We start from the raw sequence: 54,748 nt of genomic DNA, 5'->3' as shown, positions 1-54,748 counted from the left end.
GCACCCCTTCCTCAAGCGCGGCCTGCAGCTCGCGATCGACGGCACCGACCCGGAGGAGCTGCACGACATCCTCCACGCCGAGATCGCCGCCAAGAAGAAGGCCGACAAGGCCGGCAAGAAGATCTTCGAGAACATGGGCGGGTACGCCCCCACGGTTGGCATCATCGGTACGGTCATGGGCCTCGTGCACGTGCTCGAGAACCTCGACAAGCCGGAGACGCTCGGCCACTCGATCGCCGCGGCGTTCGTCGCCACCCTCTGGGGCGTGCTCTCGGCCAACCTGATCTTCCTGCCCGCCGCGGCCCGTCTGGACCGCCTGTCCGGCATCGAGGTCGACGAGATGGAGCTGGTCATCGACGGCGTCCTGGCCATCCAGGCCGGCTCGAACCCGCGTCTCGTCGCCCAGAAGCTCCGTAGCCTGCTCCCGCCGGACGCCGCCAAGGCGGCCGAGGCCGGGGCCAACAAGAAGGCGGCCTGATCTAGATGAGCTCTGGCGGCAAGCCCAAGAAGAAGGGCGGTCACGAGGAGCACGAGGAGCACGTCAACCACGAGCGCTGGCTCGTGTCCTACGCCGACATGCTCACCCTGCTCTTCGTCCTGTTCGTGGTGCTGTTCTCGATGAGCAGCGTCGACCAGAAGAAGTTCGCCGAGCTGGCGGCCGGTCTCTCCGAGGGCTTCGGCGCCGCCAGCGCGGCCTTCTCCGGCAACGTCTCGAACCTCGACGGCGCCGGCCAGGCCAGCACGGTCGTCCCGATCGACCCGGGCGTCAACCCGGGCGGCGGCGACGGCGGCACGGCCGGCATGACCAAGGAGCAGAAGGAGGCCGTCGAGAAGGCGGTCAAGGCCGCCGAGCGCGCCGAGTCCTCCAAGAACGCCCAGGCCGCCGTCAAGGAGGCCGAGAGCCTCAAGAAGCTCGAGAACAAGATCGCCGACGCGCTCAAGAAGGCCAAGCTGCTCAACCAGGTCAAGTTCACGATCGACCAGCGCGGCCTGGTGGTCACCGTGGTCACCAACGAGGTGGTCTTCGCCGGCAACCGGGCCGACCTGCAGCCCGGCGGCAAGAAGATCCTGGACGCCATCGCCCCGGCGCTGGCCAAGCTGCCCAACAACATCGAGGTGGACGGGCACACCAACCAGCTGAAGGCGACCACGACGTTCTATCCGAGCGGCTGGGAGCTGTCGGCGGCGCGGGCCTCGGCCACGGTGCGGTACCTGATCGCCGACGGCCTGCCCAAGAAGAAGATGAGCGCGGTCGGCTTCTCCGACACCAAGCCGCTCATCCCGGCGAGCGACCCGCGCTCGGTGACCATGAACCGCCGCGTCGACGTGATCGTGCTGACCACGCTGACCGCCGACCAGGCGTCCCTGCTGCCCACGGCGGCCGGCGACGACAGCGAGCTGCACACCGGCCAGACCAGCGCCGAGGCGGCCGCCGCGGCTAAGGCTTCGGCCGGAACGACCGAAACGACCACCGAGTCCACCACCACCCACGACTGACACGAGAGGAGCTACCGATGGCTGATGACAAGAAGGACGCCGAGGCGCCCAAGAAGAAGTCCCCCAAGATGCTGATCATCATCATCGCGGCCGTCGTGTTGCTCGGCGGCGGTGGCGCGGGCGCGTACTTCGTGTTCTTCAAGGGCGACTCGGCCGAGGCCGAGAAGCCGGAGCCGGAGAAGGGCGTCGTCACCGCCCTGGAGAACGCCATCACGATCAACCTGGCCGACGGGCACTACCTGAAGCTCGGCTTCGCCCTGCAGCAGACCGCCGACGTGGCCGAGGCCGTCGACCTCAGCGAGGCCGCCGACCTGGCGATCGACCAGTACACCGGCATGACCGTCGCCGAGCTGTCCACCGAGAAGGGCCGGCTCAAGGCCAAGGAGGACCTGCTGGCGAAGATCGAGAAGGCCTACGTCGAGGAGGACAAGCAGGCCGTCATGGACATCTACTTCACGCAGTTCGTCACGCAGTAGGGAACACCTGGGCTGGGTGTGAATCACGAGTGATGAGGGCGGGTCCGCGAAAACGCGGGCCCGCCCATTCCTCGCTTCCGCCTCAGCGGTTGCGGGCAGGGTGCCGATGGGGTTGATGTGACCAGTTCCCCGACCCGTTCCCCCGGCAAGATGTCCCGGCGCGGCGCCGGCGCGGGACCCACCTCCTACGACTTCCGCAAGCCGATCAAGCTGTCCCGCGAGCACGTCCGGACGCTGCAGATCGCCTTCGAGACGTACGCCCGCAGCTGCGGCACGCTCTTCACCACCCGGCTGCGCGTGGTGAGCAGCGTGTCCCTGGTCTCGATCGAGCAGCTGAACTACGACGAGTACGTCGCCTCGCTCTCCAACCCGACCGTGATCGCCGTGGTGTCCATCGACCCGCTGCCCGGCACGGTCCTCATGGAGATGGCCTCCTCCGCCGTGATGACCGCTATCGACCACATGCTCGGTGGCCCCGGCGGGCCGCAGCCGGAGCGCCCGCTGACCGAGGTGGAGATGCCGCTGCTGCGCGGCCTGCTCGAGCGCATGCTGGGCGAGCTCCGGTACGGCTTCGAGACGCTGGTCGACATCCACCCGAAGCTCAAGGACATCGAGTACAACGCTCAGTTCCTGCGCGCCCATCAGCCCGGTGACGCGGTGGTCGTGGCGACGTTCGAGATGAAGATCGGCTCGGAGGAGTGCGCGGCCACGCTGTGCGTCCCGTTCAACACCGTGCTGCCCGTGCTGGAGAAGCAGGAGCAGATCGAGCTCACCCCGCAGGAACGGATGGTCCGGGACACCTCGCTGCGCAACCTGACGGCCGGTCTTTCCGCGGCGCCGATCGACGTAGCTGTCCGATTCCAGCCCATCCGGATGCGTACCGATGACATCGTGGATCTACGCCCCGGCGACGTCGTGCCGCTCGGGCACCCGACCAGCGTGCCGCTCGAGGTGACAGTCAACGAGACCGTTTTTGCCCATGCGGTGCCCGGCAATCAGGGCGCCCGGCTGGCGTGTCTCGTCGTGCCGTCGCCCAAGGAGGAAGAACGTAGATGACCGCGCCTACGATCACCGAGCCCCAGCTCGCGCTGGTCCGGACCGCCGCGGTGGCGGCCCTCGGGGTGCTGCCGACCAGCCGCGAGCTGACCGCCGGCAACCCCGTGGCGGCGACGCCCGACCTGCTCACCACCGGCCAGGCGATCACCGCCCGGTTCAGCGGCGCCGCCACCGGCGAGGTCGTCGTGGTCGTGGGCCAGGACCTCGCCGACGCGCTGAAGGAGAGCCCGCTCGGCGAGCTCGACCTGACGGCGGCCGTACGCCCGGCGCTGGAAGCCGCGGCCCGGGCCTTCGGACCGGTCGTCCTCGACCCTGGCCAGCTCATGGAGCCCGGCGTGGCGCTCAGCTCCATCGCCGCCAAGGGCGACGCCGTGGCCGTGCCGCTGCTGGACGCCGGGCAGGTCAACGCCGTGCTCGCCATGGCGCTCACCCCGTGGCCGGCCGACGCGGGCGGCGGCGTCGCGCCCCGGGGACCCGCCGGAGCGGCGCCCATGCGCGGCGGCCTCGACATGCTGCACGACGTCGAGATGGAGGTGTCGGCCGAGCTGGGGCGGACCCGGATGAGCGTACGAGAGCTCCTGAGCCTGACCCCCGGCGCCATCGTCGAGCTCGACCGGGCCGCCGGCAGCCCCGCCGACCTGCTGGTCAACGGCCGCCTCATCGCCCGCGGCGAGGTCGTCGTGGTCGACGAGAACTTCGGCATCCGGATCACGGAGATCGTCGCCCCCGGCACCGAACGGGAGTGAGACGTTGTTCGAACTCGTCCTGCGCATCGGCTTCTCGCTCCTGGTCGTCCTCGGCCTCATGTGGGGAATCGCCCGGGTCCTGCGCCGCGGGGGCGTCGGCCGGCGCGGGACGGGCACGCTGTCGATCCTCGGCCGCACCACGCTGAGCCGGGGCTCCTCCGTCGCCGTGGTCCAGGTGGCCGACCGCGCCCTGGTCCTCGGCGTGACGGACGCGCACGTGAGCCTGCTGGGCGAGACCGACCTGGCCGCCTTCGTCCACGAGCACGAGCACCGGGACCACCTCGAGGTGGACCCGGCCGACCCGGAGCACCCCGTCCACGCGACGGTGCTGCCCCACCACGGCGGCAAGCTGGACGGCTCGGTGCTGTCGCCCCGGACCTGGCACTCGACCCTGGACTTCCTCCGCGACCGGACATCGAGGCACTGACATGTGGCGGCGCGCGCTCCTGATCCTGCTGCTGGCGCTCGGCGGGTTGCTGCTGCCCGCCGTGGCAGCTCAGGCGGCTCCCGCTCCCACTCCGGCCCCGGTGGGCGTACCGGTGCGGTATGAACTGCCCCGGGCGCCGGTCGGGCCGACCGCACCCGTCGCGCCGACCGTGGCTCCGAGCGGCGGCAGCATCAACTTCAACATCAACGGGACCAACCCGGACGGCAGCAAGCCCGCCACCTCACTGGTGATCGTGCTCGGGCTCACGCTGCTGTCGGTCGCTCCGGCCGTACTGTTGCTGTGCACGTGTTTCACCAAGGTCTTCATGGTGCTGGGCATCACCCGCAACGCGCTCGGCCTCACCAGCATGCCGCCCAACCAGGTGCTCGCGGGGCTGGCCCTCTTCATCAGCCTCTTCATCATGAGCCCGGTGCTGAGCCAGGTGAACGAGCAGGGCGTGCAGCCCTATCTGGCCGGCGACAAGACCCAGTCACAGGCGTTCCGGGACGGTGTCCAGCCGCTGCGCGAGTTCATGCTCAAGAGCACCCGCGAAGAGGAACTGGCCCTGATGATCAAGGTCTCGGGTCAGGAACAGCCGGCGACCAAGGAAGAAGTCGAGCTCACCACGCTCGTCCCGTCCTTCGTCCTCTCCGAGCTGCGCGCCGCGTTCATCATCGGCTTCGTCGTCTTCATCCCGTTCCTGATCATCGACATGGTCGTCTCCGCGTCGCTGATGGCCCTGGGCATGATGATGCTGCCGCCTGTCACCGTCGCCATGCCCTTCAAGCTGCTGCTCTTCGTGCTGGTCAACGGATGGGGGCTGATCATCACGGCGCTGGTGGGCTCGTACCGGTGAACTTTGACCTGCCCACGACCCAGCTGATCGCCCTCTTCCTGGGGTCGGCCCGGGCCGGGGCGTGGCTGATGCTGTGCCCGCCCTTCAACTCGCGCCTCATCCCGGCGCAGGTCAAGGTGCTGCTGTCGATCGGCATCGCGTTTCCGATGATCCCGTGGCTGACGCCGGCCGTACCGTCGCTGCAGACCTCGGCCATCATCGCCGCGACCGCGCTGCAGATCTTCGTGGGTGCGGCGCTGGGCTTCATCACCTATCTGTTCTTCGCGGCGGTGCAGGCCGCGGGTGATCTGCTCGACGTCTTCGGCGGCTTCACGCTCGCCTCCGCCTATGACCCGCTGTCGCAGAACCAGAGCTCGGTCCTCGGCCGCTTCTACAACCTCGTCGCCGCGACGCTGCTCTTCGCCACGGACGGGCACCAGCTGATCCTGCGCGGCTTCGCGCAGTCCTACAAGACGCTGCCGCTCGACGCCGGCTTCTCGCTCGAGACCTTCAGCAATCTGCTCGTACGCGGGGTGGGCGAGATGTTCGTGTCGGCGCTGCAGATCGCCGGGCCGCTGATCGCCGTCCTCTTCCTCACCGACGTGGCCTTCGGCCTGCTCAACCGGGTCGCCCCGGCCCTCAACGCCTTCCAGCTCGGCTTCCCCGCCAAGATCATGCTGGTGCTCGTGCTCTCCGGCACGGCCATCACCATCCTGCCCCGGGTGCTCGACACCATCGTCGACCGGGCGGTCAGCGCGGTCGTCAGCCTCAGCGGGGGGTGATCCGTGTCCGGGGAGAAGACCGAACAGCCGACACCGCAAAAACTCAAGAAGGCCAAGCAGGAAGGCCAGATCGGCCGCAGCCAGGACGTCGGCGCCTGGTTCGGCATGCTGGCGGCCAGCATCATGCTCCCCCGCACCCTCAAGACGACGATGGAGCACTCCCGCGAACTCATGGTCAAGCTCCCGGAAGTCATCGCCGACCCCCAGCCCGGCGTGGCCCTGGCCATCCTCCGCGACGGCCTCATGAGCGCCGCCTGGGCCGTCCTGCCCCTGGCCGCGACCATGATGGCGGTCGGCATCGCCGCCGCCGGCGCCCAGGGCGGCATCCGGGTCGCCACCAAACTCTTCATCCCGAAGTTCAGCCGGCTCAACCCGCTGCCCGGCATCAAGAAGATGGTCGGCCCCCAGGCTCTGTGGGAAGGCTCCAAGGCCCTCATCAAGACCACCGTGCTGGCCATCGTGCTCTACATGACCATGAAGGACATCATCCCCGTCCTCATGACCGCCGGCCGGCTGCAGATCGGCTCCCTGCTCGGCGTGGTCAACGACGCCACCATCGGCCTGATCCGCGCCGCCTCGGTCGCCGGCATCGTCATGGCCGCCGCCGACTACTTCGTCGTGCGCCGCCGCACCAACAAGCAACTCCGCATGACCAAGGAAGAAGTCAAGCAGGAGAACAAGAACACCGAGGGCGACCCGCACGTCAAGGGTCACATCCGCGCCAAGCAGATGGCCATGGCCCGCAACCGCCAGATGGCCGACGTCCCGACCGCCGACGTCGTCCTGATCAACCCGACGCATGTCGCGGTGGCGCTGCGCTACGACCCGGAGAAGGGCGCGCCACGAGTGCTGGCCAAGGGGCAGGGGGCGATCGCGCAGAAGATCCGCGAGGTGGCGTCGGAGAACCGGATCCCGCTGGTGCAGGACGTGGCGCTGGCCCGGGCGCTGGAGAAGAGCGTGGACGTGGGCATGGAGATCCCGGCGGACTTCTACGGGGCGGTGGCGAAGGTGCTGGCGTTCGTCATGAGCTTGAAGGCGAAGGGCGCGGCAGCAGGCACACACCGCAACCCGAACCCGACGCCGGCCTGACGCCCCACGCCGGCAGTGTGGCGCTGTACACATTTGCGACACGCCTTGACACTTCGTTAACAATTCGCCAATCGGGCATTACGGTAACGCCGGTGAGTGACTGCCCCGAACGCCCGATCATTGTCGTCGGATGCCCACGGTCGGGCACCACGATGCTGCAGTTGATGTTGCACGCGCACCCGCGCATCGCGATCCCGCCGGAGACCCGGTTCGTGCTGGCCGCCTATCGCGAGCGGCGCGACTTCGGCGACCTGCGCGTCGAGGCCAACCGCCGCGCGCTGGCCCGCCGCATCGTGGACCGCCGCGAGACCCGCTTCTGCGACCTCGGCCTCGACCCCGAGGAGACAGTCGAGCGCATGGCCGCGGCGCAGGGCACGCTCGGCTCCGTGCTGGGCACGGTCTTCCAGGGGTACGCGGCCCGCTTCGGCAAGCCCCGCTGGGGCGACAAACGCCCGGCCTATCTGCACAACGTCGACCTGCTGTTGCGTCTCTTCCCGGATGCCCAGTTCGTCAACATCGTCCGCGACGGCCGCGACTGCGTGGCTTCCCTCAAGGAGATGTCCTGGCACCGCAAGGACATCTACGCCACGGTCGCCGCCTGGGCCCGGGCCGTCGACGACGCCCGCCGCGCCGCCCGTCGCCTGGGCGACTCACAGTGGTTCGAGCTCCGCTACGAGGACCTGGTCACCGACCCACACACCCAGCTGACCGCGCTGTGTGACTATCTGGGCGAGGACTACGACCCGGCCATGGCGGAGCCGTCAGCCGTCGCCGAGGTCGCGGTGCCGTCCTTCAAGACCTGGCACGCGCGCACCCACGCCCCGGTCAACACCGAGCGCGTGCGCAGCTGGGAAACCCGCCTCACCACGGAAGAGATCGCCCTCTGCGAGGCCGCCCTGGGCCGCCGCCTGCTCGCCAACGGTTACGAGCTGTCGCGCAACGCCCGCCCGAGCCCCGCGGACCTGGTCCGTTACGGCTGGACGGCCACTCCGCAGCGCTTCATCCCGGCCCGCCGCCGGATCAGCCGCGCCGCCGTGCGACTCCGGCCCACCGAGGACCTGGCCCACCTGCCGACGGCGCCACTCCCCCGCGCGGCCGAGGGAGCGGAAACCGCCGCCCACTCCTGAGCGTTCACCGGCGGAACAGGTCCTCCAGGGCCTGTTTCGCCACATCGGGATCGCGCCGGATGGCCGCCCGGAGCTGGATCTCCCGGAACTCTCGCCGGGAGCGCTCCAGCTCCTTCTCCCAGCCGTCCTTCGGCACCACGAGCTCCTCGTCGACGAGGAACTGGATCAGGTCCTCGAGAGCGGGGCGGAAACGCCGGCCTCCGACGGGAAAGTGCAGCTCACCGAACTGCTTCCGCTTGCGCCGCCGACTCAACCCGCGCATGGTCTGCTCAGCCTCGTCGTGCCGGGCGAGGACTTGAAGATGAGCCTCGGGATAGCCGGCCTTGTTCCGCTCGAAGTCGTAGTGGAACCAGCCGTCGAGCGCGTCGCGAGCGCTCTGAACGCGGAAGGTGGAGGTGCGCACCGCCAGATGCGTGCCCTCGTCGTCCAGGCCGAGAAGGTAGTGGACGTTGAGATACAACGGGATCAGGGGATCAGCCGTAGGCAGCTCGATCACTTCCCTCTCGCCACGACGCGACGCGACAGCCACAGCACATGCGGCCGCTTCAGGCTGAGTTGTCGCCCGAATGCTCGCGCCACTGGCGACAGTGGTGTTGAGAAGGTGCTGGATGGCGTCGGCGAAACGCCGGGCGCCGCGCTCGAGGTCACTGAGTGGCATGGAAGTACATCCAGACGATCTTGGCATCATGAGAATCGAAGACGTCCTCGCGCGCCTGCTCCTTGAGCTCCTCGAGGGTGAGGCCGAGCCGAGCGAGGTGAGCGTCGATGTCCGCCTGCCACTCCTCGCGGGTGAGCCGGACGACCTCGGCCTCTTCCGTGCGTTGCGATGGGGTGAGTGTCATGTCATTCCTTCCTCGAAGGGATGACGTAAGACTAGGCTTGTCGCTGGACAGTTGGCAAACGACATCTTGACGTTGGCACAAAGCGCGCCCCACCAGCATGGGCGTCGGCCTGGACCCACGACGTCACCCCGGATGCGGGCGCAACGGCCGCGCCCCCGCGCCCAGCTCGCCGGCCGCCAGTCCAGCCTTCTCGCCGCCCGTACTCATCAAAAAGCGAAAGCCCCCGTCCCAAGCACAACCAGGACGGGGGCTTCACCACGAAATCACGCCATCGACAACGAGAACTTCCCCTTGCCGTACCGGGCGACCTCGATCGTGAGATCGAGCCGCTTGCCGAGCGCCAGAAAGTGGGCGCGGGCGTCGTTCGGGAGGGTGCCGCCCGGATAGATGACCTGGTAGAGCTTGACGTGCGGGGCCCCCTCGCGGTTGAGGAGGCTGGTGAGGATGTTGAAGGCCTCGCCGAGGTTCTCCGCGAGGTTCGGGAAGAGCGTCTTCTCGTCGATCGCGTCCTCGGCCGCGCCGGCGGGGAGGAGACCCAGGGCCGCTCCCACGTTGGCCGCCAGCGAGAGTTGCATGCCCATCACCGCGTAGATCTTCTGGGTCGGATCCGTGTAGATGGCGATGGTGCCGAGCGGGAGATCGTCCCCGGTCATGGGGTCGCCCGGCGCGACGTTGACGTCGCGGCCGAGGAGGTCTTCGAAGAGGTTGCGGACGGCGAGGGAGGCGGGGAGTACCGAGGTGTCAGACATGGGTACATCATCCCAAAATAGGAGAGAAGGCCTCTTGGAATTGGTCAGCTGTGAACGGCTTGACGATGAAGAAGGCCGAGCCGGCGCTCTCCGCCGCGTTCTTCATCTCGTCGGTGCACTCCGAGGTGACGAAGCCGAACTTCACGTTGTTGCCCTCGGCCCGCAGCTTGCGGAGCACCTCGATGCCGGTCATCTCGGGCATGTTCCAGTCCGAGATGATCAGATCGGGGCTCTCGGAGGCCGCCTTGGCGGCCGCCTCCGCGCCGTCGGCCGCCTCGACGAGGTCGTGATTGTCGAAGCCGGCCTGGCGCAGCGTCCGGGTCACGATCTGGCGCATGACCCGGCTGTCGTCCGCGATCAGGATCTTCATGCGTTGTCCCCCGTCTTGGTGCTCTGCCACATGGAGATGGAAATGGGCTCGCCGTCCCAGACGCCCCACAGGCCGCTGATCCGCTCGGCGGCCGGATAGTACGAAGCGGTCTGCGGCGCCAGCACGACGGTCGGGAGCGAGAGGAAGCAGCCCGCGGGCAGCATCGCCTTGACGTTGCCGCCGACGATGTTTGCCAGCTCGCCCAGCACGTCGGAGATGTCCTCCTGGCCGACCTCGTCGAGCTCCATCGCGAGGAACGCGCCGGCCGCCTTGCGCGCGGCCTGCATCGACGACGCGTAGACCAGGTGGCCGTGCCAGGTGCCGGTGATGGACACCGTGGAGTGCACCTCGGTCGGCTGGTCGGCGTCGGCGGTCGGGATCAGCGGGCTGACCCCCTCGGGGTCCAGGTAGGAGGCCCAGACCTGTTCCACCATCTCGGCCAGGTCGTCCTCGGTCACCACGGTTTCGACGCTCATGAGTTCGCTCCGGTCGGTACCAGGCCCAGCAGGGCCAGCTTCTCGATCATCGCCCCTTCGGTGAAGGGCTTGATCACGTATTCGTGGGCGCCCGCGGCGAGGGCCCGGACGATCTGGCTCTGTTCGCTCTCGGTGGTCACCATGACCAGCGTCATCTCCCGCAGCCGCGGTTCGGCGCGGACCTTGGTCACGAACTCGAGCCCGTTCATGTTGGGCATGTTCCAGTCGATGAGGGCCAGTTCCGGCACCTCGGTCATGGTGGACAGCAGGTCGAGGGCCTCCTGACCGTCGCCCGCCTCCACCGCCTCGAAGTTCAGCTTCGCGACGATGCGCTTCAGAATCATCCGCATCGCCCGCGAATCGTCGATCACCATGGCGCGCACCGCAGCTCACCCCTTCCTGACGGCACCGGCTGGCACCGCGCTTCGGACCCGGTAGGCGGAGGTCCGTCCGGCCGCCACCCGCTCGTAGTTGTCGTCGATCCCGATCGTGGTCTCGGCCGCGCCGAGGAAGAGCCAGCCGTCCGGCCGCAGCAGCCGGGCGACGTTGCGCAGCACCGACTTCTTCGTCGCGACGTCGAAGTAGATGAGGACGTTGCGCAGGAAGATCACGTCGAAGGGCTGCATCGGCGGCAGCGGCGCGACCAGGTTCATGTGCTTGAACGTCACGTTGCGCCGCAGGTGGGGCGCGATCCGCCAGTGGGCGCCCACCCGCTCGAAGTACTGCACCAGCTGGGCCGCCGGCAGGCCGCGGTTGACCTCGACCTGGCTGTACTCGGCGGCCTCGGCCCGCTTGACCATCTCGGTGGAGATGTCGCTGCCCATGATCTCGTAGTTCCACCCCGCCGGCAGGGCTTCCTGCAGCGTGATGGCCAGGCTGTACGCCTCCTGCCCGCTCGAGCTCGCCGCCGACCAGAGCCGGAGCTGCCGCGCGCTGCCCCGGCTCTTCACCAGCTCGGGCAGCACCACGTCGGTGAGCGCGGTGAACGGCTCCCGGTCGCGGAACCACGACGTCTCGTTGGTCGTCAGCGCGTCCACGATCCGGCGCTGGTCGGCCGAGTTGGGCTTGCGCTGCAGGTTGCCGATGAACTCGGCGACACTGGCCGCGCCGACCTGCCGGGCGACCGGGATCAGCCGCGCCTCGACCAGGTACTCCTTGCCGGGGGCGAGCACGATGGCCGCCTCCCGCTTCACCAGCTGGGACACGAACTCGAAGTCCGCCTGCGAGAGCGTCATCGGGTCACCGCCGTCGCTCGTGGCGCCCGGCCGACCTGCACCCGCTGCACCAGCGCCGCGGCGATGCGGTCCAGCGGCAGCACCTCGTCGGCGAGGTTCGCGCCCACCACGGCTCCGGGCATGCCCCAGACCACCGAGGTCGCCTCGTCCTGGGCCAAGATCTCGGCCCCTGCGTCGCGCAGCACTTTCGCACCACTCCGTCCGTCGTATCCCATGCCGGTCAGCACCGTCGCGTGTACGGCGGCCCCGTAGAGGGCCGACACCGACCGGAACATCACGTCCACCGCCGGACGGCACGAGTTCTCCGGCGGCGCGCCGCTGAGCTGGGTCAGCGTCGCGGTGCCCCGGCGTTGCAGCACGAGGTGCTTGTCGCCGGGAGCGATGTAGGCCGTGCCCGCGGTCAGCTCCATGCCGTCGGTGGCCTCGACCACGCGCAGCGGGGTGCTGCGATCGAGACGCTCCGCGAACATCCGGGTGAAGACCGGCGGCATGTGCTGGGTCACGACGATCGGCACGGGCAGGTCGGCGGGCAGGCCCTGGAAGACCTTGGTCAGGGCGTCCGGCCCGCCGGTGGACGAGCCGATGGCCAGGATGTCCACCCGCTTCTGCGGGCCGCCCCGGCGTACCGGCGGCGGAGCGGCCGGTGGACGGGCCGGCAGGCCGATCCGCTTGACCGGCGGCGGCGCGGTTCCCGGGCGGGCTGGGGCAGCACTGGGCCGGCGCCCCCCGGCGAGCGCGTGGATCTTGGGAACCAGCTGTTCCCGCACCGCCGCGATCGACTCGCTGACCGAGCCCACGTTGGACGGCTTGGTCACATAGTCCGTGGCCCCCGCGGAGAGGGCCTCCAGCGTCGCCGACGCGCCCGAGGCCGACAGCGTGCTGAACATGATCACCGGGATCATCCGGTGCCGCTTGCGCAGCTCGCGGACCGCCTCGATGCCGTTCATCTGCGGCATCTCGATGTCCATGGTGATCACGTCGGGCTTGAGCTGGTCGATCTTCGCCTGGGCCAGCAGCCCGTTGGAGGCGGTCCCGACCACCTCGATGTCCGGCATGCCGCCGAGCGAGTCGACGATGAGCCGGCGCACGACGACGGAGTCGTCGACGACGAGCACTCGGATCATCGATGTCCTCCGTTCATCCGAGCCACGCGGGGCCTAGGGCGGCGATCACCGGCGACAGCAGCCGGTGCGCCGTCGCGGTGTCCAGCAGATCCCGTACGACCAGCGCCTGCACGGCGCCGCTGAGCATGTTCCACACGCCGCCCGCCCGCTCGGCGAGCGGGATCGACGCGATGTCGATCGCCTGGACCAGCAGCATCTGCGCGGCCGCGGCCGTCCGGACCCGATCCGACAGGTACGCCGCCCACGACGCCGAGTGCACCGCCGGCGACCACCCTCCGGCCGAGCGCCGGGCGTCCGCCGCCGACGAGGTGAGCCGGGCCAGGTCGTTCGCCGAGAGCGAGCGCAACCGGTCCAGCAGCGCGGACACCGCGTAGTGGTGCGGTCCCAGGTCGATGGGCTTGCCGGCCGGCAACTTGCGCAGGGCCGACACCCAGCCCGCGCCGAGCATCCGGCGGGTCTGCTCGTCGAGCACTTCCCGCAGATAGCTGGCCACCGCGGCGTCGCAGAGCAGAGCCGTCGCCGAGGCGGCCGTCTCCGTCTGCGCGGCGTCCCGGCCGCTGCCCTGCCAGGTCCACGCCATGACGTCGTAGCGCAGACAGGTGAGCAGCGCGTCCACCGAGCCGATGGGGGCCCGCTCGACCAGCGCCAGCGAGCTCGCCGGGTCGTCGGGCTTCATCGCCTTCAGCGACGGCAGGCGGCGCGCCGCGCTCTCCACCTCGACCCAGAGCGGGCCGCGCACCCCCTCGTCCGGCAGCCGCTCGGCGAGCGTCGGCAGGTCCCCGGAGCTGAGGCGCAGGGCGCGCAGCAGCACCTCGGCGGTCGCCGACCCGCCCTTGAGGCGGGTCAGGTCGAAGCCGAGCACGGGGGCACTGACGAGGCTGTACATCAGGTGGTGGCTCGAAACGTGTCGACCGCCTGGTTGGCGTCCAGCGCGAGCATGAGCCGGCCGTCCAGCTTGAACGTGCCCACGACCAGCTCGCGGGTCGGGCCGCTGAGCGTGTCCGGCGGCGGCTCGAACATGTCGTCGTCCAGGTCGACGACCTCGCCGATCCGGTCGACGAGCAGGCTGACCGGCTCGCCGTCGCCGCGCAGGATCACGTTCATGACCGGGCCCTGCAGCGCCTGCCGGGCCAGGCCCAGCTGCACCCGCAGGTCCACCGCCGCGATCACCTGGCCGCGGAGGTTGAAGAGCCCGCCGACGGCCGGCGGCGCGAGGGGCACCGGCGTGTACTCGTTGTAGGAGAGGACCTCCTGCACGGTGTCGACCTCGACGCCGAACAGCTGGTCGGCCACCTCGAAGGTGGCGAACTGGCGGCTGGCCATGTCAGGCACCCACCATCATGTCGTTGCCGGACATCTCGGAGTAGAAGTTCGGGTCGGCGGCGAGGATCGCGCGGCGCACGTCCAGCAGCTCGGTCACCCGCTGCTGGATGACCGCCGTGCCGACCAGGCCGTCCTCCTCGACGTCGCGCCGGGCCGTGGCCTCGTTCTCGGCGATGTCGACGATCCGGTCCACCACCAGCGCCACGCTGCGGCCTCCCTCGCTGTAGACGACCACCGAGACGGTGTCGCCCTCCTCCACCTCGCTGTACGCGCCGAGCACGTGCGACAGCCGCATGAGCGGCAGGATCTGGCCGCGGTACTGCACGACCTCGCGCGAGCCGGCCTGTTCGATGCGGCTCCGCGGGAACTCCTCGAGCCGGGTGACCGTGTCGAGCGGGATGGCGACCCGGCGCTCGCCGACCGCGGTGATGAGCAGCCGCTCGCCGTTGCCGGTGCCGGCGCCCGCGCGGGAGGTGCCGGTGATGTTCTCGCGGTCGCCCTCGGCCGCCAGGTGCGAGCGGCGGGCCAGCTGCGACACGTCGAGGATCAGGCCCACCTTGCCGTCGCCGAGGATCGTGGCGCCGGAGTAGAGGCCGATGTCCTTGAGGCGGCTGTTGAGCGCCTTGACCACGACCTCCTCGGTGTTGAGGACGCGGTCGACGACGAGCCCGAAGCGCCGGCCGTCGGCCTGCAGCACCATGATGTAGACGCCCTGGTCGCCGCCGACGTCGAAGCCGAGGGCCCGGTCGAGGCGGACGAGCGGGAGCAGCTTGCCGCGCAGCCGGTAGACGGGCGCGCCGGACGCGTACTCGATCTTCGTGCTGTTGCCGTCGATGTAGACCAGCTCGAGCACGGCCACCTGCGGGATGACGTAGCGCTGGTCGCCGCAGTCCACGGTGAGCGCCTGCACGATGGCCAGCGTCAGCGGGATGTTGAGGCGCCAGACCGTGCCCTCGCCCAGGGTCGAGTCGACGCTGACCGCGCCGCCGATCCGCTCGATGTTGGTCTTGACGACGTCCATGCCGACGCCGCGGCCGGACACGTTGGTCACCTTGGCGGCGGTGGAGAAGCCGGGCTGGAAGACCATCGCCATGATCTCGCGCTTGTCCATGTTCGGCACCTGCTCCGCCCGGAGCAGGCCCTTCTCCACGGCCTTCTGCGCGATCCGGTTGACGTCCATGCCGGCGCCGTCGTCGGCCACCTCGACCGCGACATGGCCACCCTCGTGGTACGCGCGGAGCGTCAGCGTGCCCTCGGGGCTCTTGCCCGCGGCCGTCCGCCGGGACTCCTCCTCGATGCCGTGGTCGACGGCGTTGCGTACCAGGTGGGTCAGCGGGTCCTTGACCGCCTCGAGCAGGGACCGGTCGAGCTCGGTCTCCTTGCCCTCCATGACCAGCTCGACCTTCTTGCCGAGCGACTGGCTCAGGTCCCGGATGACCCGGGGCAGCTTCGACCAGATGTGCTCGATCGGCTGCATCCGCGTCTTCATGATCCCCTCTTGGAGCTCCGAGGTGATCATGCCGAGCCGCTGGGCGCTGCGGACCAGACCGGAGTCGCCGGTCTCCATCACGCCGCGGACCAGCTGGTTGCGGGCGAGCACCAGCTCACCCACGAGGTTCATGAGCCCGTCGAGCAGGTCCACGTCGACGCGGATCGCGCTGTCGGCGACGCTGCGCTTGGGCGACTGGGCCTGCAGCGCCTCGCTGACCGCGGCCGGCTGGGCCTTGCCCTCCTCGAGCAGGATCGTGCCGAGCTTGCGCTCGTCGCCCTCGAGCTGGGCCTGCAGCGCGGAGCTGACGTCGGCGGGCTCGGCGGCGCCGGTCTCGACCAGCACCTCGCCCAGCGGGCGGCGCTGCTCCTCGACCGGCTCGGGCGCCGGGCGGACCGGCGTCTCGGCCACCGGTTCGGGCTTCTCCTCGGGTGCCGGCGCCGCGGGTTCGGCCGGAGCATCGGCCGACGGCGCGTTCATCTGGGCGTGCACCGCCGCGATGATCGCGTCGACGTCGACGCCCTCCTCCGAGTTGTTCTGCTCGATCGCCTCGAGCAGGTTGCGCACGCCGTCGATCGTCGCCAGCAGCGTCGTGATCGTCGTCGGCGTCACCGGCTGGACGCCGTCACGCAACCGCGACAGCAGCGACTCACCCGCGTGCGCCAGAGTCTCCAACCGGCTGAAGGCGAGGAAGCCACTGGTGCCCTTGATGGTGTGGATCGCCCGGAAGATCCGGGAGATCAGGTCACGCGATCCCGGGTCCTGCTCCAGCGCCACGAGGTCCCGGTCGATCTGATCCAGGTTCTCGTGGCTCTCCATGAGGAATTCGCCGACGATCTCGCCAAGGTCTTCCACGCCTACCTCCTGCTCGTTTCCCAAAAGCCCTCATCGGTTCCGCCCGGTCCCACCTGAGAACACCGGCTCAGGTGTCTCCCCCCGGGCGGCGGTAGCGGTAACCGAATCCGCGGACGGACTCGATGGGGCTCTCGTCGGGATCCGACCAGCCGAGCTTGCGGCGCAGCCGCAGCACGGCGAACTTGACCCGCTCCTGCCCGATGCCGGTGGGGTCGTCCCACGCCTGGGTCAGCAGCTGATTGGGGCTGAGCACCGCGCCCGCGTGCCGGACCAGCGCGTTGAGCAGCCGGAACTCGGTCGGGGTGAGGCGCTTCTCGTCGCCCTTGACATAGACCCGGCGCTTGGTCGGGTCGAGGTGCACCAGGCCGTCGTCGTAGATCTGGCTGGCCCAGCTGTTCTGCCCGCTGGACGAGCGGCGCAGCAGTGCCTCCACCCGGGCGAGCAGCTCGTTGTTGGCGAACGGCTTGGTCAGGTAGTCGTCGGCGCCGCCGCGCAGGCCGCGTACCTTCTCCTGCTCCTGACCGTGGGCGGTGAGGACCAGCACCGGTACGTCCGACACGTCGCGCAGCCGTTCGAGCACCTGCCACCCGTCCATCTCGGGCAGGCCGACGTCGAGGACCACCAGGTCGGGGTGCTCGGCGTAGGCCTCCTTGAGACCCGTCCGGCCGTCGCCCGCGTGCGCGACCTCGTACCCCGCCCGGCTGAACAGCAGCCGCAGCGCCAGCGCGATGTCCGGGTCGTCCTCGACCACGAGCAATCTGCTCATTGCTGGGCCTCCTCCGGCATGCGGCCGCCCCGCTCTCGCATCCGGGGTCAGCGCGTCACACGTGCCGCCCGCGCCGGGCGGACGACGGCGATGAAATGTTCGAAACTCACGATAGCGTGACGTGTCGGTTCATATACGGAAAGTTATAGTTCAGCGTGCGAACCCCCACAGACGCCTTCGCGCAGCAGGCCCGCTTCCTCTCGGTCATCTCCCACGAGCTGCGGACGCCGCTGACGACCATCGCTTCGTTCACCGAGAGCCTGGACACCGACGACCTGGCGCCGGCCGAGCGCTCGGTGGCCCTGAGCGCCGTGCGCCGCAACACCGACCGGATGCTCGCCCTCGTCCGCGACCTCATGGTGGTCAGCCGGCTGCAGACCGGCGACCTGGAGCTGCGGCCCGGGCCGGTGCAGCCCGGCGACGCGATCCGGGCGGCGGCGGACCTGCTGGCCAGCCGCGAGCCCTACACCGCGGCGACGGTCGAGGCCGCGGCGGGACCTCCGCTCACCGGAGACGCCGGGCTGCTGCGGGACCTCTTCTACGCGGTGATCGGCACGGTCGCGAGCGGGGCGGCGGACCGCTCCGCGACGGTACGCGCCGAGCCTGCCCCGGACGGCTGGGAGATCAGGGTCACCGCCCGCACGGCCGAACAGCTCACGAACGAGGCACTGATGGCGGGCATGCTGGCCGAACCCGAGCCCCCGCACCGCCGGCGCAGCACCGCCCTGTGGCTGCTGCTCGCCGAGGCGATCGCCGACCGGCACGGCGGGTCGGTGGTGCTCACCTACGACCCGGCGACGGGCGCCGGCGCCGTGGTGCGGCTGCCCACGGTCAACTCCTCATCGTGACACGAACCCGTACGCCGCACTCCTAAACCGGCAAAGAAGGAACGTACGGCTCAAGTTTATTGTCCGATGTCGACATGTCCGAAATGCTACGACGTATTGCTGTCGCCGCGGCCGCGTCGGCTGCCCTGATCACCGCGACCCCGGCCTCCGCGCAGGCCGTGGGGCCGATGACAGCGCCCGCGCTGATGGACGACATCCTGACCCACACCAACGAGCAGCGCCGCCTGTACGGCTGCCCCGAGCTCACCGTCGAGCCGGAGCTGATGGTCGCCTCGGTCCGCCAGGCGCACTACATGGCGGCCACCGGCGACTTCGGCCACCTGGGCTGGCGCGGCTCCACCTTCGAGGTCCGCTCCCGGGCGGCGGGCTACGCCGAGCCCGCCGGCGAGAACATCGCCTGGGGCTTCGCCGACGCCGACGCCGTGGTCGACGCCTGGATGGCCAGCCCGCCGCACCGGCGCAACATCCTCAACTGCGGCGCCCGCTCCTTCGGCGCCGGGGTGCAACAGGCCGCGAACGGCACGCATTACTGGGCCCAGGTCTTCGGTTACTAGAGAGCGCAGTTGACCAGGACCGGCTCGGGGTGCAGGGTCACGCCGAACCGGTCCCGGACCCCGTCGCGGATCTCCCGCGCGAGGTCCAGCAACGCCTCGGTGGAGCCGCCGCCCCGGTGGGTGAGGGCGAGGGTGTGCTTGCCGGAGATGGCCACCCCGTCCCGGCCCGCGTACCCCTTGGTGAAGCCCGCCTTCTCGATCAGCCAGGCCGCCGGCACCTTGACCGTGCCGTTCGGCGCCGGCCAGCTCGGCGGCTCGCCCGCGTCGGCGAGCCGGTCCTGCACCGCCGCCCACTGCTCGGCGGAGAGCACCGGGTTGGTGAAGAAGGAGCCCACCGAGCACGTGTCGGGGTCCTCCGGGTCGAGGACCATGCCCTTGCTCGCACGGACCTTCAGCACCGTCTCCCGTACGCGCTCCGCGGCCACCCGCTCCCCCACCTCGACGCCGAGGTGCCGGGCCAGCTCGGCGTAGCGGATCGGCGCGGAGTCCGCGGAGACGGGCAGCCGGAAGTCGACCTCGAGCACCAGGTAGCGGTCGTTGTGCTTGAAGACGCTCGACCGGTAGCCGAAGCGGCACTCGTCGAGCCCCATCCAGACGACCTCGCCGGAGTCCCGGTCGAAGACGCGCACCCGCTCGATCGTGCGGGCGACCTCCTGCCCGTACGCGCCGACGTTCTGGATGGGTGTCGCACCGGCCGAGCCCGGGATGCCGGAGAGCGCCTCCAGCCCCGAGAGCCCGCGCCGGATCGTCTCGGCCACGAAGTCGTCCCACGGCTCGCCCGCCGCGACCCGCACGAGGGCGCCGCGGTGATCCTGGTCGACGACCTCCACGCCCCGGGTGCGCAGCAGCAGCACCGTGCCGGGGAAGCCGCCGTCGCCGATGACGACGTTGCTGCCGCCGGCCAGGACGAGGATCGGGCCGGTGGCCGCGCGTACGGTTTCGACGGCTTCGTCGGTTTCGGTGACCACCGAGACCGTGCCGGCCGGGCCGCCGAGGCGTAGCGTCGTGTACGCCCCCAGCGAACTGGCATGCACTGCGGATGCGAGGGCGGGGGGATCAGCACTAACGTCAGGCACGACTTCACCCTAGGCCGAGGCGGCACGGGGCGATGGACTGGTGGTCCTCTTCGAGCGGGAGATGCTGATGAACAGGCTCAACGCGACGAAGGACTTCTGGCTGGCCGCGTTGCGCGCCGACGGACCGGCCCTGCGGGACGCCGTGGCCGAGACCGGCCCGGACGCCGCGGTGCCCGGTTGTCCCGGGTGGACGACCGCCGATCTCGTCGAGCATCTCACCGCGGTGCTGCGCTGGGTCCGCGAGCTGGCGCCGCGGGGCGTGATCGACAAGCCCGCGCCCCGGGTCGTCCCGGAGCCCCGCCCCGAGTGGCAGGAGGCGCTCGACGGCCTGCGCCGGGAGATCACCGGCACCATCGAGACGCTCGACGCCCTCGACCCCGACCTGCCGTCGTGGACCTGGCCGGCGCAGGCGAAGAAGGCCGGCTTCTGGCAGCGGCGCCTCGCGCACGAGATGTCCGTGCACCGCTGGGACGCCGAGGCCGCCGCCGGCCGCCCGACCCCGATCGAGACCAAGCTCGCCGCCGACGGCGTCAGCGAGGTCCTCGACACCTGGCTGCCCGCGGGCTACCGCAAGGGCCCGACCGACCTGCACGGCGTCGTGCACCTGGTCGCCACGGACGCGAGCTACGAGTGGTTCGTGCGGCTGCGCGGCGCGGGCATCGCCCTGCTCGACACCGGCACGATCCTCGACTCGGACGATCACCACGCCCGGGCCCAGGCGACCGGCACGGCGAGCGACCTACTGCTCACGCTCATGGGACGCGCGGAAACCGACAAATTGGCCGTTCTCGGCGACCCGCGCCTCGTGACGGCGCTGCGCGCGGGGTAGTTCCGCAACATCCGGGGGGCTCTCGCGGGGCGGTTTGGCCGTACGCTGGACCGGTTAAGTTGGGCGGCCCCGGGGCCCGGTCGGAGCGGACCGGGCGCGGCGGCCTCACGCAGAGAGCGGTGACGGCATGACGGCAACCGTGGAGGAAAAGGCCAGCGGCGAGCCGCTGAAGTCGGGACCCCGGTTCCCGGACGGCTTCGTCTGGGGTGCGGCGACGGCGTCGTACCAGATCGAGGGGGCGGCGTTCGAGGACGGCCGGGGCGCGTCCATCTGGGACACCTTCAGCCGGACGCCCGGCCGGGTGTTCCGGGGGCACACGGGCGACGTGGCGTGCGACCACTACCACCGGTACGCCGACGACGTGCAGCTCATGGCCGGGCTCGGGCTCGGGGCGTACCGGTTCTCGGTGGCCTGGCCCCGGATCCAGCCGGACGGCACCGGGCCGGTCAACACCCGCGGCCTCGACTTCTACGACCGGCTCGTCGACGAGCTGATCGGCAAGGGCATCGACCCGGTCGTGACGCTCTACCACTGGGACCTCCCGCAGACGCTGCAGGACCAGGGCGGCTGGCTCAACCGCGGCACGGCGGAGGCCTTCGCCGAGTACGCGCAGATCGTCCACGCCCGCCTCGGCGACCGCGTGAACACGTGGACCACCCTCAACGAGCCGTGGTGCTCCGCCTACCTCGGCTACGGCAAGGGCGTCCACGCCCCCGGCATCCAGGACCCGGCGGCGGCCCTCGTCGCCACCCACCACCTGCTGCTCGGCCACGGACTGGCGGCCCGCGCGCTCAAGGCGGCCGGCGCCCAGACGGTCAGCATCACGCTGAACCCGGTCACCGTCGCCCCGCTCGACCCCGCGAGCCCGGCCGACCAGGCCGCCTCCCGGATCGTCGACGGCGTGGGCAACCGCATCTTCCTGGACCCGCTCTTCCGCGGCGCCTACCCGGAGGACGTCAAGCGGATCATCGCCCGCTTCACCGACCTCTCGCACATCCGCGAGGGCGACGAGGCGATCATCAACGCCCCGATCGACGTGCTGGGCGTCAACTACTACACGCCGACCTACGTGTCGGCCGTCCCCGGCACGCCCGCGGCCCTGGACACGCCGGGCAGCGAGGGCATCGCCTTCCGCGAGCCGGTCGGGCCGGTCACCGACATCGGCTGGCAGATCGAGCCGGCCGCGCTGACCCGGCTGCTCAACCGGATCCACGACGACTACGGCGTCCCGATGATGATCACCGAGAACGGCGCCGCCTACAACGGCGGCGTCGACGACCCGGGCCGGGTCGCCTATCTCGACGGCCACCTGCGCGCGTGCCTCGACTCCCTGTCGTACGGTGTGGACCTTCGTGGATACTTCGCGTGGTCACTCATGGACAACTACGAGTGGGCCGAGGGCTACAACATGCGGTTCGGGCTGGTGCACGTCGACTACACCACCCAGGAGCGCACCCCGAAGCGCAGTGCCCAGTGGTACAGCGACGTGATCCGCCGGAACGGCCTCGAGGAAGCGGCCGGGATCGAGGAGTGAGCTGAATGGTGACGCGGGAGCGGCCGACCCTCGAAGCGGTGGCCCGGCGGGCCGGGGTGTCGCGAGCGACCGTCTCCCGCGTCGTCAACGGCTCCACGACCGTCGCCGCGGCGATCCGTGACGCGGTCAACCAGGCCGTGCGCGAGCTGGGCTACGTGCCCAACCAGGCGGCGCGCAGCCTGGTGACCCAGCGGACCGAGTCGATCGCCCTGATCCTGCCGGAGACGGCGAACAGGGTCTTCTCCGACGACCTGTTCTTCCCGGCGATGATCCGCGGCGTCAGCACCGAGCTGGAGGCCGCGGACAAGCAGCTGGTGCTGATGATGGCCGGCTCCTCGGCGAGCCACGACCGGGTCGAGCGGTACGCCATGGCCGGTCACGTCGACGGCGTCATGTTCGCCTCCGTCCACGGCGCCGACCCGTTGCCGGGCGTACTGGCGCGGCTGGGCATCCCCGTCGTGTGCAGCGGCCGGCCGATGGGCGGCGAGCCGGCCGTCTCGTACGTGGACGTGGACCACATCGAGGGCGTCGCCACCGCCGTACGCCACCTCCTGCGCGCCGGGCGCCGCCGGATCGCGACGGTCGCCGGGCCGCAGGACATGGTCGCGGGCGTCGACCGGCTCGCCGGCTACCGGACGGCCCTCGCCGAGGCGGGGCGCCCCGAGCTCGTCGAGGCCGGCGACTTCACCCGCGAGTCCGGGGTGCACGCCATGCGCCGCCTGCTCGCCGCGGACCCGCGGCTCGACGCGGTCTTCGTCGCCTCGGACATGATGGCCCACGGCGCGCTGCAGGCCCTGCGGGAGGCCGGTCGCCGGGTGCCCGCCGACGTCGCGGTCGTCGGCTTCGACGACGTCGAGATCAGCCGGATCAGCGACCCGCCGCTGACCACCGTCCGCCAGCCGATCGTCGAGATGGGCCGCACGATGGCCCGCCAGATGCTCGGCCTGGTCGACGGGCGCACCGACCTGCCGCGCTCGGTCGTCCTCCCCACCGAGCTCGTGGTCCGCGCGTCAGCCTAGGGTGACGGGCTGTCCGAAGACCTTGCGGGACAGCAGGGCGGCGCCGGCGACCGCGGCGGGCATGAGCAGGATCGCGCCGAGCGGGATCAGGAAGCACACGAAGACGGCCGCGCCGAAGCCGAGCGCGAGCGGCCGCCGCCGGCGCAGCTCCTCCCGGCGGTGCCGCAGCCGGAGCCCGCGCCGCTCGAAGGGGACGCCGGTCAGCTCCAGCGACAACAGCCAGCCGCCCACCGCGCCGCCGACGACCGGGACCACCGTCTGGCCCACCACCGGGATGAAGCCGGCCACGAAGAGCGGGATGCCGAGCAGCACCGACAGGCCGATCAGCCGCAGCGAGTCCGCCACACCGCGGCGCAGCGACTGCCAGAGGGGCACCTCGACCTCGCCGGGCACCCCGCCGTACCGCTGCTCGACGTGCCGGGAGATCCGCTCGTAGAACGGGTCGCCGATCGCCAGCGTGACCGCCGTGAAGGCCGGGACGCCCAGCAGGCCGGCCAGCCCGAGCAGCGCCGCACCGCCCAGGAAGCGCAGCACGTCGCGCCACACCGTGGACCAGTCGTCGGCGAACCAGGTGACCGCCGCCGACAGGTCGCCGAGGAAGGCGATGAGCGTACCCAGCGCGGCCGCGTAGAGGGCGCCGCTGATGAGCGCGGGCAGCAGACCCAGCCCGAGCAGCCGGGGCGTGCTCAGCACCAGGCCGAGGCCCCGGCCGAGAAAGCCGACGCCGGTGAAGAAGTCACGTACTGAGTCGCCCACGGGCCAGAAGCATAGGGGCCCGGCGGGTCCTCAGCGGCGGCGGTGCCAGCGAAGTTGACCGAGGCCGCCCGAGGGCGCGGGCTCGGAGGCGACGGGACCGGGCTCCTCGGTCGCCGAGGCGCTCGGGTCGGCGGTCTCGATCGAGGTCGGCGTCGGCACCGGCGGCAGGGTCAGCGTGTCACCGGGATCCGGCTCCTGCGAGGTGGACGGGACGGCCTGCGGCGGGGTCGTGGCGGCCGGCGACGTCGGGGCCGGGGGCGCGCTCGGGGCCACGGACTCGATCACGGAGACCTGCCGGGTCTCGCGCGGCGACCAGGTCTCGGGCGTGGTGACCGTACGCGCGGGTTGCTTGCCGGCGGGGGCCGCGCCCAGGCCGCCCGCACCGCCCGGGGCCTCCGCCACGGCGGCCGGCGGCGTGCCGGGAGTGGCCAGCGACCAGCCGGTGACGACGGCGAACGGGAGGCCGACGGCAACGATGCCGAGAAAGACCGATTTCGGGGTGAACCGCACGTTCCGTACACCGCGCGACGCCCCGTTTTGGTTACGGCCCGTTCGGCCGGTTCAGGAAGGCCGAAACGCGGTCCCGCAGCTCGCGCCGGTGCGTCCAGAGCACGGCGGGGCGGTCGTACACCTCGAGGTCGGCGCCCGGCAGCAGCGTGGCCAGCCGCTCGGCCCAGCTGACCGGGTGGACCTCGTCACCGTGGCAGCCGATCACCAGAGCTTCCCCCTGGTACGCCTTGAGCAGCTCGGGGTCGGCCAGCGCCGGCTCCTGCCACAGCGTCTCCAGCTCCGGCGCGAGCCCGTCCCGGAGCAGCTGATCGACTCGCTGGCGCAGATAGCTCCAGCCCGTCGGCGTGTTGCGGACCGACGGCGGCAACTCGCCCTCGACGGCGTCGGCGACCGCGGCCGCCTCCCCGGACTCGACGGCGGCGAGCAGGCGGGACAGCCGCTCCTCCGCGATCCGGGGTCGAATGCCGTCCAGCGGCGCCGGCAGGTAGAGCACCACCCGCTCGAAGCGGGCCGGATCGGTGGCGAGCAGCCGGGCGAGGGCCCCGGCGCCCATGCTGACCCCGACCGCCCGGGTCGCCCCGGCGCGGTCGGCCACGGCTCGCAGATCCTCGGCGAGGTCGGCGAAGCGCCAGGGCCCCGGCGGCGCGTCGGAGCGGCCGTGCCCCCGGAACTGGAAGAAGACGCGGCGGCCGGCCACGGCACTGCCGAGCGGGCGGGTGCCGGCGATGTCCCCGGCGAGGCCGTGCGCGAACACGGTGACAGGAGTGCCGGTGCCGGTGACGAGCTGCTCCAGGCGTACGCCATGGGGGGTCTCGACGAGCTCGGTGGGCGGGGCCGGCAGGGTCGGGCGGCCGCTGCGGGGCCCGGTGGGGCCGGGGCCGGGGGTCCGCGGGCCGCCGTCCGGGGGCGGCGGCCGGCGGAACCTCACCAGAAGCCCTTGCCGTCCGAGAGATCGCGCAGCCCCGGACGCACGTCGAGCAGGTAGATCAGGGCGGCGGCGATGCCGATCAGCCCGAAGATGCCGGTCGAGCCGAGCAGGTAGGTGAGCACCATGCAGACGGCGATGATGGCCACCCAGGCGCCCTTGGGCAGCGTGCCGAGCGCCTGGAATCCGTCGCCGCGCTGGGTGATGCAGTGGATGAGGGCCACGGCCTGCACGATCAGCGAAGCGATCATGACAAGCACGTTGATGTACGCGACCACGTCGCGATAGAAGATCGGCGCGCTGGAGACCATGGGTGCAGTTTATGCCGCACGCCCCGGCGAACGCCGGGACGCGCGATCAAGGTCCGTCAGTGGCTCACTCGCCGGCCGGCTTGGGCGCGGCCTTGGTGACGCGCTTGCGCGGCTTGGGCGCCGTGGCCGGGGTGGCCTCGACGGCCTTGGGCTCCTCGGTGGTCTCGATGTCGGCGTTGACCACGTCGGCGGCCTCGACGACGCCGGTGCCGACCACGCGCTCGCCCCGGGCGACCAGCGCCGTGTAGGCGGCGACGGCCCGCTCCTGGGCGACCTGCGCGAAGGCGAGGGCGCTGGAGGCGGCGGTGTCGCGCAGCTGGTCGAAGTCGGTGGCGGTGGCCTTCTCGCGCAGCGAGCCGGCCGTGGCGCCCGCGGTGTCGTTGGCGGTGCGCAGCGAGGCGACGGCGCGGTCGCCGAGGTGGCTCACCACGGCGGGGAGCTTGCGCAGCTCCTGCAGGGCGAGGTCACCGGCGCCGGCGGCGGCGTAGAGGGGAGCCGGGATGCGGGTCTTGGTCTGGTCGGTCATCACTTCTCCTCGGATGGAGTGGTCTTCTCGGCGGCAAGGACCTCGGCGCTCTTGGGCAGCGGCGTCGCGCCCTCCTCGACGGCGGCGACATCGGCGACCGCGGCGCGCAGCGCGGCATCCTCGGCGGCGACGGCCGTGCGCAGGGCCTCGTCCTCGTCCGGCACCTCGACGGTGGCGGGCTCCTCCGCGGCGGCCTGCCGCGCGTTCTCATTGCGGAACGTCTCGTAGATCTGGGTGAGCGACTGCTTCTGCGCGATCGTGAGGTCGGGGTCGACCGCGATCGCCGCGATCACACCCTGCGCGCCCTCACCGTCGAGCAGGCCGGCCCGCAGGTACATCGCGGGCGTCGACACCCGCAGCGCGCTGGCGATCTGCTGCAGCACCTCGGCACTCGGCTTGCGCAGCCCCCGCTCGACCTGGCTCAGGTAGGGGTTGCTCACGCCCGCCTTGTCGGCGAGCTGCCGGAGCGAGATCTTCGCGGTCTGCCGCAGGTCCTTAATGAAGGAGCCGATGTCCTGGGGCAGATCCTTACCGGTGGCCATGTCCCGACGGTAGCCCCGAGTGCTAACTCCTGCAAGCAAAACGCTTGCAGGAGTTAGCGTGAATCAGGTCACCAGGTCGCGCGGACCTCGCCCACCTGCACGCCGCCGCCCAGCACCGGCACCTCGGACAGCTGCGTCAGCACGGGCGCGTCGAGGCCCAGCTTGCGCAGCGCGGAGACCAGGACAGGCATCCGCGCCCGCATCGCCCCGTCGGCGATCTTGAGCGCCACCGCGCCCACTCCCGGCACGGCGACCGCGACGACACCCTCGGCGCCGCCCTTGGCGAGCAACCCCGGCACACCCCGCATGAGCAGGGTGTCCTCGGCTCCGGTGCCGGCGACCAGCTCCGGGTCGGCCCGCATCGCGTCGGCGACCTGCCGCTCGAAGCTGCCCTCCGGCGCGTCGACCAGCACCTGGAAACCCCGGGCCAGCGCGGTGAGCGAGAAGCCGAAGACCGGCGCGCCGCAGCCGTCCACCCCGGTCGCCGCGATCGGCTCGCCGACCAGCTCCTCCACCGTGTCGGCCACGGCCACCTGCAGCGGGTGCTTGGCGTCGCGGTAGTCGTCCCGCGACCACTCGTTGGCCACGCACGTCGCGAGCATGCCGGCGTGCTTGCCCGAGCAGTTCATGAGGATCCGCGAGGCGCTGCCCCCGGCGCGGAGGACGGCGTCGCGCTCGCTCTCCAGCAGCGGCAGCGACTCCACGCAGCGCAGGTCGTCCTCGGTCAGGCCCGCCCCGGCCAGGATCGCCCGGACCCGGGTCACGTGGAAGGGCTCGCCGAAGTGGCTGCCGCTGATCAGAGCCAGATCAGCCGATTCCCGCGTACGCAATCCGCTGCGCAGCATCCCGACGGTCTGCAACGGCTTGTTCGACGAGCGCGGGAAGACAGGACCGGTCACGTCCCCCGCGGCGGCTACGACCGCACCGGACGGGTCCAGCACCACGACGGAACCCTCGTGCACGCACTCCACGAAACCGGAGCGCACCACCTCGGCGAGGATCATCGGGCCGGCACCCCCAGCAGCTCGCGCGCCTCGGCCGTGGTGAGCGGCGGGCGCTGGGCCAGCTGCGCGAAGCCGACGGCCCGCGCGACCAGTTGCATGTTCGAGTCGACGGCGCGGCCCCTGGCGTACGTCAATGTGTCCTCCATGCCGACGCGCAGGTGCCCGCCGGTCGCGAGCGAGGCGAGCATCACCGGGATGGTGGACCGGCCGATGCCCGTGGCCGAGAAGGTGGTGCCCGCGGGCAGGTCCCGGATCGCCGCCGCGCACGCCACGAGCGCCTCGGCGTTGCCCGGCATGCCGCCCGGCACGCCCATCACGAGGTCGACGTGGACGTGCCCGCCCGCCGGCAGCCCGTGCTGCCCGAGCAGCCGCTGCAGCGTCGTCAGCTGGCCCAGGTCGAAGATCTCGTACTCCGGCACGATCCCGCGCTCCTGCATCCGGGTGTGCAGGTCGACGATGAACTCCCAGCGGTTGAGGAACACCCCGTCGCCGAAGTTGACCGTGCCCATCGTGCAGGACGCCATCTCCGGGCCCGCGTCGAGCACCGCCAGCCGGTCGGCCTCCGGATCGGTGACCGCGCCGCCCGACGAGAGCTGCACGATCAGGTCGGTCGACTGCCGCAGCGCCGCCACGGTGTCGCGCAGCCGGCCCGGGTCGAGGGTCGGCTCGGCGGCGTCGTCGCGGATGTGGACGTGGACGATCGAAGCGCCGAGCGCCTCGCACTCCTTGGCGGTGGCCACGAGCTCGTCCAGGGTCACCGGCAGCGCGGGTGCGGCCGCCTTCGAGCTCTCCGCGCCGGTGGGCGCGACAGTGATCAAGGTCCCGGTCATATCCGAGATCCTGCCACGGCCCCCGTCAGTCCGGATCGATCATGGCGGCCGACTCCGCGACGGTCAGCCGGGCGTCGTCGGCGACGTTGCGCTTGAGCACACCGAGGGCGATCATGCCGAGCTCGTGGTGGCGCACGGCGGTGCCCACGAACCCGACCTCGCGCCCGTCGAGCGTGATCGGCGTCCCGTGCGCCGGCGGGTGATCGGTGGCGACCCCGTCCAGGTGCAGCAGCACCAGCCGGCGCGGCGGCCGGCCCAGGTTGTGCACCCGGGCGACGGTCTCCTGCCCCCGGTAACAGCCCTTGTCGAGGTGCACGGCGGCGGCGAGGAACCCCGCCTCGGCCGGGATCGTGCGGTGGTCGGTCTCCCAGCCCAGCCGCGGGACGCGATGCGCCACCCGCACCGCCTCGTACGCCCAGAGCCCCGCCCGTGGCACCTCGGCCAGCCGCGCCTCGACCGCCTCCCGCTGCTCACGCCGCACGAGCAGGTCGACGCCGAGCGGCACCCGGCGCGCCCACCCGCCGTCGAACGGCTGGACGTCGTAACGCGCGGTCGGGCCGGACGGCACGGACCCGGTGGCGAACTTCGGGCCGGGCACCTCCGCCACCCGCGGCTCGGCCAGCTCGACGCCCAGCAGACGCGCGGCGGTCGCGGCGGCCTCGGGGCCCACCAGCGAGAGCACGGCGATCTCGGCCGTGGCGTCCCGCGGCTCGACCCGCATGAAGAAGCGCATCATCTCGAGGTATTTCAAGAGGCCCGCACCGGCCCCCGGCTCGGTGTCGAGCCAGGTCGTCGTGCCGTCCTCGGTCACCTGGGCGTGCTGCTCGACGTGCCCGTTCGGCGAGAGGACGAGCAGCTCGGTGCCCTGCCCGGCGCCCAGGTCGCTCAGATGCTGGGTGGTGATGGTGTGCAGCCAGCTGGCCCGCTCCTCGCCGGGCACGGCCACGACGTCGCGGTGGGAGCGGTCGACCAGCCCGACGGCGGTCTCCAGCAGCCGCTGCTCGCGCATCGGGTCGCCGAAGTGGGCCGGCACCCCGGCGTCGGCGGACTCGGGCTCGAGCTCTTGGACCAGCACGGTCGTCATGCCTGCTCCTTGCAGTCGCCGCAGACCCCGAAGAGGGACACGTGGCCGACGTCGACGCGGAAGTCGCACTCCCGCTGCAGCCGCTCGGTGACCGGCAACATGATCGACGGATCGACTTCCTTGATAGCGCCACAATTGCGGCAGACCAAGTGGACGTGCTGATCCTCACCCGCGGGGTGATAGGTCGGCGAGCCGTGCGACAGATGGGTGTGGTTGACCAGACCCAGCTCCTCGAGCAGCTCGAGGGTGCGATAGACGGTGGTGATGTTCACACCGGCGGCGCGCTCGCGCACGGCGTGATGGATCGACTCCGGCGTCGCATGGCCCAGCTCGTGGACCGCCTCCAGGATCAGCTGGCGCTGCGGGGTGAGGCGCAGACCGCGTTCCCGGAGCATCTCGGCGAGAGAGGTGGCGGACACACGTCGAGCATAGTTCGCGCGGCGGCCTCGCGACCGCCGCGCCCTTGCTCAACCCCCGATGCGCAACAGGCGCGCGGAGAGGTGCGGCTGGAGGGCCTCACCCTTGGCCGCCATCTCGTACGCATAGAGCAGCGCACCCTCCACGATCCCGAACAGGCGATGCCCACCCGAGACCGCCAGCCCCGTCGCCGTGTGCCCGACCCCGGCCGTCGCCATCTCGAGCCGCGTGCCCTTGGCCTCGCCCTCGTAGATCTCGATCACGCCCTCCTGCGTGGTGAGCGTGGCCTCCATCTCGTCCGTCGGGCGCCCCTCGGCGTTGAGCACCGGCCGCCAGAACCCGAACTCCCGGTCCGCCATCCCGAGCGGCTTCGACTCGTCGTCGAGCAGCCAGATGCGCGACTCGTAGGCCAGGAAGGGCCGGCCGTCGTGGCTGATCCGGATCTCCTGCGCGAAGTTGTAGTCCTCCGTCGCCGGGAACCCGCCCTGGCCGCGGCCCCGCCACAGCCCGATGAACGGCAGCAGCCCGAGCAGCGCCGGGTGCAGGTCCGGCCCCGACCGCAGATCGTGGGTGTCCTCGTACGGATAGCCCTCGACCGGCGGCGCGTTCAGCCAGGGCGGCGGTCCGAGGGGGTTCTCCGTCTCACTGCTCACCAGCGTCCCCTTGCAATGCGCATAGCCAGATAGCCCAAACCGCCCGCCAGCGCGCCGATGCCGGCGACCAGCAGGCTGACATACCCGATCTCCGTAACCATGACGGGACCATCCTATGCTGACCGGCATGGCCCGCCTTCTCGTCGTCAAGACCACCGCCGGCGCCGACGCCCCGGAGCGCTGCTCCCAGGCGTTCACGGTGGCGAGCACCGCGGCGGCGGCCGGCGTGCCGGTCTCCTTCTGGCTGACCGGCGAGTCGGCGTGGTTCGCCCTGCCGGGCCGGGCCGCGTCCTTCGAGCTGCCGCACGCCGCGCCCCTGCCGGACCTGCTCGACCTGCTCCTGGCCTCGGGCACGGTGACCCTGTGCACCCAGTGCGCGGCCCGCCGCGACATCGGCCCCGCCGACACCCTCCCGGGCATCCGCATCGCCGGCGCCGCCGTCTTCGTCGAGGAAATCATGGGCGACGGCGCCCAGGCCGTCGTCTACTGAGCGCAGCCCGTCGTCGCACTGACCCGCGCGGCGCCCTCGGCCGCGGTGACAACCATCGACACCGCCCCCACCCGGTACGCCCACTCGCCCGCCGCGGCCCGCACGACAACCGCCCCGCCGGCCACGTCCCGCAGCGCCGCCCCGAGGTCCGCCGGCGCCTTCACCCCGTCCGCCACCACCGTCCGCGCCGCCCCGCTGCCGCCCGGGCACGCGACCTCGATCACCGTCGCCGCCGTCCCCCCGCCCAGCGCCGCCACGGCGTCCCGGAACGCGTCCGGCTCCTGCCCCGCCACCGCCGGCACAGGCGCGGGCGCATAGTCCACCCCACCCGCCAGCGGCCGGCACCCGGTCGACACCCGCACCCGGATCGTCGTGTCCGTGTCCCGGATCGCCGCGTCGACCCCCACAAACTCCCCCGCGTCCCCCCGCAGCGAATAGCGCGTCTGGTCCACGTTGTGCTCCACCGCCGCGTGCAGGTCGCCGGGCAGCTTCGCCGCGATCGACTCCAGCACCTCGGGCGCCTCGTTGTCCTTGACCCGCACAACGACCTCCCGCGCCGCCTCGACCCCGTCGCGCACCGGCGTGAGCGCACAGTCCCGGTCGAAGCTCAACGCCCCGACCTCCATGACCTGCCCCGGCCCGTCCGCCGCGGCGACCACGAACCCCCCGGCCCGCTGCACGATCGGCAGCGCCGCCGCGATGTCCCGCTGCTCCGCCACGGTCGGCGGATCGTTCCGCACCGACCACACCGCCGCCCCCGCCAGCACCAGCGCCCAGGCCGCCACGATCCCGGCCACCCACCACCGCCGCTTCGGCCGCCCCGGCGCAGGCGGCGGCCCGGAAGCGAACTGCGGCGGACTGGTCACGCCGCCATGCTCGCACGCCGCCGCCCGCCCCAAGGTCACAGGTCCAGCGCCGCCCGCAGCGCGATGTCGAGGCTTTCGCCGCTCGCCGCCTCGAGCTCACCTCGCGGCGCCTTGAGGTATCCCTTGGCGATCTCGCCCACGCGAGGCGTCAGAGCGACACCGACAGGGCGACCGGCGTTGTCGGCCAGGTGCGGCTGAACGAGAGACGCACCGATCACTTCCGACAAAGGCACGACGAGCACCGCGTCCCGCTCCAGGGTCAGGGCGTCATGACCGACGATGACCACGGAACGCTCGCGCCCGGCTCGCACCACGCGCCAGATCTCGCCTCGCTTCACGCGGCGTCCTGATCGAAGATGCGGTCGAGCGCATCCTCGCGCCAGCCCGGCAGCTCATCGGGCCAGCGCCGATCCTCCTCGGCGGTCGACCGGGCAGCCTGCGCGACGGCTTGCGTCCACGCGGCTTCGGCGAGCCACTCGGGCAGGGAGACGCCGTCACGACGAGCAGCCTCGCGCGCCGCGACAAGAGCTGCGCCCTCCAGCGGCACCTCGATGTGTTCGGCGGGCATACGCGTCACAGTACCGCCGGCAGGATCCTTTGGTCTAGTCATGCCGCAACGCTACTCACGTCAATAGCGCCGTGTCATCCCGGAAGTCATGATCTGTGGATAACTTTCCCGCCTGTGGACAACGAGCAGGGGCGGCACCCCGGAGGAGTACCGCCCCTGTCGAACAGAGCGTGGGTCAGGCCGCCGCGACCGCCAGCGCCACTTCGTTCACACCGCGCGTGGCGTCGACAGCCAGGTCACCGTTGCCGGCGCGGGAGAGCGCGCGCAGCGTCCACGACCCCGGCGCCGCGAAGAAGCGGAAGACACCCTCCGGCGACGTCACGACCTCGGCGGTGAACTCGCCGGACGAGTCGAGCAGGCGGACGTACGCGCCACCCACCGCCTCGCCCTCGGCGTTGGAGACGATGCCGGTGATGACCGTCTCCTTCTCCAGGTCGACGCTGGCGGGGAGGGGCGCCGACTGGTCGGGAGCGGCGCAGCCGTCCGCGATGTTGGAGGGGGTGGTCATGGCGGTCACGCCTTTCCGGGCTCGTCGCCGAGCGCGATCGGCACGCCGATGAGCGAGCCGTACTCGGTCCACGAACCGTCGTAGTTCTTCACGTTCTCCTGGCCCAGGAGCTCGCGCAGCACGAACCAGGTGTGCGAGGAGCGCTCGCCGATGCGGCAGTAGGCGATGGTGTCCTTGCTGCCGTCGAGGCCGGCGTCGCCGTAGATCTTCTTCAGCTCCTCGTCGGACTTGAAGGTGCCGTCCTCGTTGGCCGCCTTGCTCCACGGCACGCTGATCGCCGTGGGGATGTGGCCACCGCGCTGGGACTGCTCCTGCGGCAGGTGCGCCGGGGCGAGGAGCCGGCCGGCGAACTCGTCGGGGCTGCGCACGTCGACGAGGTTCTTCACGCCGATGGCCTGCACGACCTCGTCGCGGAAGGCGCGGATGGAGAGGTCCGGCGCCGAAGCCTGGTAGGAAGTCTTGGCCCGCGACGGCACGTCCTTGGTGTAGGTACGCGCGTCGAGCTCCCACTTCTTGCGGCCGCCGTCGATCAGCTTGACCTGCTCGTGGCCGTAGAGCTTGAAGTACCAGTACGCGTACGCGGCGAACCAGTTGTTGTTGCCGCCGTAGAGCACCACGACGTCGTCGTTGGAGATGCCCTTCTCGGACAGCAGGGCGGAGAACTGCTCCTGGTTCACGAAGTCCCGGCGCACCGGGTCCTGCAGGTCGGTCTTCCAGTCGAGCTTCACGGCACCGGGGATGTGGCCGCCGTCGTAGGCGGTGGTGTCCTCGTCGACCTCGACGAAGACGACACCCGGGGTGTCGAGGTTCTTCTCGGCCCAGTCGGCAGAGACGAGTGCGGAGTCGCGACTCATCGGATTACTCCCTTGTCAGGTGAGAGATGGGTGAGTCAGCGCGCGAGAGCTGGGGTGGTGAAGAGGACGCACGCGCGCCGACCCGGAAAACGGATCACGGTTTGCGTACGGCGCCACTGCCGGGCGAAAAAGGAAAGCGCGAGTGGCCCCGTCAGAGTGCGGGGCGACACAGGCAGGCGGCCACGCGGCACAGGTCGACCGCGCGCCTCTTGGTGAGCAACAGGCTCATGGTGACCGACCCTACCAGCGGTGTTACAGAGCGGAAAACCTCTATCACCATCCGGGACGGGAGGCAGCCGTCACAGTCCGCCGGAGTTCAGCGGCACGTTGTCCGCCCCCGCCGTCACGACCAGGCCCTCCGGCTTGGGCTCGACCTTCTGGACCTTCAGGTCGAGGGGTAGCGCGGGCACGTCGAGGTCGTACGAGAGGTTCTTCACGTAGTTGTCGACGATGTTCTGCACCAGCGGGATCGCCGGGAGCCCCTCCGCCGTCACGTCGGCGAAGCGCACGCGCACCACCCCGTCGGCCACCTCGAGGTTGGCCGTACCGGTGACCTGGAAGGTCTGCCCGAGCGCCTGGACCGGGGCCGTGCCGACGAGCTTGCCGTCCTGCTCGGAGACCTTGAGGCCCTCCTGGTCGATGAGGGCGGCGAGGTCCGCGTACGCGATGGTGCCCGTGCCCGTCACCGTGCCGGCGGTGATGTCGCCGTTGCCGGTGCGCAGCGTGTTGAGCGGCGCGGCGACGTCCTTGGCCCGGATGTCGAGGGTGGGCATCTTGATCGTCTGGCCGTTGCCGGCGGGCGCGGAGAAGTCCCGCAGCAGGATCTTGATCTCCTGGTACTCCCCGCGGGCGACCTGGGTCAGGAAGGGCACGCCCTCGACCGTGACGTCCGGGCTCTCCGCGGTCGCCTGCTGGTTGGTCAGCTGCTGGCTCACCCGGTCGCCGATGGTGCGCTCCGCGTAGGAGGCGGCCACCCGGTCGGCCACCACCAGCGCGACGACGAGCAGCACGAGCAGGACCAGGAAGCCGACGAGCAGCTTCCGGCCCCGGCGACGCTTGCGCGGCTGCGCCGACCCGTAGACCTCGGCCACCTGAGCACCTCGCAGAGAAGGAGTAACGGAGTCGGCGACGGTATATGCCCAGAGCTAGGAGAGAACGAACACCGCGAGGATGTACGTGGCCGGGACCGCGAGCGCGAACGCCCCGAGCGGCCCCTGCATGTGCCGAGCGACCCAGAAGGTGGGCGCGTCCCCGGCCAGCCCCCGGCCCGCCTCGGAGTAGTTGACGGCCAGGTCGACCAGCGCGGCGATGCCCGCCACGACCAGGCCGAGGATCGCGCCCTTGCCCGGGGTGAAGGGCAGAACCAGCACGCTGCCCAGCGCGGCCGCGCCGAAGGTGCCGAGCATGGCGCCCAGCACGATGCCCGTGGCCCCGCGGGGCACCTGCGGGGCGATCCGCGGCTTGGGGAACACGGCGTCGGTCAGGTGGGCCACGAGCAGCGTCACCCCCACCGCGCCGAGGCACATCAGGACGGCCTGGGTGCCGGCCGGGCGACGGGTCAGGACGATGAGCAGGGCCAGACAGACCGGGCCGAGCACGACCAGGAAGGTGCCGCCGAGCGCGTCGCGCAGCCGCAGCCGGTCCTCCGGCCGGATCGCCTGGCCGACGAGGGCTGCGACGAAGCCGCCGCCCAGGACATAGAGGAGCGACATGACGCCCGGCGAGTCGTCGGTCACCGCCGCATAGTCGGCGAGGGCTCCGGCGACGAGGGAAATTCCCGCGACCGTGTACGCCGCGGGCGGCCGGATGGCCATCGTGAAGGCGAGCACATAGAGCAGCTGCACCCCGAAGAGCACGATGGCGTACGGCAGCCGCGCGTCCGGCCCCGACGTCTGCGCACCGAGCACCAGGCCGGCGCCGAGCAGCCCCGCGAACCCGGCGATGGCCACCGACAGTTGCCGGCGCACCGGGACGACCCGGACCTCTTCCTCCTCGAACTCCGCGTCGTCGCCGTCACCGGACGGTTTGCGCTCGTCCTCCCGGTCGCCGGCGTAGAAGTGGCCACGGCCCGGCGCGGACCTGGCGACGTCCCTGGTGGCGTCTTCGTCCCAGGCATCGCTGTCGCGCGGGGTTGAGGGAAACACGCCTGCGATGGTGCCAGACCGGGCAAGTCCCCGCGCAGGCGCCGCCTGGGCACGCTCCCATCGGACGGACGCCGGCGCTCGGGTGAAAGGTTGGTCAAGATTTGACCGTTCGGCCACCTCGTGGGCGTACGCCGCATCACACGACAGTCGCGGACGGGTGAACGGGCTGATGCATCGGTTAAGGTGGTGCCAGCCCACCCGTCGGTGACGCCGGGACGAGACCCAATCCGGTTGCGCTGCAGCGATGCGCGCAGACCGGGTCACCTGAGCGGCCGCTTGTGCCGCGAGGATCGAGGTGAGTGTGGAACTTCTCCTGTTGGTGACGGCCCGCGCCGGCGAGCCTTCCGCCGTGTTGCCCGCGCTGGACCTGCTGCCCCACTCCGTGCGCACCGCCCCGCGCGACGTGCGCACCCTGGTGTCGGGCCCCAGCCCCGACGCCGTGCTGGTGGACGCGCGCTCCGAGCTCTCCGAGGCCCGGGCGACGTGCCGGATGCTGCACGCGACCGGCATCGGCGTCCCGCTGATCGCCGTGGTCACCGAGGCCGGCCTCATCGCGCTCAACGCCGACTGGGGTGTCGACGACGTCATCCTCGCCACCGCGGGCCCGGCCGAGGTCGAGGCCCGGCTGCGCCTGGGTGTCGGCCGCCTGACCAACGCGACCGCCGGCGCCGGCGGCTCGATCCGCGCCGGTGAGCTCAACATCGACCCCGACACCTACGCGGCGAAGCTCAAGGGCCGCCCGCTCGACCTCACCTACAAGGAGTTCGAGCTGCTCAAGTTCCTGGCGCAGCACCCGGGCCGGGTCTTCACCCGCGACCAGCTGCTGCGCGAGGTCTGGGGCTACGACTACTTCGGCGGCACCCGCACGGTCGACGTGCACGTGCGGCGCCTGCGGGCCAAGCTCGGCTCCGAATACGAGTCGATGATCGGCACCGTGCGCCAGGTCGGCTACAAGTTCGTCACCCCGCCCAACGGCCGCCAGCTGCCCGACAACGAGCCCGTCTCGCTGCCCGTCTGAGCATGACCGACGTCCGCGTCACCGAGAAGCTCACCGCCGCCGCGGTGGCCGACGTGCTCGCGTTGGCCACCGCGGCGGACGAGGCGGACGGCGTCAGTCCTCTCTCCGAGGACGGCCTGCTCGGCCTGCGCGGTGACGTCCACCGGCACCTGCTCGCCCGGGCGCCCGGCGGCGAGCTCGCCGGCTATGCCTATCTCAACGGCACCTCGGGCGAGCTGGTCGTCCACCCCAAGCACCGCCTCCGCGGCCACGGCACGGCCCTGCTGGCCGCCGCCGGCCCCGGTGAGCTGCAGTTCTGGGCGCACGGCGACGAGCCCGGCGCCCGCGCCTTCGCGGAGCAGGCCGGTTTCATCCGCGACCGCGTGCTGTGGCAGATGCGCCGCTCGCTCGACGGGCTGCCCGACGTCCCGGTGCCCGACGGCGTGCGGATCCGCTCTTTCGTGCCCGGCCAGGACGACGACGCCTGGCTGGGCGTCAACGCGCGGGCCTTCGCCCACCACCCCGAGCAGGGCCGCTGGACCGGCGACGACCTGCGCCTGCGCCAGGCCGAGCCGTGGTTCGACCCGGCCGGTTTCCTGCTCGCCGTCGACCCGGCCGACGACCGCCTGCTGGGCTTCCACTGGACCAAGGTGCACCCCGCCGAGGGCGGCGAGCCGGCGCTGGGCGAGATCTACGTGCTCGGCGTCGACCCGGGCGGCCACCGCCGGGGCCTGGGCGCCGCGCTCAGCGTGGCCGGCCTGCGCCATCTCGCCGGGCTCGGCCTGGGCGACGCCCTGCTCTACGTGGACGAGTCCAACGCGGCGGCCGTCGCCCTCTACCGGCGGCTCGGCTTCGAGATCTACTCGACCGACATCCAGTACGCCCGGCACTGAGCCCGCACCACCCGGACAGCGAGCGACCCCGGCCCGCCGCCGGGCGACACACCGACCTCAGACTCCGCGCAGCGCGGGCAACGTGGCCGCCGTCAGCGGGTGCGGCTCCTCACCCGGCCGCACCAGGACAACAGTGCACGCAGCCGCGTGGGTCAGCGCCGCGGTGAAGCTCCCGTCCGCGAACTGAGCGGCAGCCCCGCGCGGCGAACGCCCCACGGCGACAACCCGGGCGTCCACGTCCTCGGCGTGCTGCGCCAGCACCCGGCCCGCGGCGGCGTGGTCGCCGACGCTGGTCAAGATCTGCCCGGTGGCCGCGACCCCGTGCGCGGCGAGCCGGTCGAGGTGCCGCTGGACGGCGGCGCGGGCGTGCTCGGCGTCCTCGGGCTCCACGGCCAGCTCCTCGACGACCACGGTCTCGCGGACGTGCACCACCTCGAGCGCACTCCCCTGGGCCCGGGCCAGCTCGGCCGCCGCGTCCACGATCTCGGTGGCCGCGTCGTTGTCCCCGATCGCCACCACGACCGGCCGGGCGCCCGCCGCCACCGTGGGCCCGACCGGGTCGAGGGGCGACGGGGCGGGCTCGGACTCCGCGGCGGTGACCAGCTTGTGCCCCGAGGCCAGGACCGGGATCGCGAGCAGGAAGGCCAGGCCGCCCACGTAGAAGGGGACGCTCAGGTCGAAGGCGTCGGCGAGCTTGCCCGCCGCGAAGGGGGCCAGGCCGCCGCCGATGAACCGCACGAACCCGTACGCCGACGAGGCCACCGACCGCTCGACCGGCGCCACCAGCATGACGGCCTGGGTGGTGAGCGTGTTGTTGATGCCGATGAAGGCGCCGCTGACGATCACGGCGACGATGACCGTGGCGGGCGTGGTGACGCCGGCCGCGATGACGACCATGACGACGGCGAGGGCGGCCATGTTGGCGTACAGGACCGGGGCTGTGCCGAAGCGGGCCTGCAGGCGCGGGGCGACGAAGACGCTGAACAGGGCGACCAGCAGGCCCCAGCCGGTGAAGACCAGGCCGAGCTCGTGGGCGCCGAGCTCCATCGGATAGGGCGCGTAGCCCAGCATCGTGAAGAAGCCCCAGTTGTAGAGCAGCGCCATGATGCCCATGGTCAGCAGCCCGCGGTGGCGCAGGGCCTTGATCGGCTCGGTGACCGACTGCCGCCGGGCCGGCTTGGGCAGCGCGGGCACGAAGGCGATGGTGGCCACCATGGCGATCGCCATCAGCGCGGCGACGCCGAAGAAGGGGCCGCGCCAGCTGATGCTGCCGAGTTCGCCGCCGAGCAGCGGGCCGACCGCGATGCCGAGGCCGAGGGCGGTCTCGTAGAGGATGATCGCGCCCGCGAAGCCGCTGGTGGCGGACGCGACGATGACCGCGAGGCTGGTCGCGATGAAGAGCGCGTTGCCCAGGCCCCAGCCGGCGCGGAAGCCGACGATCTGGCCGACCGTGTCGGAGGTGCCGGCCAGCGCGGCGAAGACGACGATGATCGCGAGACCGACAACCAGGGTCCGCTTGGGGCCGATCCGGCTGGCGACCGCGCCGGCGAGCAGCATCGCGACCGCGGTCACCACGAGGTAGCTGGTGAAGAGCAACGAGACCTGGCTGGGCGAGGCGTGCAGGTCGTCGGCGAGGGCGGGGAGGATCGGGTCGACGAGGCCGATCCCCATGAACGAGATGACGCAGGCGAAGGCCACGGCCCACACCGCGCGGGGTTGCTTGAAGGGGGAGGGAGTGCCGTTCTGCATATCTGTATTATGCAGCCATCTCACAGGAAGCAGCCAGTGGTGAGCACCACGTGAACGTGGATGCGTCGCGGCGGCAAACAGAAGCTGAACAGCCACCCCCCGATGCGCCGTTGTGACACAGTGACGCCAGACACACTCCGTCCGTCACTCCGGTCACGGAACGGTCAACGGGACATCTCAGCGCAGTGAAGGAGCGGTGTTTTGCCCGGATAAATCGGGCAAGGGACGCGCGGTTCACGTAACGGACAACCCCTCCTCAGCCAAAGGCAACGAGGAGGCGCGGACGTGTTCACCGTGCGTTCACCCTGCCCCGGTGAGCCGGTCACCTGACGCTCCTAGCTTTCCCTGTGTGCCGATGAGATTTCGGCCGCCGGGACTACGGAGCCCGGAGATGCGATCCATTGAAGGGGAAACCGTGAAGCTCCAGCGGTTCTACGTTGCTGGTATTGCCATGACCGCCGTCTTCGCGCTCAGCGCCTGCGGCTCTGACAACAACGACTCGCCGTCGGCCGCCGGTGGCTCCGCTGCTGCCGAGAACTGCGCCACCGGCACGCTCAACGCCGCCGGTTCGTCCGCGCAGAAGAACGCCATGGACGAGTGGATCAAGACGTACCAGGGCCAGTGCTCCGGCGCGCAGATCAACTACAACGGCAACGGCTCGGGCGCGGGCATCGAGGCGTTCATCAACGGCACCGCCGACTTCGCCGGCTCGGACTCGGCGCTCAAGGACGACGAGCAGCCGCAGGCCACCGCCAAGTGCCCCGGCGGCGCGGCCGTCAACCTGCCCATGGTCGTCGGCCCGATCGCGGTCGTCTACAACGCCGAGGGCGCGGACAACCTGCAGTTCTCGCCGGCCACGCTGGCCAAGATCTTCTCCGGCAAGATCACCAAGTGGGACGACCCGGCCATCAAGGCGGAGAACGCCGGCGCGACCCTGCCGTCGGCCGCCATCCAGGCCGTCCACCGCTCGGACGAGTCGGGCACGACCGACAACTTCACCAAGTACCTGAGCAAGACCGCCGAGGCCGACTGGACCTACGGCAACGCGAAGGCGTGGAAGGCCCCGGGCGGCACCGCCGCCGCGAAGTCCGACGGTGTCGCCGCGCTGGTGAAGAGCACGCCCGGCACGATCTCCTACGTCGAGCTCTCCTACGCCGAGAACAGCAGCCTGCAGAAGGCCAAGATCAAGAACGGCGCCGGTGAGTTCACCGAGCTGACCGGCGAGTCGGCCGGCAAGACGATCGAGGGCGCCAAGGTCGCCGGCACCGGCAACGACCTCAAGCTGGACATCGACTACAACACCACCACCGCGGGTGCCTACCCGATCGTGCTGGCCACGTACGAGATCGTCTGCGACAAGGGCAGCCCCAAGGCCGCCGCGATCAAGGGCTTCCTGACCTACACCTCGAGCACCGCCGGCCAGGAGGCGCTCGCCGACCTGGGCTACGCCCCGCTGCCCGAGTCGGTCCGCGCCAAGGTCGCGACCGTGGTCGCGAGCATCTCCTGAAGCACCGCCCGTAGGTAGAGACCCCCTCCTAGACGAACGCGAGCGAGCGAATGGGCGACAACCCCTCCCGCTCGGCGAGCACCGAAGCCGGCGGTTCGGGTGTGACAGCACGTCACGCCCGGCCCGCCGGCGACGGCGTATCGCCGATCCCTCCCGACGACCGCCCCGATAACCGGCCGCCGCTCGGTGGCGGGGGTGCGCTCCCCACCAAGTCCCGCTTCTCCATGGAGACCGGGTTCCGCGGGCTCAGCACCGCGGCGGGCGTGATGGTGCTGGTCATCATCGCCGCCATCGCGGTGTTCCTGATCTCGAAGGCCGCGCCGGCGCTCACCGCCAACGACGCGAACTTCCTGACCACCAAGGAATGGTTCCCCAACGACACCCCGCCGGTCTTCGGCATCGCCGCGCTGGCCTTCGGCACGGTCCTGTCGTCGGTGATCGCCCTGCTCATCGCGGTGCCGATCGCCATGGGCATCGCGCTGTTCCTCTCGCACTACGCGCCGAAGCGGCTCGCCACCCCGCTCGGCTTCATCATCGACCTGCTCGCCGCCGTGCCCAGCGTCGTCTTCGGCCTCTGGGGCCGCGACGTCTTCTCGGAGCCGGTGAAGGACTTCTCGGTGTGGCTCAACAAGTACTTCAGCTGGATCCCCCTCTTCGGGGGCGAGGGCCCGTTCGGCCGCTCGATCCTGCTGGGCTCGCTGGTGCTGGCGATCATGGTGCTGCCGATCGTCACCTCGCTCTCGCGGGAGGTCTTCCAGCAGACGCCCGGCATGAACGAGGAGGCCGCCCTGGCCCTGGGCGCCACCAAGTGGGAGATGATCCGCACGGCGGTGCTGCCCTACGGCAAGCCCGGCGTCATCGCCTCGGTCATGCTCGGCCTGGGCCGCGCGCTCGGCGAGACCATCGCCCTGGCGCTGACCCTCGGCACGACGTTCGTGATCTCGTTCAACCTGATCCAGAGCGGCGGCAACTCCATCGCCGCGAACATCGCCAACACCTTCGGCGAGGCCAACGAGACCGGGCGCGGCGCGCTGATCGCCTCGGGTCTGGTGCTGTTCGCCATCACCCTGGTCGTCAACATGGCCGCGCGGGCGATCATCTACCGCCGCCGCGAGTTCCGGGACAGTGCCGCATGAGCCTTCTTGACCGTGAGACTCCCGGCGTCGTCATGACGCCGGACAACATCCGCACCAAGAAGCTGCCGGTCGTCGCCGACCTCGGCATCGCGCTCGGCGCCCTCGTGGTCGCCGCGGCGGTCGTGCTGGGCTTCGGCATCGGCAACTGGGTGCTCGTGATCTTCCTGGGCGCCGTGTTCTACCTGGTCGGGCTCAACTTCGCGGCCGGCGCGGTCGAGGGCAAGCGGGCCGCGCGCAACCGCATGTGGCGCGCGGCCATCTATGCCGCCTGCGTCCTGGCGATCATCCCGCTCGTCTCGGTGGTGTGGACCCTGGTCACCAAGGGCGCCGCGCGTCTCGACGGCGACTTCTTCGGCTCCTCGATGAACAACATCGGCGCCCGCGACCCGAACGGCGGCGCCTACCACGCCATCCTCGGCACGCTGGAGCAGGTCGGCCTGGCCGCCCTGATGGCCGTGCCGCTGGGCGTGCTCGGCGCGATCTACCTGGTCGAGTACGGCAAGGGCCGGTTCGCGCTGACCGTCCGCTTCTTCGTGGACGTCATGACCGGCATCCCGTCGATCGTCGCCGGCCTGTTCGTGCTGTCGTTCTGGGTGCTCATCGTCAGCCCGTGGTTCAACGACGGCACGCCGCAGTTCTCCGGCTTCGCCGCCTCGCTGGCCCTGACCGTGCTGATGCTGCCGACGATCGTGCGCTCCACCGAGGAGATGCTGCGGCTCGTGCCGGGGCCGCTGCGCGAGGGTGCGTACGCCCTGGGTGTGCCGCAGTGGAAGACGATCCTGCGCATCGTGCTGCCGACCGCCCTGCCCGGCATCGTCACCGGCATCATGCTCTCGATCGCCCGCGCCGCCGGTGAGACCGCGCCGGTGCTGCTCGTCGCCGGCGCCACCGCCGCGATCAACGGTGACCCGTTCGCGGGCCCCCAGTCGTCGCTCGCGGTCTTCGTCTACCAGCAGGCCGGCGACGCCTCCCGCTACGCCCCCGACCGCGCCTGGACGGCCGCGCTCACGCTCGTCGCCCTGGTGCTCATCCTGACCATCGCAGCGAAGCTGCTCGCCCGCCGCAACCGGCTGTCCAAGTAAGAGGTGTCCTGAATGGCCAAGCGCATCGAGGCGAGCGGAGTCTCGTCCTACTACGGGGACTTCAAGGCGATCGACGGGGTCTCCATGACCGTCGAGCCGAAGACCATCACCGCCCTCATCGGCCCGTCGGGCTGCGGCAAGTCGACCTTCCTGCGGTCGATCAACCGCATGCACGAGGTGCTGCCCGGCGCGCGCATCGAGGGCAAGCTCACCATCGACGACCAGAACATCTACGACCCGGACGTGGACGTCACCGCCGTCCGCCGGCTCATCGGCATGGTGTTCCAGCGCCCCAACCCGTTCCCCACGATGTCGATCTACGAGAACGTGGTGGCCGGGCTCAAGCTGAATGGCGTCAAGAAGAAGTCGCTGCTCGACGACGCGGCCGAGAAGTCGCTCAAGTCGGCGAACCTCTGGGACGAGGTCAAGGACCGGCTCAACCGGCCGGGCGCGGGCCTGTCCGGCGGTCAGCAGCAGCGCCTCTGCATCGCTCGCACCATCGCGGTCGAGCCGCAGGTCGTGCTCATGGACGAGCCCTGCTCGGCGCTCGACCCGATCTCGACGCTGGCGATCGAGGACCTGATGTTCAAGCTGAAGGACCGCTTCACGATCATCATCGTGACGCACAACATGCAGCAGGCCGCCCGGGTCAGCGACAAGACCGGCTTCTTCTCGATCGACAAGACCGGCGACCCCGGCCGCCTCATCGAGTACGACGACACGCAGAAGATCTTCAGCAACCCGACGCAGAAGAAGACCGAGGACTACATCACCGGCCGCTTCGGCTGAGCCGGCCTAGATGTCCACGACGACGCCACCGTCGCCCAACTGCCGCACGCGCGGCATGACGGGCACGGTGGCGTCGCGCGTCGCGCTTCCCGCCACGAGATCATCCACGCTTGCGTACGCCGCCAGCTGCGCAAGTGTCACCCGCGTAGGCGGCAGCATCGACAAGTCGCCCGGCGCACCGGGATCGATCCACGCCGTGCCGTCCGCCTCCCCCGAGACGTCCCGGGGCGTCTGAGCCTCGGGCAGCAGCGCCACGAAGAACCACGTGTCGAACCGCTTCGGCTCGAACTCCGGCGTGATCCACCGCGCCCACGGCAACAGCAGATCGTCGCGCAGCCGCAGCCCCCGCCGCTCGAGCAGCTCGGTCATGCTCAGCTCGCGCCGGGCCACGGCCGCCCGATCGGCCTCCCACTCGGCGCCACTCACGTCGCCGGCCATCCGGTCCGGCTCGTCCGCCCGGCCCGCGAGCAGCACGCCCGTCTCCTCGAAGAGCTCCCGGATCGCGGCGCCCACCACGGCCCGCGCCTCCTCGTCGGGGACGCCGAGCCGCCTGTCCCAGTCCGGCCTCAGCGTCCCGGGCCGGTCGGTGGGATCGACGCGGCCGCCCGGGAAGGCATGCACACCACCGAACACCATCGTGCCGGCGCGCTTGAGGACGTACACCTGGAGGGTCTGGGGGTTGAGGAGCACGACCGTCGCGGCGGGGCGGGCCGGAGCGGGCGTACCGTCGAACGCGAGAGCTCGCCTGGCCATGGCCGGCGGCAAAGGTAGCGACAGGCTCACGACCCCGATCCTCCCACCACCCGGCCGCGGGGAGATAGCGTGGCGATCATGACCGACAGGACCACCCGCTGGGGCATTCTCGGCACGGGCGGCATCGCCGCGACCTTCGCATCCGACCTTCCGCTCGTCCCGGGCGCCGAGCTGGCCGCGGTGGGCTCCCGCACGGCCGAGGCCGCCGACGCCTTCGCCGCGAAGTTCGGCGTGCCGCGGGCGCACGGATCCTGGGCCGAGCTGGCCGCCGACCCCGACGTCGACGTGATCTACGTGGCCACCCCGCACTCCTCGCACCACGCCGCCGCCATGGTCTGCCTCGAGGGCGGCAAGTCCGTGCTCGTCGAGAAGCCGATGACGCTCGACCTGGCGTCGTCGGCGCAGCTGGTGCAGGAGGCGCGCAACCGCGGGCTGTTCCTGATGGAGGCCATGTGGATGCGCCTCAACCCGGCCATCCGCAAGATCCAGGAGCTGATCGAGGACGGGGAGATCGGCGAGGTCGTCACCGTGCACGCCGACTTCGGGCTGCAGGGGCCGTTCGACGCGTCGCACCGGCTGCGTGACCCCGCGCTGGGGGGCGGGGCGCTGCTCGACCTGGGCGTCTATCCGATCCACTTCGCCGACCTGATCCTCGGCAGCCCGTCCGCCGTGCACAGCTGGGCCCGCTTGACCCCGGAGGGCGTCGACGAGACGACCGGCGTGCTGCTCGGCTACCACTCGGGCGCCGTCGCGGCCCTGACCTGCAGCATCGCCGGCGAGTCCCGCAACGCCGCGTCGATCACCGGCACGCTCGGGCGCATCGACCTGCCGCCGGGCTTCTTCGTGCCCCGGTCGTTCACGCTCAAGCGCAGCACCGGCGAGACCGAGGAGTTCGACCTCGGCTTCGACGGCAGCGGTTACCAGTTCGAGGCGATCGAGGTGCAGCGGTGCCTGGCCGAGGGGCTGCCGGAAAGTCCCCTCGTCCCGCACACCACCACCCTGGAGCTCATGACTCTGCTGGACACGATCCGGGCCGAGATCGGCGTCGCCTACTGACCCCGGCGGCGGCCGCCATCGTCGCGAGCCCGGTCACAAGCAGCGCCATGGTGGACCAGTTGGGGAGGAAGACACCCCACTGCCACAGGGCCGGTCCGTCGAGCGGGGCGGTCAGCGCCCGGTGCACCAAGGCGTCGGAGCTGATCGTGTCACCCGGGGCGGGCAGGCCGGCGAGACGGACGACGATCGACGCGGCCGGGACCAGCAGCAGCGCCGTCCCGGCCGCCGCCGTCACCGTGCCCGTCCGGCGGCGGGCGAGGCGATAGCTCAGCGCTGCCGCGATCAGCCAGCCGCCGAGCATGCCCAGTGCCGCCCCGGCGCCGATCAGCACGGGGTAGGCGACCGGCTGCAGCGCGAACTCCGCCACGGTGAAGAGCGGATCCCTGTCGTAGACGTACACGGCGACGCGGATGCCGTCGCGGTCCGCCTCGAACTCCTGGCCGCCGAGCTCCGTCCCGTTGGGCTGCGAGGCCGAGGCCCGCCAGCCGTCGGCGACGAGCCGCTCCCGCGCCCCGATGGCCGCCTGCTCGGCACTCACCCCCGGGTTGCGGGACCCGAGAAAGTCGTTCCAGAGCCGGCTCCGATGCGGCGGCTGCTCCAGCGTCCCGTCCGGCCCCAGGACGCGGGCGGCGAGACCGTCGGCGTCCTGGATCACCGGAAAGGTGCGCAGGCCCGCCCAGGAGCCGGCCGCAGCGCCGAACGCACCCCCGATGACCAGCGCCAGGACGGCACCCACGAGGGCGAGCGGACGCCGCGGCGGCAGGCGGAAGCGCTCCCGCAGCCCGTCGAGCACCAGCCGCCACCGGTCGCCCCGGCTGGGCCGGCCGTCGGTCATCTCCAGCATGGTGGCGAGCAGCTCGGCGCCGTGCCGCCGGCGGAGCCGGACCGGGTAGGCCCACAGCAGCGAGTTCACGCGGCTTCCCGGACCAGGGGCTCGCGCGCCGACCGGGCGAGGATCGCGGCGATCGCGACGGCGACCAGGCCGAGCAGCCCGTAGAGGTAGGCGTCGGTGAGCTCGTACGGCAGATCCCAGGCCCGCACCAGGTCGAAGGTGGCGCCGAAGGTGATCCCCCGGGTGTGGAGCAGGCCGCCCTGGCCGTTCGGGTCGGTGGCGCCCAGGTAGTACCCCAGCGACAGGGTGAACAGCACCGACGGCACGAGCAGGAGGGTGAGTCCGGTGCCGGCGAGCACCGCGCTGCGCAGGGGCCGCCGGGCCGCCCCGATCCGGTGGCTCAGGGCCATGCCGAGCAGCCAGCCGGCGATCATGCCGAGCAGCGCGCCCGCGATCGTCAGCGGCACATAGCTCGCGGGCCGCGCGGGCCACCCGGCGAGCTGGACGAAGGGCTGCTCGAAGTCGTAGGCGTACACACTGAGCTCGATGTCGCCGTCGCCGGCGCGGAAGTGGGTGTTGCTCAGGACGCCGTCGCTGCCGTCGCCGACCGCCGGGGCCGACACCGTCCAGCCGGCCGCGATCAGCCGCTGCCGGACCTGCTCGGCCGCGGGTCCCGAGGGCGCGCCGGGGCTCAGCGGGAGCTCGGCGTCAAGGTAGTGGCGGCCACCGTGCGCGTCGGCGCCCGGGCCCAGCGCCTGGTCGGCGAGCGCGCGGGCGGACGGCAGCTCGGCGTAGGCCGAAGTGGCGGCCAGGGACCCGGCCACGGCACCGAGCGCGCCCCCGGCGACCAGCGCCAGCGCGGCCACGACGAGGGCGAACGGGCGCCACCTGACCGGCGGCCGGAACCGCTCCCCCAGGCCGTCGAGCACCAGGTGCCAGCGGTCACCGCGGCTGGGCCGCTCGCCGGACATGTCCATCAGAGTGGTGATCAGCTCGGCGCCGTGCCGCTCACGCAGCCGCGCCGGATAGGCCCACAGCAGAGCGTTCACAGGGCACCGCCCGCCAGCCCCGGGCGGCGGCGCAGCTGCACCTCGGCCGCCGTGGCCCGCCGGTGCAGCCGGTCGGCCTGCTCGGTGAGCGCCGTGGCCCCGCTGTCGCTGAGCCGGTAGTAGCGCCGCAGGCGGCCGTCGACCGCCTCCTCCCGCTCGACCTCGATGAGGCCCTGGTCGGCGAGGCGGTCGAGCGCCCCGTAGAGCGTGCCGGGGCGCAGCTTCACCTCGCCCTCGGACAGGTCGGCGACGGACTGGATGATCCCGTAACCGTGCAGCGGCTGGGCCGCGAGCGCGGTCAGGATGAGAAAGGTGGGTTCCTGCACGGCGCCCACAGTACGGGCGCCGTCATATAACGTCAAACGTAGTATCAGCCGAAGAGCGGCCGGACACAGAAGTAGACGACGCAGGAGATGGCAGCGGCCGCGGGGAAGGTCGTGACCCACGCGATGATGATGTTGCCGGCCACGTTCCAGCGGACCGCGCTGAGCCGCTTGGTGGCGCCCACGCCCATGATCGCGGAGGTGATCGTGTGGGTCGTCGAGATGGGCGCGTGCAGGACCAGGGCGTTGAAGTAGAGCACCGAGCTCGCGACCATCTCGGCCGCGAAGCCCTCGGCCGGGCCGAGGTCGATGATCTTGCGGCCCAGGGTCCGGATGATGCGCCAGCCGCCGGCGTACGTGCCCGCCGCCAGCATCGCCGCCGAGGTCCAGAAGACCCACTGCGGGATGTGCGTCGAGCTGGACTGGAAGCCGCCGGTGTAGAGCGCCAGCACGATGATGCCCATGGTCTTCGCGGCGTCCTGCATGCCGTGGCCGACCGACATGAAGGCGGCCGAGACCGTCTGCGCGTGCCGGAAGCCCCGGTTGAGCTTGCCCGGGTTGCCCCGGCGGAAGGCCCACAGCAGCGCGATCATGAAGGCGAAGCCGAGGAGCAGACCCACGACCGGCGAGACCACCATCGGGATCAGCACCTTGTCGACGATGTTGCCCCACTCGATCGTCGCGTCGGCGGCGAAGAAGGTGGCTCCGACGAGGCCGCCGAAGAGGGCGTGGGAGGAGCTGGAGGGCAGGCCGAAGTACCAGGTGAAGAGGTTCCAGACGATGGCGCCGACGACGCCGGCGAAGACGACGCCGAGGCTTTCCACCCCGCCGGGCAGCTTGACCAGGCCGTCGCCGACCGTCTTGGCGACGCCCGCGCCGAAGTGCGCGCCGATGAAGTTGCCGACGGCCGCCATGGCGAGGGCCACCCGCGGCGTCAAGGCCCGGGTGCTGATGCTGGTGGCGATGGCGTTCGCCGCATCATGGAACCCGTTGGTGTAATCGAACGCCATCGCGGCGATGATGACCGCGGTGACGGCGATGAACTCGGGGGACAAGGCCTAGGACTCCTTGACCGTGATGGTCTCGACCGTGTTCGCCACGTGCTCGAACGCGTCGCAGGCGGCCTCCAGCTCGTCGGCCACCTCCTTCATCTTGAGCACGGTCAGCGCGTCGTACTCCCCGGAGAAGAGCCGGACGAGCAGCATCCGGTACGCCCGGTCGCCGTCGTTCTCGAGCCGGTTGATCTCGATCCAGTACTCCTCGAGGTTCTTCATCGAGCGCAGCCGGGGCATCGCGTCCGCGGTGACCTTGGCCTGCTGGTCGAGCACGTTGACCAGCTCGTGCATCTCGCGGGGCAGCGACGGCAGCTCGGTGAGGCCGTAGAGGTAGAGCAAGTTGCCGACCGCCTCGAGGTGGTCCATGACGTCGTCGAGCTGCGAGCCCAGCGAGTAGATGTCCTCGCGGTCGAACGGCGTGATGAAGGTCGAGTTGATCTTCTTGTAGAGGTCGTGCGTGATCTGGTCGCTGTCGTGCTCGACGTCGGTGAGCCGGTCGCTGACCGACTGCACGTCGACCCCGGGCAGAGCCAGCTCGTTGAGCAGCTCGGTGCCGCGCACGAGGTTCTGGGCTGCCCGGGTGAACAGCTCGTAGAAGGCGCCCTCGACGGGGCGGAAGGAGAACTTCACGGCGCGGACCTCGCTGAAGGGTGGGGCGGATTCGAGGGAATGCTAGGAAACGCCTCCCCCGTTGCCGAGCCCGCCTACCCCCGCTCAACACCAGTTCAGCGCGCGTTCACCTGTTGTTAACCGCGAACCGGATGTTTTGTGGATCTTTCCGGCCGTGGGCGGGGCGGTAGCCGGTGCGGGCCACCCGGTCCGGCCGGTCGGCGGCGCAGATGACGGGCCAGCCCGGCCTGGTCGCCGTCGGCGATGACGTCGACCCCGGCCGCCTCCAGCTCGTCCCACAGCGCCCGCCGCGCCGCCCGGGAGGCGTGGGGCAGGCCGGCGACGCGGACCGTACGCCCGTCCTCGTGCGCCGAGCGTACGAGCGCGTGCAGGAGATGCCGCTCCTCGGCCGGGATCGGCTCGCACCCGTCCCAGCCGAAGCGCCGGGACCACTGCTCGCTGATCATGGGGACGAGCCCCGGCGGCGCGGCGTCGTTGCCGATGTCGTCGAAGGTCCCGTCGGCGAAGGCGTACCGCTGGGGCTGGGCCGCGAGCAGGTCCCGGACGTCCACGATGCCGGAGATCGCGACGGTGACCGCGCCCGGCTCGAGGTGGCCGTCGAGGCAGCGGCTCAGCAGCGGGGCGTGGTCGCGCAGCTGCTGGTCCAGCAGGCGGAAGGCGCGGAGCAGCAGCTCCGGGTCCCGGTTCGGCCCGGTGAACTCCACGACCAGGCGGAACGGCACCCGCTGGTCGCGGCAGAGCCGGCCGCCGCGGGCGTGCGCGCGGCCGAAGAGCGGAGCCAGGACCAGACGGCGCAGCGTACGCCCGGGCCGCGGCGCCCCCGGACCGAGATGCAGCTCGCCGTGGGGCCCCGGGCGCACCGGCACGGTCAGCCCGGCCAGCCCCCGGCGCAGCACGTCGGGCAGCGGGTCGACGTCCTCCGGCCCGGCGAGCGCGTGCCCCGCGGGCAGATAGGGCCGGGGCCGGCGGGCGGCGGCGACCCCGACAGTGGCCGCCGCGGTGACCCCGGCCAGCCCGGCGAGGCCGCTCAGCACGGTCGTCACGTCGTCCGCCACCGCCGACCTCCCCGTTTAATCGGGCATAACACCCATACCGGTAACCACTGTGTCACACGTGACTGCGCCGGTCGGGCAATGTCGCGCAGAATTCCCCCATGCCTGTGGCCGTGGACGGGTTCGAGGCCGAGCGACCGCACCTGCAGGCGGTCGCCTATCGGATGCTGGGCAGCCACGCCGAGGCGGAGGACGCGGTGCAGGAGGCCTGGCTGCGTTACGACCGTGCCCGGGCGGCCGGCACCGAGATCCGCGACCTGCGCGGGTGGCTGACCGCCGTCGTCGGCCGCATCGCCCTCGACGTGCTCAAGTCGGCCCGGGTGCGCCGCGAGGCCTATCCCGGGCAGTGGCTCCCCGAGCCCGTCGTCGCCCGGCAGGACGACCCCGCCGAGCAGGTGGCCCGCCGGCAGGAGGTCAGCCTCGCGCTGCTCGTGGTGCTCGAGCGGCTCACCCCGGAGCAGCGGGTGGCGGTGGTGCTGCACGACGCCTTCGGGGTGCCCTTCGAAGAGGTCGCCCAGGTGCTCGGCATCAGCGTGGCCGCCACCCGGCAGCACGCCTCCCGGGGCCGCAAGGCGGTGGCCGACGGCCAGGCCCGGCACACGGCCGATCTCGCCGAGCAGCGCCGGACGCTGGAGGCGTTCCTGACCGCGGCCGCCTCCGGCGACCTCCAGGCCCTCGCGGCCGTGCTCGCCCCCGACGTGGTCTCGATCAGCGACGGCGGCGGCGTCGCCCAGGCGGCGCGCGTCCCGCTGCTCGGCGTGGACCGGGTCGCCAAGTTCTGGTCGGGGATCATCTCGCGGCGGACGGCCGGCGCGCACTCGGTGCTCCTGGAACCGCTGCTGGTCAACGGCTCCGCCGGCATCTTCATGCACGGCACCGACGCAACCGGTCACCACGTGCGCGCGCTGCTGACCGCCACCGTCGCCGACGGCCGCATCACAGCCCTCTACTGCCAGCTCAACCCGGCCAAGCTCGGCTCACTCGCCGACCGCTGAGAGCCATTTCCGGTACGCGGTCGCGAACGGCTCGCTTCCGTCCCCGAGCGCGGCGAGCAGCCGGGTCGCCGCGGCGCGCGCCTCGGCCACCACGTCCTCCGGATAGCCGAAGCTCGCCCGGTGCTCCTCGAACTCGTCCTCGTCCCGAAGCTCGATCAGCCCGGAGTCCCGCCGGCGCGACACGTCGAGGTCGAGGTCGATGATGTGGACCGTGTCACCCTCCCAGCGCGCCGGGGTGGTGATGTCGCAGTAGACCTCGCTCGTCCGCGGCGGCGGGTTGAACATGCCGGTCCACCACGCCCGGTGCGGGATCAGCAGTACGAACGGGATCTGCTCGACCGACGGGCGGCCGTGGTAGACCGAGGCCGTGCCCCTGGTCACACCCACCCAGACGCCCAGGTCGTCCTCGTTCAGGCGACGCGCCGGATAGTCGCGGTGAGCAGCACCGTTGTACTTGGTGTAGACCACCCGGACCATGTCGCTCGGCATGACAAGACCCTAACGGTGCGACGGATCTGTCGGTGGTGACGGGTACGGTCTTGGCGTGACCGCCCCCGCCAAGTCCCGCCGTAAGGGTGCTACCGCCAAGGACCTGCTCTCCGCCGCCGTCGGTGCCGTGCCCGGCGGTGCCACCCGCCCTGGTCAGGAGCAGATGGCCGCCGCGATCGAGCACGCCGTCAAGGAGCGGGAGCACCTGCTGGTCCAGGCCGGCACCGGCACCGGCAAGTCGCTGGCCTATCTGGCGCCGGCCCTGCTCGTCGACGGTCCCGCGGTGATCTCCACGGCCACGCTCGCGCTGCAGCACCAGCTCGTCGAGCGCGACCTGCCCCGGCTGGCCGAGGCGGTGGAGCCGGTGCTCGGCCGCAAGCCGACCTATGCCGTGCTTAAAGGCCGCCACCACTACCTGTGCGTGGCCAAGCTCGAGCACGCCGACGAGGAGACGCCGACCGACACGCTCTTCGACGACTCGCCGCCCCGGGCGACCCAGTGGCTGGGCGAGGCCGGGCGGCTCGGCAAGCAGATCATGCGCATCCGCGACTGGTCGGAGAAGACGCAGACCGGCGACCGCGACGAGCTCGACCCGGGCGTCGACGACACGGCGTGGCGACAGGTCTCCACGCCCGCGCGCGACTGCGTGGGGGCGGCCAAGTGCCCGTACGGGCAGGAGTGTTTCGCCGAGGCCTCCCGCGCCCGCGCCCGCGAGGCCGACATCGTGGTGACCAACCACAGCCTGCTCGCGATCGACATGCTCGCCGGGCGCAACATCGTCCCGCCGCACAAGCTGCTGATCGTCGACGAGGCCCACGAGCTGGCCGACCGGGTCTCCTCGGCGGCGCAGGCCGAGCTGACCCCGGAGCACGTCGAGCGCACGGCCAAACGGGCCCGCACCCTGATCCCCCAGGACGTCGCCGAGTCCCTGGCCGAGGCGGCCGACTCGCTCACCGTGGGCCTGGCCGACCTGCCCGCCGGCCGCCTCACCACCGGCCTGCCCAGCCCGCTGCACCAGGCGCTGCTGCTGCTCGACACGGCCACCCGCGCCGCGCTCACCGCGATCGGCGACATCAAGTCCGACGATCCCGACCCGGTCCGCAAGCAGCAGGCCAAGGCCTCCCTCGACGAGATCTCCGAGACCGCCCAGCGCCTGCTCGAGGAGTCCGACTTCGACGTCGCCTGGATCGAGAAGAGCGACATCGGCAACGGCCGCCGCGCCGTCGTGGTCGCCCCGCTGTCGGTCGCGGGCACGCTCGGCACCCACCTCTACGACGAACGCACGGTCGTCGCCACCTCGGCCACCCTGACGCTGGGCGGCCGCTTCGACACCGTCGCCCGGGCGCTGGGCCTCCCCGCCGCGGCCCCGGCCCCCGCGCCCCGCAGCTCATCGTCCGCCGAAGCCCCGCCCACCTCGGGCGACGGCTGGACCTCGCTCGACGTCGGGTCGCCGTTCGACTATCCGAAGCAGGGCATCCTCTACGTCGCGGCGCACCTCCCCCGGCCCGCCGCCTCGGGGCTGCCGGCACAGGCGGGCGAGGAGCTGGTCCAGCTGGTCGAGGCGCTCGAGGGGCGCACCCTCGGGCTCTTCTCCTCCCGCCGCGCCGCCACCCAGGCCGCCGAGCTGCTGCGCAGCCGCACCGACCTGCCGATCCTGCTCCAGGGCGAGGAGACGCTGCCGATCCTGGTCCGCAAGTTCAAGGAGCAGAAGGAGAGCTGCCTCTTCGGCGTCATGTCCCTCTGGCAGGGCGTCGACGTCCCCGGCGACGCCTGCCAGCTCGTCGTGATCGACCGCCTCCCCTTCCCCCGCCCCGACGAGCCCCTGGCCGCCGCCCGCGCCGCCGCCGTCGACTCCACCGGCGGCTCCGGCTTCGCCTCGGTCAGCGTCCCGATCGCCGCCATCCGGCTCGCACAGGGCGTCGGCCGCCTCATCCGCTCGACCGGCGACAAGGGCGTGGTCGCGGTGCTCGACTCGCGGCTGGAGACCGCCCGGGGCTACGGCGGCTTCCTGCGCAATTCGTTGCCCCCGTTCTGGTACACGACGCGGACGGAGGTGGCGGTGGGCGCCCTGCAGCGCCTGGCCAAGAGCTGACCCGGCCCACCCGCCGGCCGCGTGGCAACCGCCGGGCGGCCGGAACCCCGCGCGCGTCCACGCCCCGCGGCCAGCACCACGGACGCCCACACTCCGCGGCCGGGACCCCGCGCGCCACGCCCGGCGGCCGACACCACGCGCGCCCGTTCTCCGCGGC

67 protein-coding genes (1 of these 67 cut by a window edge) are annotated in these 54,748 nt (G+C 71.5%); 25 read left to right on the top strand and 42 right to left on the bottom strand.

What is annotated here, in order from left to right:
- The 10 genes from RAN62_RS13085 to RAN62_RS13040 form a co-directional block, all read left to right on the top strand.
- Positions 1-478: the 3' portion of a flagellar motor protein gene (locus RAN62_RS13085; RefSeq protein ID WP_305784863.1), read on the top strand. The gene continues 311 nt to the left of window position 1, outside the view; 478 of the gene's 789 nt are visible here — the last part of the coding sequence; its start codon lies off the left edge, out of view; the stop codon is at positions 476-478.
- 5 nt (positions 479-483) lie between these two features.
- A complete protein-coding gene (locus tag RAN62_RS13080) occupies positions 484-1,497 on the top strand; it encodes a flagellar motor protein MotB (RefSeq protein ID WP_305784862.1) in 1,014 nt (337 codons plus the stop codon).
- Between the two features lie 17 nt (positions 1,498-1,514).
- A complete protein-coding gene (locus RAN62_RS13075) occupies positions 1,515-1,973 on the top strand; it encodes a flagellar basal body-associated FliL family protein (RefSeq protein ID WP_305784861.1) in 459 nt (152 codons plus the stop codon).
- 117 nt (positions 1,974-2,090) lie between these two features.
- Entirely contained in the window at positions 2,091-3,029 is a 939-nt protein-coding gene (locus RAN62_RS13070; protein ID WP_305784860.1) for a flagellar motor switch protein FliM, read from the top strand.
- Complete coding sequence (gene fliN, locus RAN62_RS13065; RefSeq protein WP_305784859.1) at positions 3,026-3,775, top strand: flagellar motor switch protein FliN; 750 nt, start codon at positions 3,026-3,028, stop codon at positions 3,773-3,775. Before RAN62_RS13070 ends, fliN begins: the two co-directional genes overlap by 4 nt.
- A gap of 4 nt (positions 3,776-3,779) precedes the next feature.
- On the top strand, positions 3,780-4,202 hold the full coding sequence (gene fliO / locus RAN62_RS13060) for a flagellar biosynthetic protein FliO (protein ID WP_305784858.1): 423 nt from the start codon (positions 3,780-3,782) through the stop codon (positions 4,200-4,202).
- Between the two features lies 1 nt (position 4,203).
- Positions 4,204-5,058, top strand: a complete 855-nt coding sequence (gene fliP, locus RAN62_RS13055) for a flagellar type III secretion system pore protein FliP (RefSeq protein ID WP_305784857.1) — start codon at positions 4,204-4,206, stop codon at positions 5,056-5,058.
- Entirely contained in the window at positions 5,055-5,819 is a 765-nt protein-coding gene (gene fliR / locus RAN62_RS13050; RefSeq protein WP_305784856.1) for a flagellar biosynthetic protein FliR, read from the top strand. The genes fliP and fliR overlap by 4 nt, the downstream gene beginning before the upstream one ends.
- A 3-nt stretch (positions 5,820-5,822) precedes the next feature.
- Positions 5,823-6,908 carry an EscU/YscU/HrcU family type III secretion system export apparatus switch protein gene (locus tag RAN62_RS13045; RefSeq protein ID WP_305784855.1) on the top strand — a complete coding sequence of 362 codons (1,086 nt, stop codon included), beginning with the start codon at positions 5,823-5,825 and terminating at the stop codon, positions 6,906-6,908.
- 92 nt (positions 6,909-7,000) lie between these two features.
- The gene (locus tag RAN62_RS13040; protein WP_305784854.1) at positions 7,001-8,035 is read left to right on the top strand and encodes a sulfotransferase family protein; all 1,035 of its coding nucleotides are present in this window, start codon (positions 7,001-7,003) and stop codon (positions 8,033-8,035) included.
- A gap of 4 nt (positions 8,036-8,039) precedes the next feature.
- On the opposite strand, the gene RAN62_RS13035 is transcribed toward RAN62_RS13040, so the two are convergent.
- From RAN62_RS13035 to RAN62_RS12980, 12 genes are all read right to left on the bottom strand, one after another.
- Entirely contained in the window at positions 8,040-8,531 is a 492-nt protein-coding gene (locus RAN62_RS13035; protein WP_305784853.1) for a hypothetical protein, read from the bottom strand.
- A gap of 148 nt (positions 8,532-8,679) precedes the next feature.
- Positions 8,680-8,877: a hypothetical protein gene (locus RAN62_RS13030; RefSeq protein ID WP_305784852.1), complete on the bottom strand. Its 198-nt coding sequence runs from the start codon at positions 8,875-8,877 to the stop codon at positions 8,680-8,682.
- A gap of 263 nt (positions 8,878-9,140) precedes the next feature.
- Positions 9,141-9,626 carry a hypothetical protein gene (locus RAN62_RS13025; RefSeq protein WP_305784851.1) on the bottom strand — a complete coding sequence of 162 codons (486 nt, stop codon included), beginning with the start codon at positions 9,624-9,626 and terminating at the stop codon, positions 9,141-9,143.
- 7 nt (positions 9,627-9,633) lie between these two features.
- Positions 9,634-9,996, bottom strand: coding sequence for a response regulator (locus RAN62_RS13020; protein WP_305784850.1), 363 nt, complete (start codon positions 9,994-9,996; stop codon positions 9,634-9,636).
- A complete protein-coding gene (locus RAN62_RS13015; RefSeq protein WP_305784849.1) occupies positions 9,993-10,472 on the bottom strand; it encodes a chemotaxis protein CheX in 480 nt (159 codons plus the stop codon). Before RAN62_RS13015 ends, RAN62_RS13020 begins: the two co-directional genes overlap by 4 nt.
- The gene (locus RAN62_RS13010; protein ID WP_305785278.1) at positions 10,469-10,846 is read right to left on the bottom strand and encodes a response regulator; all 378 of its coding nucleotides are present in this window, start codon (positions 10,844-10,846) and stop codon (positions 10,469-10,471) included. Before RAN62_RS13010 ends, RAN62_RS13015 begins: the two co-directional genes overlap by 4 nt.
- A 15-nt stretch (positions 10,847-10,861) precedes the next feature.
- The gene (locus RAN62_RS13005; protein ID WP_305784848.1) at positions 10,862-11,707 is read right to left on the bottom strand and encodes a CheR family methyltransferase; all 846 of its coding nucleotides are present in this window, start codon (positions 11,705-11,707) and stop codon (positions 10,862-10,864) included.
- Entirely contained in the window at positions 11,704-12,831 is a 1,128-nt protein-coding gene (locus tag RAN62_RS13000; protein ID WP_305784847.1) for a protein-glutamate methylesterase/protein-glutamine glutaminase, read from the bottom strand. The genes RAN62_RS13005 and RAN62_RS13000 overlap by 4 nt, the downstream gene beginning before the upstream one ends.
- Before the next feature lie 13 nt (positions 12,832-12,844).
- Positions 12,845-13,717: a hypothetical protein gene (locus RAN62_RS12995; RefSeq protein WP_305784846.1), complete on the bottom strand. Its 873-nt coding sequence runs from the start codon at positions 13,715-13,717 to the stop codon at positions 12,845-12,847.
- On the bottom strand, positions 13,717-14,154 hold the full coding sequence (locus tag RAN62_RS12990; protein WP_305784845.1) for a chemotaxis protein CheW: 438 nt from the start codon (positions 14,152-14,154) through the stop codon (positions 13,717-13,719). Before RAN62_RS12990 ends, RAN62_RS12995 begins: the two co-directional genes overlap by 1 nt.
- A 1-nt stretch (position 14,155) precedes the next feature.
- Complete coding sequence (locus RAN62_RS12985) at positions 14,156-16,498, bottom strand: chemotaxis protein CheW (protein ID WP_305784844.1); 2,343 nt, start codon at positions 16,496-16,498, stop codon at positions 14,156-14,158.
- Positions 16,499-16,565: 67 nt separating this feature from the next.
- Positions 16,566-17,264 carry a response regulator transcription factor gene (locus RAN62_RS12980; protein ID WP_305784843.1) on the bottom strand — a complete coding sequence of 233 codons (699 nt, stop codon included), beginning with the start codon at positions 17,262-17,264 and terminating at the stop codon, positions 16,566-16,568.
- A gap of 155 nt (positions 17,265-17,419) precedes the next feature.
- Here RAN62_RS12980 and RAN62_RS12975 point away from each other — a divergent pair, with 155 nt between their 5' ends.
- On the top strand, positions 17,420-18,112 hold the full coding sequence (locus tag RAN62_RS12975; protein WP_305784842.1) for a sensor histidine kinase: 693 nt from the start codon (positions 17,420-17,422) through the stop codon (positions 18,110-18,112).
- A 74-nt stretch (positions 18,113-18,186) separates the two neighbouring features.
- A complete protein-coding gene (locus tag RAN62_RS12970; protein ID WP_305784841.1) occupies positions 18,187-18,666 on the top strand; it encodes a CAP domain-containing protein in 480 nt (159 codons plus the stop codon).
- On the opposite strand, the gene RAN62_RS12965 is transcribed toward RAN62_RS12970, so the two are convergent.
- Positions 18,663-19,742, bottom strand: a complete 1,080-nt coding sequence (locus RAN62_RS12965; RefSeq protein WP_438874498.1) for a UDP-N-acetylmuramate dehydrogenase — start codon at positions 19,740-19,742, stop codon at positions 18,663-18,665. The genes RAN62_RS12970 and RAN62_RS12965 overlap by 4 nt on opposite strands.
- Positions 19,743-19,809: 67 nt before the next feature.
- Here RAN62_RS12965 and RAN62_RS12960 point away from each other — a divergent pair, with 67 nt between their 5' ends.
- From RAN62_RS12960 to RAN62_RS12950, 3 genes are all read left to right on the top strand, one after another.
- Positions 19,810-20,571 carry a maleylpyruvate isomerase family mycothiol-dependent enzyme gene (locus RAN62_RS12960; protein ID WP_305785277.1) on the top strand — a complete coding sequence of 254 codons (762 nt, stop codon included), beginning with the start codon at positions 19,810-19,812 and terminating at the stop codon, positions 20,569-20,571.
- A gap of 127 nt (positions 20,572-20,698) precedes the next feature.
- Positions 20,699-22,105: a GH1 family beta-glucosidase gene (locus tag RAN62_RS12955; RefSeq protein WP_305784839.1), complete on the top strand. Its 1,407-nt coding sequence runs from the start codon at positions 20,699-20,701 to the stop codon at positions 22,103-22,105.
- Between the two features lie 5 nt (positions 22,106-22,110).
- Positions 22,111-23,124, top strand: a complete 1,014-nt coding sequence (locus tag RAN62_RS12950) for a LacI family DNA-binding transcriptional regulator (RefSeq protein WP_305784838.1) — start codon at positions 22,111-22,113, stop codon at positions 23,122-23,124.
- Here RAN62_RS12950 and RAN62_RS12945 read toward each other — a convergent pair.
- From RAN62_RS12945 to mtfM, 12 genes are all read right to left on the bottom strand, one after another.
- The gene (locus RAN62_RS12945; protein WP_305784837.1) at positions 23,116-23,880 is read right to left on the bottom strand and encodes an EI24 domain-containing protein; all 765 of its coding nucleotides are present in this window, start codon (positions 23,878-23,880) and stop codon (positions 23,116-23,118) included. The two genes, RAN62_RS12950 and RAN62_RS12945, sit on opposite strands and share 9 nt — an antisense overlap.
- Positions 23,881-23,910: 30 nt before the next feature.
- Positions 23,911-24,390: a hypothetical protein gene (locus tag RAN62_RS12940; protein WP_305784836.1), complete on the bottom strand. Its 480-nt coding sequence runs from the start codon at positions 24,388-24,390 to the stop codon at positions 23,911-23,913.
- Positions 24,391-24,421: 31 nt separating this feature from the next.
- Positions 24,422-25,318: an alpha/beta fold hydrolase gene (locus RAN62_RS12935; RefSeq protein WP_438874497.1), complete on the bottom strand. Its 897-nt coding sequence runs from the start codon at positions 25,316-25,318 to the stop codon at positions 24,422-24,424.
- Positions 25,315-25,626, bottom strand: coding sequence for a DUF2516 family protein (locus tag RAN62_RS12930; RefSeq protein WP_305784835.1), 312 nt, complete (start codon positions 25,624-25,626; stop codon positions 25,315-25,317). The genes RAN62_RS12935 and RAN62_RS12930 overlap by 4 nt, the downstream gene beginning before the upstream one ends.
- Positions 25,627-25,690: 64 nt before the next feature.
- Positions 25,691-26,152 (bottom strand): hypothetical protein, encoded by a 462-nt coding sequence (locus RAN62_RS12925; protein WP_305784834.1) that lies wholly within the window; start codon positions 26,150-26,152, stop codon positions 25,691-25,693.
- Positions 26,152-26,694 (bottom strand): helix-turn-helix domain-containing protein, encoded by a 543-nt coding sequence (locus tag RAN62_RS12920; RefSeq protein ID WP_305784833.1) that lies wholly within the window; start codon positions 26,692-26,694, stop codon positions 26,152-26,154. Before RAN62_RS12920 ends, RAN62_RS12925 begins: the two co-directional genes overlap by 1 nt.
- Positions 26,695-26,762: 68 nt before the next feature.
- Entirely contained in the window at positions 26,763-27,698 is a 936-nt protein-coding gene (locus RAN62_RS12915; protein WP_305784832.1) for an asparaginase, read from the bottom strand.
- Entirely contained in the window at positions 27,695-28,528 is an 834-nt protein-coding gene (locus RAN62_RS12910; protein WP_305784831.1) for a beta-keto acid cleavage family enzyme, read from the bottom strand. The genes RAN62_RS12915 and RAN62_RS12910 overlap by 4 nt, the downstream gene beginning before the upstream one ends.
- A gap of 25 nt (positions 28,529-28,553) precedes the next feature.
- Entirely contained in the window at positions 28,554-29,612 is a 1,059-nt protein-coding gene (gene ygfZ, locus RAN62_RS12905) for a CAF17-like 4Fe-4S cluster assembly/insertion protein YgfZ (RefSeq protein ID WP_305784830.1), read from the bottom strand.
- Entirely contained in the window at positions 29,609-30,007 is a 399-nt protein-coding gene (locus RAN62_RS12900; protein ID WP_305785275.1) for a Fur family transcriptional regulator, read from the bottom strand. Before RAN62_RS12900 ends, ygfZ begins: the two co-directional genes overlap by 4 nt.
- Before the next feature lie 72 nt (positions 30,008-30,079).
- Positions 30,080-30,682, bottom strand: coding sequence for a heme-binding beta-barrel domain-containing protein (locus tag RAN62_RS12895; protein ID WP_305784829.1), 603 nt, complete (start codon positions 30,680-30,682; stop codon positions 30,080-30,082).
- Positions 30,679-30,783 (bottom strand): small membrane protein MtfM, encoded by a 105-nt coding sequence (gene mtfM, locus RAN62_RS12890; protein ID WP_304438988.1) that lies wholly within the window; start codon positions 30,781-30,783, stop codon positions 30,679-30,681. Before mtfM ends, RAN62_RS12895 begins: the two co-directional genes overlap by 4 nt.
- A 14-nt stretch (positions 30,784-30,797) precedes the next feature.
- Between mtfM and RAN62_RS12885 the strand changes: the two genes are divergently transcribed.
- Complete coding sequence (locus RAN62_RS12885) at positions 30,798-31,172, top strand: DsrE family protein (RefSeq protein ID WP_305784828.1); 375 nt, start codon at positions 30,798-30,800, stop codon at positions 31,170-31,172.
- On the opposite strand, the gene RAN62_RS12880 is transcribed toward RAN62_RS12885, so the two are convergent.
- From RAN62_RS12880 to RAN62_RS12850, 8 genes are all read right to left on the bottom strand, one after another.
- On the bottom strand, positions 31,166-32,038 hold the full coding sequence (locus RAN62_RS12880; RefSeq protein ID WP_305784827.1) for a hypothetical protein: 873 nt from the start codon (positions 32,036-32,038) through the stop codon (positions 31,166-31,168). The two genes, RAN62_RS12885 and RAN62_RS12880, sit on opposite strands and share 7 nt — an antisense overlap.
- Positions 32,039-32,073: 35 nt before the next feature.
- The gene (locus RAN62_RS12875) at positions 32,074-32,325 is read right to left on the bottom strand and encodes a hypothetical protein (RefSeq protein WP_305784826.1); all 252 of its coding nucleotides are present in this window, start codon (positions 32,323-32,325) and stop codon (positions 32,074-32,076) included.
- 47 nt (positions 32,326-32,372) lie between these two features.
- The gene (locus tag RAN62_RS12870) at positions 32,373-32,606 is read right to left on the bottom strand and encodes a hypothetical protein (protein ID WP_305784825.1); all 234 of its coding nucleotides are present in this window, start codon (positions 32,604-32,606) and stop codon (positions 32,373-32,375) included.
- A gap of 175 nt (positions 32,607-32,781) precedes the next feature.
- A complete protein-coding gene (locus tag RAN62_RS12865; RefSeq protein ID WP_305784824.1) occupies positions 32,782-33,114 on the bottom strand; it encodes a DUF1416 domain-containing protein in 333 nt (110 codons plus the stop codon).
- A gap of 5 nt (positions 33,115-33,119) precedes the next feature.
- A complete protein-coding gene (locus RAN62_RS12860; protein ID WP_305784823.1) occupies positions 33,120-33,968 on the bottom strand; it encodes a sulfurtransferase in 849 nt (282 codons plus the stop codon).
- A gap of 151 nt (positions 33,969-34,119) precedes the next feature.
- Positions 34,120-34,197, bottom strand: a complete 78-nt coding sequence (locus tag RAN62_RS41110; protein ID WP_369077168.1) for an Ms5788A family Cys-rich leader peptide — start codon at positions 34,195-34,197, stop codon at positions 34,120-34,122.
- A gap of 70 nt (positions 34,198-34,267) precedes the next feature.
- A complete protein-coding gene (locus tag RAN62_RS12855) occupies positions 34,268-35,059 on the bottom strand; it encodes an LmeA family phospholipid-binding protein (protein WP_305784822.1) in 792 nt (263 codons plus the stop codon).
- Positions 35,060-35,113: 54 nt separating this feature from the next.
- Positions 35,114-36,112 carry a hypothetical protein gene (locus RAN62_RS12850; RefSeq protein WP_305784821.1) on the bottom strand — a complete coding sequence of 333 codons (999 nt, stop codon included), beginning with the start codon at positions 36,110-36,112 and terminating at the stop codon, positions 35,114-35,116.
- A gap of 295 nt (positions 36,113-36,407) precedes the next feature.
- On the opposite strand from RAN62_RS12850, the gene RAN62_RS12845 reads away from it, so the two are divergent.
- A complete protein-coding gene (locus RAN62_RS12845; RefSeq protein ID WP_305784820.1) occupies positions 36,408-37,130 on the top strand; it encodes a winged helix-turn-helix transcriptional regulator in 723 nt (240 codons plus the stop codon).
- 2 nt (positions 37,131-37,132) lie between these two features.
- Positions 37,133-38,002: a mycothiol synthase gene (gene mshD, locus RAN62_RS12840; RefSeq protein ID WP_305784819.1), complete on the top strand. Its 870-nt coding sequence runs from the start codon at positions 37,133-37,135 to the stop codon at positions 38,000-38,002.
- A 57-nt stretch (positions 38,003-38,059) separates the two neighbouring features.
- Here mshD and RAN62_RS12835 read toward each other — a convergent pair whose 3' ends face one another.
- On the bottom strand, positions 38,060-39,751 hold the full coding sequence (locus tag RAN62_RS12835) for an MFS transporter (protein ID WP_305784818.1): 1,692 nt from the start codon (positions 39,749-39,751) through the stop codon (positions 38,060-38,062).
- Between the two features lie 415 nt (positions 39,752-40,166).
- Here RAN62_RS12835 and pstS point away from each other — a divergent pair, with 415 nt between their 5' ends.
- Genes pstS through pstB form a run of 4 tightly spaced genes read left to right on the top strand, consistent with a single transcriptional unit; the run spans position 40,167 to position 44,265 of the window.
- Positions 40,167-41,258, top strand: a complete 1,092-nt coding sequence (gene pstS / locus RAN62_RS12830; RefSeq protein ID WP_305784817.1) for a phosphate ABC transporter substrate-binding protein PstS — start codon at positions 40,167-40,169, stop codon at positions 41,256-41,258.
- Between the two features lie 50 nt (positions 41,259-41,308).
- Positions 41,309-42,394, top strand: coding sequence for a phosphate ABC transporter permease subunit PstC (pstC, locus tag RAN62_RS12825; protein ID WP_305784816.1), 1,086 nt, complete (start codon positions 41,309-41,311; stop codon positions 42,392-42,394).
- Positions 42,395-42,426: 32 nt separating this feature from the next.
- Positions 42,427-43,476, top strand: a complete 1,050-nt coding sequence (gene pstA, locus RAN62_RS12820) for a phosphate ABC transporter permease PstA (RefSeq protein WP_438874506.1) — start codon at positions 42,427-42,429, stop codon at positions 43,474-43,476.
- A gap of 12 nt (positions 43,477-43,488) precedes the next feature.
- Positions 43,489-44,265, top strand: coding sequence for a phosphate ABC transporter ATP-binding protein PstB (gene pstB / locus RAN62_RS12815; protein WP_305784814.1), 777 nt, complete (start codon positions 43,489-43,491; stop codon positions 44,263-44,265).
- Positions 44,266-44,271: 6 nt separating this feature from the next.
- On the opposite strand, the gene RAN62_RS12810 is transcribed toward pstB, so the two are convergent.
- Positions 44,272-45,018, bottom strand: a complete 747-nt coding sequence (locus RAN62_RS12810) for an NUDIX hydrolase (protein WP_305784813.1) — start codon at positions 45,016-45,018, stop codon at positions 44,272-44,274.
- Between the two features lie 78 nt (positions 45,019-45,096).
- On the opposite strand from RAN62_RS12810, the gene RAN62_RS12805 reads away from it, so the two are divergent.
- A complete protein-coding gene (locus RAN62_RS12805) occupies positions 45,097-46,074 on the top strand; it encodes a Gfo/Idh/MocA family protein (RefSeq protein WP_305784812.1) in 978 nt (325 codons plus the stop codon).
- Here RAN62_RS12805 and RAN62_RS12800 read toward each other — a convergent pair.
- The 6 genes from RAN62_RS12800 to RAN62_RS12775 form a co-directional block, all read right to left on the bottom strand.
- Positions 46,025-46,987: a hypothetical protein gene (locus RAN62_RS12800; RefSeq protein ID WP_305784811.1), complete on the bottom strand. Its 963-nt coding sequence runs from the start codon at positions 46,985-46,987 to the stop codon at positions 46,025-46,027. The genes RAN62_RS12805 and RAN62_RS12800 overlap by 50 nt on opposite strands.
- Entirely contained in the window at positions 46,984-47,955 is a 972-nt protein-coding gene (locus tag RAN62_RS12795; protein WP_305784810.1) for a hypothetical protein, read from the bottom strand. The genes RAN62_RS12800 and RAN62_RS12795 overlap by 4 nt, the downstream gene beginning before the upstream one ends.
- The gene (locus RAN62_RS12790) at positions 47,952-48,281 is read right to left on the bottom strand and encodes a PadR family transcriptional regulator (RefSeq protein WP_305784809.1); all 330 of its coding nucleotides are present in this window, start codon (positions 48,279-48,281) and stop codon (positions 47,952-47,954) included. Before RAN62_RS12790 ends, RAN62_RS12795 begins: the two co-directional genes overlap by 4 nt.
- A 44-nt stretch (positions 48,282-48,325) precedes the next feature.
- Complete coding sequence (locus RAN62_RS12785; protein WP_305784808.1) at positions 48,326-49,333, bottom strand: inorganic phosphate transporter; 1,008 nt, start codon at positions 49,331-49,333, stop codon at positions 48,326-48,328.
- Positions 49,334-49,336: 3 nt separating this feature from the next.
- Positions 49,337-49,963, bottom strand: coding sequence for a DUF47 domain-containing protein (locus RAN62_RS12780; protein WP_305784807.1), 627 nt, complete (start codon positions 49,961-49,963; stop codon positions 49,337-49,339).
- A gap of 116 nt (positions 49,964-50,079) precedes the next feature.
- The gene (locus tag RAN62_RS12775; protein ID WP_305784806.1) at positions 50,080-51,018 is read right to left on the bottom strand and encodes a PI-PLC domain-containing protein; all 939 of its coding nucleotides are present in this window, start codon (positions 51,016-51,018) and stop codon (positions 50,080-50,082) included.
- Between the two features lie 98 nt (positions 51,019-51,116).
- Between RAN62_RS12775 and sigJ the strand changes: the two genes are divergently transcribed.
- Positions 51,117-52,010, top strand: a complete 894-nt coding sequence (gene sigJ, locus RAN62_RS12770) for an RNA polymerase sigma factor SigJ (protein ID WP_305784805.1) — start codon at positions 51,117-51,119, stop codon at positions 52,008-52,010.
- Here the strand turns inward: sigJ and RAN62_RS12765 are convergent.
- Positions 51,993-52,499, bottom strand: a complete 507-nt coding sequence (locus tag RAN62_RS12765; RefSeq protein WP_305784804.1) for a DUF402 domain-containing protein — start codon at positions 52,497-52,499, stop codon at positions 51,993-51,995. The two genes, sigJ and RAN62_RS12765, sit on opposite strands and share 18 nt — an antisense overlap.
- 55 nt (positions 52,500-52,554) lie before the next feature.
- Between RAN62_RS12765 and RAN62_RS12760 the strand changes: the two genes are divergently transcribed.
- On the top strand, positions 52,555-54,591 hold the full coding sequence (locus tag RAN62_RS12760) for an ATP-dependent DNA helicase (protein ID WP_498371877.1): 2,037 nt from the start codon (positions 52,555-52,557) through the stop codon (positions 54,589-54,591).
- The last annotated feature ends 157 nt before the right edge of the window (positions 54,592-54,748 follow it).

Source organism: Symbioplanes lichenis (assembly GCF_030709675.1).
GTDB classification, from domain to species: Bacteria; Actinomycetota; Actinomycetes; order Mycobacteriales; family Micromonosporaceae; genus Actinoplanes; species Actinoplanes lichenis.
Note: the sequence above shows the minus strand (reverse complement) of the source record. Positions and strands in the feature narration are given on the sequence as shown.

Bases quoted from the DNA above. Each gene is read 5' to 3' on its own strand.
- RAN62_RS13080 (WP_305784862.1), top strand. From the start codon at position 484: ATGAGCTCTGGCGGCAAGCCCAAGAAGAAGGGCGGTCACGAGGAGCAC.
- RAN62_RS13075 (WP_305784861.1), top strand. From the start codon at position 1,515: ATGGCTGATGACAAGAAGGACGCCGAGGCGCCCAAGAAGAAGTCCCCC.
- fliN (WP_305784859.1), top strand. From the start codon at position 3,026: ATGACCGCGCCTACGATCACCGAGCCCCAGCTCGCGCTGGTCCGGACC.
- fliP (WP_305784857.1), top strand. From the start codon at position 4,204: ATGTGGCGGCGCGCGCTCCTGATCCTGCTGCTGGCGCTCGGCGGGTTG.
- RAN62_RS13030 (WP_305784852.1), bottom strand. From the start codon at position 8,877: ATGACACTCACCCCATCGCAACGCACGGAAGAGGCCGAGGTCGTCCGG.
- RAN62_RS13025 (WP_305784851.1), bottom strand. From the start codon at position 9,626: ATGTCTGACACCTCGGTACTCCCCGCCTCCCTCGCCGTCCGCAACCTC.
- RAN62_RS13020 (WP_305784850.1), bottom strand. From the start codon at position 9,996: ATGAAGATCCTGATCGCGGACGACAGCCGGGTCATGCGCCAGATCGTG.
- RAN62_RS13015 (WP_305784849.1), bottom strand. From the start codon at position 10,472: ATGAGCGTCGAAACCGTGGTGACCGAGGACGACCTGGCCGAGATGGTG.
- RAN62_RS13010 (WP_305785278.1), bottom strand. From the start codon at position 10,846: ATGGTGATCGACGATTCGCGGGCGATGCGGATGATTCTGAAGCGCATC.
- RAN62_RS13005 (WP_305784848.1), bottom strand. From the start codon at position 11,707: ATGACGCTCTCGCAGGCGGACTTCGAGTTCGTGTCCCAGCTGGTGAAG.
- RAN62_RS13000 (WP_305784847.1), bottom strand. From the start codon at position 12,831: ATGATCCGAGTGCTCGTCGTCGACGACTCCGTCGTCGTGCGCCGGCTC.
- RAN62_RS12995 (WP_305784846.1), bottom strand. From the start codon at position 13,717: ATGTACAGCCTCGTCAGTGCCCCCGTGCTCGGCTTCGACCTGACCCGC.
- RAN62_RS12990 (WP_305784845.1), bottom strand. From the start codon at position 14,154: ATGGCCAGCCGCCAGTTCGCCACCTTCGAGGTGGCCGACCAGCTGTTC.
- RAN62_RS12980 (WP_305784843.1), bottom strand. From the start codon at position 17,264: ATGAGCAGATTGCTCGTGGTCGAGGACGACCCGGACATCGCGCTGGCG.
- RAN62_RS12970 (WP_305784841.1), top strand. From the start codon at position 18,187: ATGTCCGAAATGCTACGACGTATTGCTGTCGCCGCGGCCGCGTCGGCT.
- RAN62_RS12960 (WP_305785277.1), top strand. From the start codon at position 19,810: ATGAACAGGCTCAACGCGACGAAGGACTTCTGGCTGGCCGCGTTGCGC.
- RAN62_RS12955 (WP_305784839.1), top strand. From the start codon at position 20,699: ATGACGGCAACCGTGGAGGAAAAGGCCAGCGGCGAGCCGCTGAAGTCG.
- RAN62_RS12950 (WP_305784838.1), top strand. From the start codon at position 22,111: ATGGTGACGCGGGAGCGGCCGACCCTCGAAGCGGTGGCCCGGCGGGCC.
- RAN62_RS12930 (WP_305784835.1), bottom strand. From the start codon at position 25,626: ATGGTCTCCAGCGCGCCGATCTTCTATCGCGACGTGGTCGCGTACATC.
- RAN62_RS12925 (WP_305784834.1), bottom strand. From the start codon at position 26,152: ATGACCGACCAGACCAAGACCCGCATCCCGGCTCCCCTCTACGCCGCC.
- RAN62_RS12920 (WP_305784833.1), bottom strand. From the start codon at position 26,694: ATGGCCACCGGTAAGGATCTGCCCCAGGACATCGGCTCCTTCATTAAG.
- RAN62_RS12915 (WP_305784832.1), bottom strand. From the start codon at position 27,698: ATGATCCTCGCCGAGGTGGTGCGCTCCGGTTTCGTGGAGTGCGTGCAC.
- RAN62_RS12910 (WP_305784831.1), bottom strand. From the start codon at position 28,528: ATGACCGGGACCTTGATCACTGTCGCGCCCACCGGCGCGGAGAGCTCG.
- ygfZ (WP_305784830.1), bottom strand. From the start codon at position 29,612: ATGACGACCGTGCTGGTCCAAGAGCTCGAGCCCGAGTCCGCCGACGCC.
- RAN62_RS12900 (WP_305785275.1), bottom strand. From the start codon at position 30,007: ATGCTCCGGGAACGCGGTCTGCGCCTCACCCCGCAGCGCCAGCTGATC.
- mtfM (WP_304438988.1), bottom strand. From the start codon at position 30,783: ATGGTTACGGAGATCGGGTATGTCAGCCTGCTGGTCGCCGGCATCGGC.
- RAN62_RS12885 (WP_305784828.1), top strand. From the start codon at position 30,798: ATGCTGACCGGCATGGCCCGCCTTCTCGTCGTCAAGACCACCGCCGGC.
- RAN62_RS12870 (WP_305784825.1), bottom strand. From the start codon at position 32,606: ATGCCCGCCGAACACATCGAGGTGCCGCTGGAGGGCGCAGCTCTTGTC.
- RAN62_RS12865 (WP_305784824.1), bottom strand. From the start codon at position 33,114: ATGACCACCCCCTCCAACATCGCGGACGGCTGCGCCGCTCCCGACCAG.
- RAN62_RS12860 (WP_305784823.1), bottom strand. From the start codon at position 33,968: ATGAGTCGCGACTCCGCACTCGTCTCTGCCGACTGGGCCGAGAAGAAC.
- RAN62_RS41110 (WP_369077168.1), bottom strand. From the start codon at position 34,197: ATGAGCCTGTTGCTCACCAAGAGGCGCGCGGTCGACCTGTGCCGCGTG.
- mshD (WP_305784819.1), top strand. From the start codon at position 37,133: ATGACCGACGTCCGCGTCACCGAGAAGCTCACCGCCGCCGCGGTGGCC.
- RAN62_RS12835 (WP_305784818.1), bottom strand. From the start codon at position 39,751: ATGCAGAACGGCACTCCCTCCCCCTTCAAGCAACCCCGCGCGGTGTGG.
- pstC (WP_305784816.1), top strand. From the start codon at position 41,309: ATGGGCGACAACCCCTCCCGCTCGGCGAGCACCGAAGCCGGCGGTTCG.
- pstA (WP_438874506.1), top strand. From the start codon at position 42,427: ATGACGCCGGACAACATCCGCACCAAGAAGCTGCCGGTCGTCGCCGAC.
- pstB (WP_305784814.1), top strand. From the start codon at position 43,489: ATGGCCAAGCGCATCGAGGCGAGCGGAGTCTCGTCCTACTACGGGGAC.
- RAN62_RS12810 (WP_305784813.1), bottom strand. From the start codon at position 45,018: ATGGCCAGGCGAGCTCTCGCGTTCGACGGTACGCCCGCTCCGGCCCGC.
- RAN62_RS12805 (WP_305784812.1), top strand. From the start codon at position 45,097: ATGACCGACAGGACCACCCGCTGGGGCATTCTCGGCACGGGCGGCATC.
- sigJ (WP_305784805.1), top strand. From the start codon at position 51,117: ATGCCTGTGGCCGTGGACGGGTTCGAGGCCGAGCGACCGCACCTGCAG.
- RAN62_RS12765 (WP_305784804.1), bottom strand. From the start codon at position 52,499: ATGCCGAGCGACATGGTCCGGGTGGTCTACACCAAGTACAACGGTGCT.